The following is a 56,101-nucleotide window of genomic DNA, read 5'->3' as shown; positions in this document are numbered from 1 at the left end:
TACGGTGCGGTGCTGGACGCCACCTGCGACCGGGTCGCGGACGGCGCGATCTTCGGCGGTCTGGCCTGGTGGGCGGTCTACCACGCGCATTCGGGGCATCTGTTCGCCGCGACGCTGGTGGTGCTGGTGACCTCGCAGGTCATCTCGTACGCCAAGGCGCGCGCGGAAGCCAGCGGCCTGTCGGCGGACGGCGGCATCATCGAACGACCCGACCGGCTGGTCATCGGGCTCGTCGGCGCCGGTTTCACCGGCATCGGCGGCTATTTCGAGATCGAATGGCTCACCTACGCGGTGTACGTGGCCATCTACGTGCTGGCGGTATTGAGCACCATCACCGTGTTCCAGCGTGTGCTGGCCGTGCGCAGTTCACCCGGCGCGCGCGACATCATCGCCCCCGTGGCGAAGGCTCCGGAGGAACCGCAGCGGTGAGTACCGACTTCAGATCCGCGATGACCGACAAGGCCTACGCGGCAGGGTGGGCGCTCGTGCGCACACTGCCCGAGGGCGCGGCCCGGCGACTGTTCGACGCGGGAGCGGACGTCGCGGCCCGCAGGATGAATCGCGCGTCCCGCCGGGGTAAGCCGAATCAGTTGCGCCGCAACCTCTCCCGAGTGCTGGGTACGACACCCGAGCAGGTGCCCGACGAACTGATCCGCGCGAGCATCCGCTCGTACGCCCGCTACTGGCGCGAAGCGTTCCGGCTGCCGACCATGGATCACGTGGCGCTGGGAAAGCAGCTGTGGGTCAACGGCATCGAACATCTGGACACGGTGCTCGAACGCGGGAACGGCGCGGTGTTCGTGCTGCCGCACTCGGGCAACTGGGATATGGCCGGGACGTTTCTGGTGCAGCATCACGGCACCTTCTCCACGGTCGCCGAGCGGCTCGAGCCCGAATCGCTCTTCGAGCGCTTCGTGGAGTTCCGCGAGAGCCTGGGCTTCGAGGTGTTCCCGCTGACCGGCGGTGAGCAGCCGCCCTTCGGTCTGCTCGCGGAACGGTTGCGGCAGAACAAGGTCGTGTGTCTGATGGGGGAGCGCGACATCACCGGTAAGGGCGTGCCGGTCACCATGTTCGGCGAGCGGACCTGGTTGCCCGCCGGTCCGATCAAGCTGGCCATCGACTCGGGCGCGGCGCTGATGCCCGTGCACTGCTGGTTCGAGGTCGACGAGCAGGGCCGCGAACGCTGGGGCATGCAGGTGTACGAGGACATCGACGTCTCGGTCGGCGTGCAGCCCGCCACCCAGGCGCTGGCGGATCGGTTCGCCGCCAACATCGCCGCGCATCCCGCGGACTGGCACATGCTGCAGCCCATGTGGGAAAGTGACCTCTCGCCGGCGCGGTTGGAGCGGATCGCCGCGGCGCAGCGAGCACTGGGGTACGGGGATCCGGTGACAGACATCGGTTCGCAGGGGCGCGGGGGAGACGGCACGCTATGAGAATCGGCATGGTCTGCCCGTATTCGTTCGATGTTCCGGGCGGCGTGCAGTCGCATGTCGTGGAGCTCGCGCAGGTGCTGATCGAACGCGGGCACCGGGTGAGCGTGCTCGCCCCCGCCGCCGAGGACACCCCGCTGCCGGACTTCGTGGTCTCCGCGGGCAAGGCGGTGGCGATCCCCTACAACGGTTCGGTGGCGCGACTGTCCTTCGGCCCCACCGCCTATACCCGGATCCGGCGCTGGATCGCGGACAACGATTTCGACGTGCTGCACATCCACGAGCCGAACGCGCCGAGCCTGTCGATGCTGGCGTTGAAGATCGCGGAGGGCCCGATCGTGGCGACCTTCCACACGTCCACCACGAAGTCCTTGGTGCTCAGTACTTTTCAGGGTGTGCTGCGCCCCTATCACGAGAAGATCAGCGGGCGGATCGCGGTGAGCGAACTGGCCCGGCGCTGGCAGGTCGAGGCGCTCGGCGGCGACGCGGTCGAGATTCCCAACGGTGTGGACGTGCCCGCCTTCGCGCATGCCCCACTGCTGCGGGGATATCCGCGCCCCGGCAGGTCGGTGCTGTTCCTGGGCCGCTTCGACGAACCGCGCAAGGGCATGGACGTGCTGCTGGGTGCGCTGCCGGAGCTGGTGCGCCGTCATCCGGACGTCGAGGTGCTCATCGTGGGCCGCGGCGACGAGGACCGCCTTCGCCGTGAGGCGGGCGAGAATGCCGGGCACCTGCGCTTTCTCGGCCAGGTCACCGATGCGGAGAAGGCCTCGGCCATGCGCAGCGCCGACGTGTACTGCGCACCGAACATCGGCGGGGAGAGCTTCGGCATCGTGCTCGTGGAAGCGATGGCCGCCGGAACCGCGGTGGTGGCAAGCGATCTGGACGCCTTCCGGCGCGTGCTGCGCGACGGCACCGCCGGAATGCTGGTCCCGGTGGGGGATTCCGAGCGGCTGGGCGAGGCCCTCGCGGGCATGCTCGAGGACACCGAGCGCCGCGAGGAATTCGTCCGCACGGCCAATCAGGTTGTCGGAGAGTACGACTGGCCGGTGGTGGCCGAGCAGATCCTGCGCGTGTACGAAACCGTCACCGTCGGCGGCGTTCCGGTCAGGACCGCCGGATGATCACCTTCTCCGCGACCACCATTCTGGTTCTCGCGCTCGTCGCCGCGCTGATCATCACGCTCGGCGTGTGGGCGTACACCACGGCCAATCGCCTGGACCGCCTGCACGTGCGCAGTGATCAGGCCCGGCTCGCGCTGGACGCGGCCCTGGCGCGCCGCGCGGTGGTGGCCCGCACGATCGCGGCACTGCTGGCCCGGCTGCACACCGCCCCCGAGCAGGTCGGTCAGTCCCGCCGTCTGATCACCCTGGCCGATCGCGCGGAACGCGCGGACTGGCAGGATCGCGAAACGGTCGAGAATCAGCTCGCCGCAGCGCTTTCCGCGGTCGAGATCTCCGCACTGCCGCCGCAGCTGGTCGCCGAGCTGGCCGATGCCGAGGCCCGGGTGCTGATCGCCCGGCGCTTCCACAACGACGCCGTCCGCGACACCCTCGCCCTGCGGACCCGGCGTGCGGTGCGGGTGCTGCACCTCGGCGGCACCGCGCCGCTGCCGACCTACTTCGAGATCTCCGAACGGGTGACGCCCGCGGCCTCCACGGGTCTGGAGGTCGACACCGTGCGCACCTCGGCCCGGATCGTGCTGCTGGATCGGGACGATCGCGTGCTGCTGCTGCGCGGGCACGACCCGAAGGTCCCCGACGTCGAATTCTGGTTCACCATCGGCGGCGGCGTGGATCCGGGCGAAGCGCTGCGCGATGCCGCGGTGCGCGAACTGCACGAGGAGACCGGCCACACGGTCGATCCCGCGCAGCTGTGCGGACCGCTGTGGCGGCGCGTGGCGGTGTTCCCCTTCAACGGCGAGCTCATTCGCTCCGAGGAACTGTTCTTCGTCCTGCGCGTGGACAATTTCGCGCCGAAGCCCGCGAACCTCACCTTCGTCGAACGCCGATCCATCACCGGCGACAAATGGTGCACGCCCGCCGATATCGTCGAACTGGATCAGTCCGGCGAGACGGTCTACCCGTATCACCTCGACCAGCTGCTGCCCGAGGCGATCAAGGCCGTCGAGTCCGGCACCGACCCCGAGGTCCGCTCGATTCGCTGAGGTTCTCGCACCCGGCGCCGGGTGCCCGAATCTCCCGGTCCTGGATGGTCGTTCGTCCAGTGGGCGGGACAGTCCCGGTGGAATCGGTGTCGGTGCGCGATCTTGACGCTACGGTGAGCCGATCAATGACGATCTGCGGCAAGGACTTCGGGTATGAAGCTGATGTACGCCCTCTGGGGCGATGGTCTGGACGAGCGACTGCACGGGGCCGAACTGCGGCAGCGGCTGGCAGATATCGGAGCGACCGAGCTGCAGGTGAACGTGCGCGATGCGCACGTCGCGGCCTCGCAGATGCGCCATACCACCTATGACGAGCCGATCGCGGCCATCCTCAGCGTCCGGACCGAGGGCGATCACGCCTCCGTCACCGACGCGCTGACGCCGATCACCGACGAGATCGACGGCTGGATCGTGGACGAGCGCACGCCCATCGTGCCGCCTCCGGTGGCGAGCGGGGTGCGCACCGAGGCGCTGGCCAATATCGCGCTGCTGCGTATTCCGGCGGATCTGACCCGGGAGGAATGGCTGCATCGCTGGCACGACCTGCACACCACGGTCGCCATCGAAACCCAGGACACCTTCGGCTACGTGCAGAACACCGTGCGTGAGCCGATCACCGGTGGCAAGCGGGTCGATGCCCTGGTCGAGGAGCTCTTCCCGATGGCCGCCATGACCAGCCCGCACGCCTTCTACGGCAGTGGCGGCGACGACGCGGAGTTGCAGCGCCGGGTCACACGAATGATGGAGAGCGTCGTGTCGTTCGGCGCGCACCTGGATCTGGATCTGATCCCGACGAGCCGGTACGTCTACCCGCTGGTCTGACCTCACCGCCGCCGGGCCGTACCGCCGGGCGTCGCCGGTCGAAGACCCTTGAACCGCGAATGTCCCGGTACCACCGAACAGGTGGCACCGGGACATGTCGCGTTGATGCCGACGGCTACTTCTTGCCGAATTTGTCCTTGACGGCCTGCACGGCTCCGTTGACGGTGTCCTTCACCTCGTCGACGGCCTTCTCGAAGCCGGCTTCGATCTGATCGGCCTTGCCCTCGGCGCGCATGTCCTCGTCACCCGTCACATTGCCGGCCGCCTCCTTGGCCTTGCCGCCGAGTTCCTGGGCCTTGTTGTCGATCTTGTCGTTGAGAGACATCCGAACCTCCGTATCGATGGGGCGATCGTGGTCGTGCCTGTTTCAGACGCACCGGCAAGCCTAATCGTCACTCAGCTATTTGTGAGACAACGATCACGCATACTTCTTCGTGACGATTCCCGCTGACCGATGTCTTGCAGTGTGTAGCGGTGAGGAGGTGTTGTGAAAGTGTCCGATGGGGCAGCTTCGGTGGAGCTGGATGATGCCACCCTGGTCGATCGCGTGCGGGACGGAGACGTCCGGGCATACGAGCAGCTAGTCCTGCGCTATCAGGGCGCGATGTTCCGCCTGGCCTCACGCATGGTGGCGGACCGCAGCGAAGCCGAGGACATCGTGCAGGAGGCGTTCCTGACCGCCTGGCGGCGAATCGGCCAACTCCAGGACGACAACGCTTTCGCGGGGTGGCTCTATCGCATGACCACCAACCGCTGCCTGAACGTGTTGCGGGCGCGCCAGATCCCGGCCGACGTCGACCCCGACAGCACCGAATCCCCGCGCACCGACACCCGACCCGAACATGCCGCCCAGGTCAACAGCCAGCTCGAGGCCCTGACCGCGGCACTGCAGGAACTGACCCCCGAACAGCGCGCCTGCTGGCTGCTGCGCGAGGTACACGGCCGCTCCTACGAGGAGATCGGCGAGATCGTCGGCACGAACCCCACCGCTGTTCGCGGTCGGATCGCGCGGGCCCGAGCGCAACTGGCAGAGGTGATGAAACCGTGGCGGTGACAGAGACCGAACAGGACTACGAACTGCCCTGCGGGCGCGGCCTCGAACGAGTCTGGGACCGGTTGGAGGCGGTGCAGAACGGTTCGGCCGACGCGCACGAGGCGAGCTGCACCCACTGCCGCACCGCCCGGGAAAGCCTGTTCGCGCTGCGCGCGGTGACCCAGGAGTTGATCGACGAACCCGATCCGGCGCCCCCGGACCTGTTCGGCCGCATCATGTTCGCGGTGCGCTCGGAGGTGCGGCGCGGGGCGACCCTGAGCCTGGCCACCCCGCACGCGGGTGCGGTCGGGGTGAGCGAGCAGGCCGTCGCGGTGGTGCTGCGGTTCGCCGCCGACAGCGTGGATGGAGTGCGGGCCCGGCGGTGCCGACTGCGCAAGGTCGGCGTCGGGCCGGACGGGGAAACCGTCGTTCATATTTCGATGACCATCGCGGTGCGGGTCGACAGTCAGGGTGTGCAGGGGCTCGTGCCGCTGGTGCGCGAACGGGTCACCGCGGCGGCGTCCGCGCGGGCCGCGCTGCTGGTCGGGCGCCTGGACATCTCCATCGTGGACGTCTATCAGGACGGAGTCCGATGACCGCGCGAAAGTCCAGGTCCGAACTCATCGTCGCGGACGAGGTGGTCGCGGCCGTCGCCGTGCACGCGGCCGCGGCGGTGCCCGGCGTGTCCCGGGTCGAGGTGGGCCTGCGCGGACTGGTCGGCGAACTCACCCGGGCCGGAAGGCAACTGTGGACCGGATTCGAGGCCGCCTCGGTGCACGGCGCCCGGGTTCGTCGCGATCCGGACGGCGGGCTTGGCGTGCACGTCGATGTGTCGATCGGTCCCGAACGCCATGTCGGAGTCGTCGGGACCGCCGTGCAACACGCCGTGGTGCGGGTCGTGCGCGAACAGACCGGCGTCACAGTCGGCGAGGTGTCGGTGACGATCGTGGATATCGAACCGGAGGCGCGATGAAGCCCGGAGAGACAGTGCGGCCCGCGGATGCGGCGTCGCCCGAGAAACTCGCGGAGATCGACAGGTCCGGGGGTGCGGCGAAGACCGCGGATGCCGTGAAGTCCGGGAACGCAGCGAAGTCCGGGACCACAGCGAAGCCCGGGACTACCGCGAAGCCCGGGACCACAGCGAAGCCCGGGACCACAGCGAAGCCCGGGACCACCGCGAAGTCCGGGACCACCGCGAAGCCAGGCAACACAGAGAAGCCGGGGAACACTGCGAAGCCCGCGCGGGTCGCGTCGTCCGGGGGCTCGGCGAAACCCACGGCCGGGGTGAAGTCCCGGGCCGGTGCGGCAGCGAAAGGCACAGGAGCGGTGAAGTCGTCGGGGGAGATGGTCGACACGCTGGCCGAGGTGGTGGCGGGCCTGCCGGGCCTGCGCCCGGCCTCGTCGATCAAGGACAGCGCCTGGGTGCCCTGGCCGGGGCGGTCCACCGCCATCGGTCTGGCTTCGGACCTCGTCGAATTCCGGGTCGTGGCAAGCGAATTGCCGCTGCGCGCGCTGCTGGATCGGCTGAACGAGGCGGTCGCCCCGGTGCTCGCGGGGACACGCTGGTCCGGAGCCAGGATCCGGATGGTCGTGACCGGTCTCGACGCGTCGGCTTTCGAGGAGGCCGACATGACCTGACCTGTGCCGTCCCCGTTGTCCACCATCGCAGGATCGTGTTCCACCGCAAGGGAATCAGGAGAAATCTCATGACCACCACCGCAGCTGACAAGCCGATCACCAAGCCCACCGCCCCCGCCTCGAAGACGGACGGCGAGGGCACCGGTGAACTGAACAGCGAGCAGGGCACCACCACCATCTCCGAACTCGTGGTGCAGAAGATCGCCGGACTGGCCGCCCGCAATGTGCGCGGCGTGCACGATCTCGGCGGCGGCGCGGCTCGTGCGTTCGGCGCGATAAGAGACCGGATTCCGGGCGCGTCCGCCAGTGTGGGACAGGGTGTTTCGGTCGAGGTGGGCGAGAAGCAGGCCGCCGTCGATCTCGAGATCGTCGTCGAATACGGCGTCGCGATCGCCGAACTGGCCAAGGCCATCCGCCGCAATGTGATCGCCGCGATCGAGCAGATGACCGGGCTCGAGGTCGTCGAGGTCAATATCAACGTCAACGACGTCTACATCGGCGACGACGAGGACGAACCCGCCGGTACCCGCGTCCAGTAGCCGCCCGCCGAGCTGAGGAAGTCGTATGAACGCCACATCGATCTGTCTCGCCTTCGGTATCGCACTCGGATTCGCCGCCGCGTTCGGCGGCCTGTCCGCCTTCGCCATCGTGCTGGTCTTCGCCGCCCTCGGTCTGCTGGTGGGCCGCTGGCTGGACGGCGATATGGACCTGTCCGGCATGATCCGGTCCACCCGTGACCGGGGTCGGCGATGACGGCCGCGGTCGCCGCGGAGCCTCCGGGCTCTATGGCCGAGGCGCCTCCGGGCGCTATGGCGGAGGCGCCTCCGGGCGCTATGACGGAGGAACCCCCGGGTCGTACGACGGTCAGCGAGCGCGCCGTACGGCGCATGGCCGCGCGCGCCGCGCTCGAGGTCGACGGCGTGGAATCCGGGGCCACCGTGCAGGCCACCGTCACCGGTGACACGGCCACCCTGCGGGTTTCGCTGCCCATTCGCTATCCGCTCCCGGTGTCGCGAATCGCCGAGGCGTGCCGCGGTCACCTCATCGACCGCACCCGCGAATTGGCGGGTGTGGCGGTGACCGAGGTCGACATCACGGTGGCGGCGCTGCTCACCGACGCCCCGCCGGTGACAACCGGATCCCCGGCCCGGAGGGTGCGATGATCCGTAAGCCGCGCCGGGTCGTGCCCGCAGTCCTGGTCGCACTGGCCTTCCTCGCGCTGTGCCTGATCGCGACCGTCTCGCTCATCCAGAAGCTCACCGGCGACAAGGAACTCGTCTCCTACGACAGCCTCGCCGACCGCCTGCAGCACACCCAGTGGGGCAACACGGGCGTTCTCGCCGTCGGTGTGCTCACCGCCGCCGCGGGCGTGGCCCTGCTCGTCGTGGCCCTGGTGCCGGGCCGCCCCGTGGTGCTGCCGCTCGAGGACATCGACGGCAACCCCGCCGGTATCACCCGCCGCAGCCTGTGCTCGGAGGTGCGCGGCGACACCGAATCCGTGCGCGGCATCGATTCGGCCCGAGTACGGCTGGGCGGCAGGAAGATCCGCGTCTCGGCCGCGGTGTCCCCGGGTCCGCTCGCGCCGGTGCCGCCGATCCCTTCGGCCTCCGGCGCCACCGGTTCGGTGCAACCCGATACGACAGGCACGGCATTGTCCGACGCGGCGGGGCCGACGGTGCCCGACCCGGCCCCCTCGACGGTGCCGGGTGCGGCCGGACCCGAATCGGTGTCGGTCCCGGGTGTTCCGATCACCGCGGATGCCGTGGCCGGGGTGGGGTCCGCGGCGGAATCGGGTACCCCGTCGTCACCGGCCGATGCCGTGCAGCAGGCGGTGTCGGCCACGCTCGATCGAATTCGCCCGGCTCGCATGGAGGTTCGCACCCGCCTGCGGGCGGCTCGCAGGGGAGGCACGACACGATGACCAGATCTCTCGATCGTCCCGCCCGGATGAACCGGGCGCTGCTGGCCATGATCGGACTGCTGCTGCTCGCGGCCGGCGGCTACGCGGTCGCCGCCTACGGGGGCCATCTGAGCTGGGTGGACCCCGACGATTCGCTGATGCCGGACACCTCGGCCCCGCCCCGCTGGGTGCTGGTCGCGCTGGTGATCGGCGCGATCGTGATCGGCCTGCTGTGCCTGCGCTGGATCGCCGCGCAGCTGCACCGCCTCCCGCGCCCGGTGACTTGGGATCTGACCGTGCCCGGCGCGGCCGGCGGCACCACCCTGAGCTCGTCCGTCGCGGCCGACGCGCTGGCCGCGGATCTGGAGTCCTACACCGAGATTCGCGCGGTCGCGGCGAATCTGTCCGGACCCGAACGCGCGCCCGAACTCCATCTGATCGTCACCGCCCACCCCGGCACCGACATCACCGCGCTGCGCCGCCGCATTCTGGGCGAGGGCGTGGCCCGGCTGCGGCAGGCCCTGGAGGTGGCGGTCATTCCGGTCTCCATGGAGTTCCGCCTGAACGAGCACTCACATCGCACCCGCTGACCTGCGACGACCAACACAAGATCAGCTACGCGGACCGGTCGGTCGTCTCTGTGACGGGAGAACGACTGGCCGAGAACGCTTTTCGCGCAGCACGTGAAATCGGGCACATTCTCGGCTAGGGTCCGGGCCAGGTTCGCCGCGCAACAAAGGAAGCGGTGAATCACGTGTGGAGGTGAAATTCTCTCGTGTCCTACCTGCTCTACGACTTCCTGACGCCGTACCTCGGCCCGTCCGCGGCCGAATACTGGGCAACGATGTTCGTGCTGCAACCGCTGGGAGTAACGACGGGGTAGCCCGTCCCGGCATGCAGTGAAGGCACCACCTGTGACGCCCGTCATTCTCAGGATGACGGGCAGTCCAGTCGTGTCGGACTGGCTATCAAGTGGCCTGCTCCCGACGCCTAGAATCAGGATGTTCGAATCCGGATGATCCCGATTGGCCCAGATGACACAGGAGTTTGCCGTGACCACGCCCGACACCACCCCGACCATCGGTACCGCCCGCGTGAAGCGCGGGATGGCCGAGATGCTGAAGGGCGGTGTGATCATGGACGTCGTCAACGCCGAACAGGCCAAGATCGCCGAGGATGCCGGCGCCGTCGCCGTCATGGCCCTCGAGCGCGTGCCCGCCGACATTCGCGCCCAGGGCGGCGTGTCCCGCATGTCCGACCCGGACATGATCGACGGCATCATCAGCGCCGTCTCCATTCCCGTCATGGCCAAGGCCCGCATCGGCCACTTCGTCGAGGCGCAGATCCTGCAGTCCCTGGGCGTGGACTACATCGACGAGTCCGAGGTGCTGACCCCGGCCGACTACGCCAACCACATCGACAAGTGGAACTTCACCATTCCCTTCGTCTGTGGCGCCACCAACCTGGGCGAGGCCCTGCGCCGCATCACCGAGGGCGCGGCCATGATCCGCTCCAAGGGTGAGGCCGGCACCGGTGACGTCTCCAACGCCACCACCCACATGCGCACCATTCGCGGCGAGATCCGTCGGCTGAGCTCGCTCGCGCCGGACGAGCTCTTCGTCGCCGCCAAGGAGCTGCAGGCCCCGTACGAGCTGGTTCGCGAGGTCGCCGAGACCGGCAAGCTGCCGGTGGTCATGTTCACCGCCGGTGGCATCGCCACCCCGGCCGACGCCGCCATGATGATGCAGCTGGGCGCCGAGGGCGTGTTCGTCGGCTCGGGCATCTTCAAGTCCGGCAACCCGGCACAGCGCGCCGCGGCCATCGTCAAGGCCACCACCTTCTTCGACGATCCGGACGTGCTGGCCAAGGTCTCGCGTGGCCTGGGCGAGGCCATGGTCGGCATCAATGTCGAGGAGATCCCGCAGCCGCACCGCCTCGCCGAGCGCGGCTGGTAATCGCCTCGCGCGATCAGCGACACCGAACCGCCGGATGGTCTACCCGACCGTCCGGCGGTTCTCTCGTTCCATGACGGTGCGGCGCCTCAGGGTTCGTAGCGCATGAGCCACACGCGCGGCCCGTTGTCGGGGATGTCCACGGTGCCGGTCACCTCGAAGCCGTAGCGCTGATAGAACGCGACGTTCTCGTACCGGGACGACTCGAGGTGCGCGGGCAGTCGCATGGAGCGGGAGCGTTCGAGCCCGGCCTCCATGAGATCGTGCGCGTGACCGCGCCCACGCGCGGTCGCCGCGACGCCGAGCGTATTGAGGTGCCAATGCGGTTCCAGCGCTTGCGATTTCCAGATCAGTGCGGCGGAGTTCGTCGCGCGGGCGGTGCGCCTGCCGTAGATCCGCCACAGCGCCACCCGGGTGGCCAGCACCGAGGTCGGCGGTACCGGCCGGCGATGCATCGCCAGCCATACCGCGCACCCGGCGATGCGCCCGGATCGGTCCAGCGCGATATCGACCCCCTCGCCCGCGTGATGGGCGTACCGGGCCCCGAGTTCGAACGACAGGCGCGATCGGGTCACCATCGAGGTGCCGCCCTGCGGGTGCAGCCAGTTCATCATCGGATCGTCGACGAACGCCCACGCGAGCACCCGCGACACCTCGGGGATGTCCTCGGCCCTCGCCCGGCGCACCGCACTTCTGGATGTCGGCCCCTCTACTCTCACCCCGCGCATGCTAATCCGGACGAAAGGTCCGAGTGCGGCTGGACCCGGTCGTGGTCGTTCCGGCTGAATCTTCAGCCGATGCTTTTTCCGTGCGCCGCAGAGTCTTTGGACCCTAGTCGGGTTGCTGATCGGGTGCTAGATGTCAAGGGCGGCAGACGGCGCGGCGCCGGAAGGCGAAGGCGCGGTGCTACTTCCGCTACCAGCGCGCATACTGTCCAGCACACTTTCTTTCTTAATCGGGATTGTGCTGCGGCAAATTTACTACCTGGTGTTTCGACGATTATCTTCGGCTCAGTCATCCGGTGCGACAGTAGAATCGAACGCTCTGGCAAGGAGCCCGCATGCTGGAAATAGACCAGTTCACGTATGGCTGGCTCACCCCGGCACTCGCCTATCTCATGTCCGTCATCGGCTCGTTGCTGGCATTGCGCTGCATGGTGCGGGCGCGCAGCCGATCCGGGCGGGACTCCCATCGCGGCTGGGTCGCCATCGGTGCGGTCGCGCTGGGCGGCACCGGTATCTGGGTCATGCATTTCATTGCGATGCTGGGCTTTTCGGTGCACGACGCGACCATCCGCTACGACGTGCCGATCACGGTGCTGAGCGCCGTCATCGCCATGGGAGTGGTGTGGCTGGGGCTCTCGATCGTGGTGCACCGGCACGCGGAGGCCTTCGCGCTCATCATCGGCGGGGCGATCACCGGACTCGGCGTCGGTGCGATGCACTACGCCGGCATGTACGCCATGAAAACCGATGTGGCGGTGCGCTACGACCCCTGGATCGTGCTGCTCTCGCTGGGGATCGCGATCGTCGCGGCGACCGCCGCGCTGTGGTTCGCCCTGCACGTGCGCGGTATCGCGGCCACCGTCGGCGCGGCCCTGATCATGGGAATCGCGGTGTGCGGCATGCACTACACCGGGATGTACGCCATGCACGCCCACGTCGCCGAGCACATGCGCGCACCCTCGGGCGCGCAGGCCGACCAACTGCTGACCCCGCTCATCATCGCGGTCGGTATGGTGACCATGCTGATGCTGCTGCAGGTCGGCTTCACCGATATCGACGAACCGGATCTGAGCCGCATCCGGGGCCAGTACGCGAGCCGCTACTGGCACAGCCGCGGCAGTTCGGTCGAGAGCCGCTTTCCCCCTGATGATTTCCCCACCGAGACCTTCGACGCGCGCCACCGCCGGTAGATGTCGACGCCGTGCAGCGCGGTCCCGGGGCGGGCAGCCGTGAGTATCGGCGACGCACCGCTTCCGGTCGATCAGCGGGCACGTCCAGGCTGCGGCGCAGGGCGTTCCGGCTGCTCAGTCTCGGGCGCTGTGCGGCGCCCGGATCCGCACCGCCGGGCGGGTCGGGTGATCCCAGGCGACCAGTATGTCGGGGTCCTCGCTGTGTTCGCGCTGGTGTTCGCGCAGGCCGTCCACGGTGAAACCCTGCTCGGGCTTGGTATGCCGTCGCAGTGCCGGGTCCGACATGCGCAGGGCCAGGGTCAGATCGAAGGGCAGCGCGCGGCCCAGCAGCATGGGTCCGGCGACCAGCAGCACGGTATCGGGTGCGGCGGTGCGGATTCGGGCGCGGGCGGAGCGATCGGTGTCCTCGTTCCACAGGGCCGGGAGCCAGCGGCCGTGTTGCCGGAGTGATTCGAGGACTTCGCGGGACAGGGCCGGATAGTCGAACCATGCGGTGCGATAGGTGAATTCGCCCGCGCGATCGTATTCCAGGCGGACCGAGGCGGGGCGGACGAAATCGTGCAGGTCGACCACGTCCGAGGGGCGGCCGCCGGCGCGCAGGCGCTCGGTGACGGCCCGGGCGAACGTCACGGGGTGGGCCGCGTCGGCCCCGTCCACGGCGATCACCGCGTGGCCCGGCAGCTCGGCGGCCCGCTCGGCGATCAGGCCGATCAGGCCGTCGGGGGTGATCGCGGTGAAATCGGGCACCGGACCATCATGATCGATCCTGCGGGACCGGCGCGGTGCGGGGGACACGCACGGCGTTGCGGCAGGTCGCGCCGGTGCCGCCGGTGTCCGGTTGTTAGCCTGAGCCGGACAATCCGGAAGGGAACGATGCATGGCGACGATCGAAGAGGCACTCGAGATCGAGCAGATCGAGCGCGACATCTTCCGTGGCGCGTCCACGAAGACCCAGCTGCCGCGCACGTTCGGCGGTCAGGTCGCCGGGCAGGCGCTGGTGTCGGCGGTGCGCACGGTGGCGTCGGGATATCAGGTGCATTCGCTGCACGGATACTTCCTGCGCCCGGGCAATCCGGTCGAGCCGACCGTCTACCTGGTCGACCGCATCCGGGACGGGCGTTCGTTCTGCACGCGGCGGGTGACGGGCGTGCAGAACGGTGAGGCCATCTTCACCATGTCGGCGTCGTTCCACGTCGGGGACGAGGGACCCGAGCATCAGGATCGGATGCCGACAGTGCCACCGCCGCACGACCTTCCGGACGCGCGCACCTCGATGAGCCCCGAGCGGCTGTGGGCGATGCGCGAGTGGGAGCACTGGGATATTCGCACCATCCCGCAGGAGCAGGTGGATCGCCGCGGCGGCCTGGCCGCCCAGCAGCAGGTGTGGTTCCAGTATCGCCACGCCCTGTCGGACGATCCGCTGTTCCACGTGTGCACCCTGGCCTATATGAGCGATATGACCCTGCTGGGCTCCTCCAAGGTCCCGCACCCCGACGATCCCACCCAGAACGCGTCGCTGGATCACGCCATGTGGTTCCTGCGACCCTTCCGCGCCGACGACTGGCTGCTCTACGACCAGCAGTCGCCCTCGGCCGGTTTCGGCCGCGCCCTGACCGGCGGCCGCATCTGGAACCAGCAGGGCGAACTGGTCGCGGTCGTGGTGCAGGAGGGCCTGATCCGCAACTTCCGCGACAAGCAGTCCGGCTCGCATCCCGAGGGAACGAACTGAGGCTCGCCGCAACGTATTCGGCGGCGGCGAGTGCGCACGCGGAGGGTCGCCGGTGCGGATGATCCGGCGATCGAGGGGGCGCGGTCCGACTGGTCCGGCCTCGGTGCACGCGCGCTCAAGCGGTCTGCACGCGCAGATGGCACACGACCGTATCGGGCATCCGGCGCAGGATCCGCTCGAGTTCGTCGCTGCGATGGCTGGGCAGCACGTGATGCCAGCCCGCGGGCGGTTCGATCTCGGCGATCACGACGACCTTGCGACGATCGGGGAAGTGGTCGCGGACGTAGCGGGCGATCGGCCCGCCGACGGTCGTGTCGCCGTCCTCGAGCAGCAGCAGCCGCACGTCCGGATGCCATACCTCCCACTCCTTGGTGAACAGGCCGATGTTCTCCCCGGCCAAGCACACGTGCACGGCGGTGACGTCGCGGCCCAGGGACATCGCGGCCGAGAGCGCCTCCCGGCTGAGTTCGGACACCTCCGAGACCGGCACGATGATGGCGGTGTCGGAGGGTCGCGGCGTCGCGGGCACGCATCCCACGCCCTTGCGGTCGTCGATGCGGTGATAGGTCGTGCGGATCCGCTCCATCGCCCACACCAGCACGGGCAGCACCAGCACGATCACCCAGGCGCCCTCGGTGAACTTCATCGCGGTGGTGACGATCGCGGCCACGAAGGTCAGCACCGCGCCGAACCCGTTGAGCGCCAGCCGCCATCGCCTGCCGGGAGTCCGGGTGAGCATCCAGTGCCGGACCATGCCGACCTGAGCGATGGTGAATCCGACGAACACTCCGATCGCGAACAGCGGGACCAGAGCGTTCATATCGCCCTTCGAGGCCGCGAGCAGTACGGCCGCCGAAATGCCCAGTGCCAGTACGCCGAAGCGGTACACCTGTCGCGGTGAGCGCACCGCGAATCGGTGCGGGAGGCAGTTGTCGTCGGCCAGGATCTTGGTCAGGGTCGGGAGTCCGCCGTAGGAGGTGTTGGCCGCCAGCGCGAGCAGGACGACCGTCGCGAATTGCACTGTGTAGTAGCCGATTCCGTGTCCCAGTGAGGCCTGGGTCAATTGCGAGAGCACGGTGGTGCCCTCGATGGGGTGCACCTGGAACTTCTCGATCAGCGTCGCCAGCCCGATCAGCATGAGCCCCAGCAGCACGCCCAGCGCGACCTCGGCGCGCTGGGCCCGCCGCACGCGTGGCTTCGCGAAACTCGGGACCGCGTTGGCGATCGCCTCGACTCCGGTCAGCGCCGCGCAGCCGCTGGAGAATGCCTTGAGCAGCAACAGGACTCCGATGGTGCGCGCATCGGTCCCCACCGCCGCGCCGGTCGCGACGCTCGCCGGTTCCGAGCGCAGCAGTCCGCCGACGATCACCGCGAAGATCCCGAGCACGAACACGACCGTGGGTGCCATGAAAGCCCGCGCGCTCTCGCGAATGCCGTAGAGGTTCAGCACCGTCACCCCGACGAGCACCGCCAGGCAGATCCACACCGTGTACCGATGGGCCTGCCCGAAGGCGGAGGTCAGCGCGGCCACGCCCGCCGCGATCGAGACCGCCACGTTCAGCACGTAGTCCACGATCAGCGAGGCGGCGGCGAACAGGCTGGTGCGGTGCCCGAGCCGTTCCCTCGCGACCGCGTACGCCCCACCGCCGTTCGGGAACGCGGCGATGACCTGCCGATAGGACGCGATGAGCACGGCCAGCAGCACCACGATCGCCAGTGTCACCGGCAGCGTGAAGCCCAGTCCCGCGGCTCCGGCGGCGGCCAGCACCAGCACGATGGCCTCGGGCCCGTACGACACCGAGGCCATGGCATCGAGGGAGAGCCCGGCCAGCCCGGTCGATACGGTCAGCCCGCGTCGCGGCGAGGGCGCATCGACATCCTCACTCGGCTCGGGCGAGGTTTGCGCAAGCACATCAGTCACAACGCGGAGTGTGCGCCGAAACGACCGCTCCGACACCGATCCTGACGGAACCCTGACACCCGCTGTGCCGAGCGCCACCCGCCGTACCCGACCGAACAGGTCCGCGGTCATGGCCGCAAGCTCCGCGATGTCCGACCCGCCGGGCGCCCGCGCCGCAGCGTGACATCGACGATCGGCCCGCTGCCCGGAACGAGTCCGAACATCGCCGGGCGCCCTCAGCGCGGGTTCGCCGATCCCGTTCGGTCGCTCCGGGCTGGGTGAGCCGGGCCACAGACCGGGCGAAACGTATGCTCGACGGCGTGAAACCGACGATCGGGGTGCTGGCCCTGCAGGGAGACGTGCGCGAACACCTGCATGCTTTGACGGCGTGCGGGGCCGAAGCGGTGCCCGTGCGGCGCGAGTCCGAACTCGCCGCGGTCGACGCGCTGGTGTTGCCCGGCGGTGAATCCACCACCATCAGCAAACTGCTGGAGGTCTTCGAACTGCTCGAGCCGGTGCGCGCGCGACTGCGCGAGGGCATGCCCGCGTACGGATCGTGCGCGGGCATGATCCTGCTCGCGTCGCAGGTGCTCGACACCCGCCCGGATATGCAGGCCCTGCACGGCATCGATATGACGGTCCGGCGTAATGCCTTCGGCCGTCAGGTGGATTCGTTCGAGACCGATCTGGACTTCGCCGGTATCGAGGACGGCCCGGTGCGCGCGGTGTTCATTCGCGCCCCGTGGGTGGAACACGCCGGTGACGATGTCGAGGTGCTGGCGCGGGTGCCCTCGGGTCCGGCGGCCGGGCGGATCGTCGCCGTGCGCCAAGGCAATGTGCTGGCTACCTCCTTCCATCCCGAGGTGACCGGCGATCTGCGCGTGCACGAACTGTTCGTCGACACCGTGGTGCGCCCGCGCGCCGGGGTCTGACCGACGGGCGCGATCACGCGGTTCCGAACGATGGGCGCGATCGCGCGGGCTCGCTCGTACTGTGAAGATCGACCAGGAACCGACCGCAGTAAACTGGGGCAGTTGTCCGTCCCCGGGCGGGTACGTTGCCCTGAGATGAACCCAACCCCCTGAAACGAGGAAGTAGGGAATGAGCGGCCACTCCAAATGGGCCACCACCAAGCACAAGAAGGCCGGTATCGACGCGAAGCGCGGCAAGCTCTTCGCCAAGTTGATCAAGAACATCGAGGTGGCGGCCCGCACCGGTGGTAGTGACCCGGACGGCAACCCGACGCTGTACGACGCCATCCAGAAGGCGAAGAAGTCGTCGGTCCCGAACGACAATATCGAGCGTGCGCGCAAACGCGGCGGCGGTGAGGAGGCGGGCGGCGCCGACTGGCAGACCATCATGTACGAGGGCTACGGCCCCAACGGCGTGGCGGTGCTGATCGAGTGCCTCACCGACAACCGCAACCGCGCCGCGGGCGAGGTCCGGGTGGCCATGACCCGCAACGGCGGCAATATGGCCGATCCGGGGTCGGTGTCGTACCTGTTCCACCGCAAGGGCATCGTCACCCTGGAGAAGAACGGTCTCTCCGAGGACGACGTGCTGATGGCGGTGCTGGACGCCGGCGCCGAAGAGGTCAGCGATCTGGGCGATACCTTCGAGGTCATCTCCGAGCCGACCGACCTCATCGAGGTCCGAAAGGCGCTGCAGGCGGCCGGAATCGACTACGACTCCGCCGAATCGGGTTTCCAGCCCTCGATGTCGGTGCAGGCCGACGCCGAGACCGCCCGCAAGGTGTTCAAGCTGATCGACGCCCTCGAGGACAGCGACGACGTGCAGAACGTCTTCACCAATATCGACATCTCCGACGAGGTGCTGGCCGAACTCGACGCCGACTAGTCGAGCGAGGCATCCGGTCCCGGTGACCGGCGAAAGCGAAGGCCGCCCCCGATCTCGGAGGCGGCCTTCGCTTTTCCGGACATCGCGTGCGACGGGACATGCCGGGGGAAGTTGGCCGGTGGCGGGCCGGTGTTCCGTTAGACTCTCGAACAGTTGTTCGTCTTCGGTGAGAGGGGTTGCGGGTGCGGGTGATGGGTGTCGACCCCGGGCTCACACGGTGCGGCATCAGCATGGTCGAAAGCGGTTCGGGCCGTAGGGTGACCGCCCTCGCCGTCGACGTGGTGCGCACCCCGCCGGACATGGATCTGGCGCAGCGGCTGATGGGAGTCGCGGACGCCGCCGAGTTGTGGATGGACCGGCACAAGCCGGACGCCGTCGCCATCGAGCGCGTGTTCTCCCAGCACAATGTGCGCACGGCCATGGCCACCGCGCAGGCCGGCGGTGTGATCGCGCTGGCCGCGGCCCGGCGGGGGATCCCCGTGCACTTCCACACTCCGAGCCAGGTGAAAGCCGCTGTCACAGGCAATGGTTCGGCCGATAAAGCGCAGGTGACCGCCATGGTCACCAAGATTCTCGGACTCGCCGTCGCGCCCAAACCCGCCGATGCCGCCGACGCGCTCGCCCTGGCCATCTGCCATTGTTGGCGAGCGCCGATGATCGACCGCATAGCGAAGGCCGAGGCCCTGGCGGCGGCTCAGCGGCGCATGTACGAGGAAAGGCTTGCCCAGCAACGGAAGGCGGTAACGCGGTGATCGCGTCGGTACGCGGCGAGGTGCTCGAGATCGGGCTCGACCATGTGGTGCTGGAGGCGGCCGGAGTCGGTTATCGGCTCAATGCCACCCCTGCCACCCTGGGCGCGCTCACTCGCGGCGAGGATGCCCGCCTCCTGACCACCATGATCGTGCGTGAGGATTCGATGACCCTGTTCGGGTTCTCGGACACCGAGGCGCGCGACCTGTTCGCCCTGCTGCTGTCGGTGTCGGGCGTCGGCCCGAAACTGGCCATGGCGGTCCTGGCGGTACTCGAGCCCGAGGCATTGCGCAAGGCGCTGGCCGAGGGCAATGTGGCCGCGCTGACCCGGGTCCCGGGCATCGGCAAGCGGGGCGCCGAGCGCATGGTGGTGGAGCTGCGCGACAAGGTGGATCTGGTTCCGGTGCAATCGGGTCCGCCCGGATCGGGCCCCGCGCCGATGGTCACGCCGATTCGCGAGCAGGTGATCGAGGCGCTGGTCGGACTCGGATTCCCGGTCAAGCAGGCCGAGCCCGCGGTCGATGCGGTACTGGCGGATTGGGCCGACGCGAACACCTCGCAGGCGCTGCGCACCGCGCTGGGACTGCTGAGCAAGAATCGATAGGCGATCATGATCGACGACGACTTCATGCCCGAGGATTTCCCGTCCGAGGACGCGCTGCCCGGTGCGCTCGACGATCAGTCCGCGGTCACCGCGGGCTATCTGCCCTCCGACGGGGAGATCGAGGCGAGCCTGCGCCCGAAGTCCCTGGAGGACTTCATCGGTCAGCCGCGAGTGCGTGAACAGCTGGCCCTGGTGCTGCGCGGCGCGACACTGCGCGGCGGCACTCCCGATCACGTATTGCTCTCGGGCCCACCGGGTCTGGGCAAGACCAGCATGGCCATGATCATCGCCGGTGAGCTCGGCAGCGCGCTGCGGCTTACCTCCGGCCCGGCGCTCGAGCGTGCCGGTGACCTGGCCGCCATGCTCAGCAATCTGGTCGAGGGCGATGTCCTGTTCATCGACGAGATCCACCGCATGGCACGGCCCGCCGAGGAGATGCTGTACCTGGCGATGGAGGATTTCCGGGTCGACGTGGTGGTCGGCAAGGGGCCGGGCGCGACCTCCATTCCCCTGGACATCGCCCCGTTCACGCTGGTCGGCGCGACCACCCGCTCCGGCGCCCTCACCGGCCCGCTGCGCGACCGCTTCGGCTTCACCGGTCATATGGATTTCTACGAACCCGATGAGCTGCAACGCATTCTGCAGCGCTCGGCCCGCATTCTCGGCGTCCCGCTCGACGAGGACGCCGCCGCGCAGATCGCCGGTCGGTCCCGGGGCACGCCGCGTATCGCCAACCGCCTGCTGCGGCGCGTGCGGGACTACGCCGAGGTCAAGGCCGACGGCATCGTCACCCTCGAGATCGCGCACGCCGCGCTCGCGGTGTACGACGTCGACGCCCTGGGCCTGGACCGGCTCGACCGGGCCGTGCTGAGTGCCCTGATCCGCAGCTTCAACGGCGGCCCGGTCGGCGTGTCCACCCTCGCCGTCGCGGTGGGCGAGGAGTCCGCCACCGTCGAGGAGGTCTGCGAACCCTTCCTGGTACGAGCGGGTTTGGTCGCGCGCACCCCGCGCGGCCGGGTCGCGACGGCCGCGGCGTGGGAACACCTCGGCTTGGTCCCGCCCGCCGATCTGGTCTTCGGCTCGATCGATGTCCGTTCCCGCGAACCCATCCCGGATCTGCACGACTGACTACCGTCGGCGCGGTCCGCGCACAGGTGGCCGTACCCTCCGCGCCCCGGCGATCGAACTCCGAACTACCACAGCCCTTCACGCGTGCGGGACCTCGGGTCTATCCGCCGATGCGCGGACGGTGAAACGGGGCCTGCGAGGATTCAGCGGATGGGCGTCGGACTCGATCGCGGCCGGGGGAGGCTGAGGTCGCGGACTTCGCGGAGATGCCGTTCCATGGCGGCGGACGCCGCGGGGCCGTCGCGGCGGGCCACCGCGTCGTAGATGCGGTGGTGGCCTTCGAGGGAGGTGCGGCGGCCCTGGCGGGTGCGGTGCGAGAGGGTGCGGGTGCGGTGGGTCCAGTCGGTGGTCATGGTGCAGAGCGTGACCAGGAGGGGATTCTGGGCGGCGTGGGCCAGGACGGCGTGGAATTCGACGTCCAGGCGCAGGGATTCCTCGGGGGCGAGGGTGTCGTGCGAGCGGGCCAGCACCGAATCCAGGGCCAGCAGATTGGATTCGAGCGCGCGTAGCGCTGCCAGGTGGGCTATGCGTGGCTCGACGAGGTCTCGCAGTTCGGTGGCATGGGTGAGTTCGATGTCGAGATCGCCCAGGCCGCAGTGCAGTTCGGCCGAGCCGCGGGGCAGGTCGGCCACCGTGCTCCCGCGGCCTTGACGACGTTCGATGAGGTTCTTGGATTCGAGCTCGAACATGGCTTGGCGCAGGGACGACCGCGAGATGTTCAGGTTCGCGGCCAGTTCCCGTTCGGAGGGCAGGCGATCCCCGGCGCGCAGTGCGCCGCTGATGATCATGCCTTCCAGGTGTGCCGCGACCTCCACACTGATGCTGCGCGATCGCCGGCGAAGCGGAGGAATCGGGGTCGTCATCGACTCAACTCTAAATCGGTTCGTATGCAGGCTATTTCGGGTTCGTAAAAGGCGAGTTACGTTCGATTTCCCAGGCTGCGGCCGGGTGTCGGCCTGTCCTATGGTCAGCACATCGGATGGTCCGACCACTGCGGGGTCGGTGTGGGAGAGGTGTGAGCGTGAGGTCGATCGTGCGGGAGGACGCCCCGGCGTTTCCGGTGCTGCAGCGGGGAGTGGGAGTCGGCGCGGACGCGACCTACATCCCGATCGAGCCGTCGGCGGTGTTGTGGGGGCGGTTGCCCCGGACCGGAGACGCGCCGATCGCCGTCATCACGCCCGGAGACACGGTCGTGATCGACACCGTCAGCCACGAGGGCATTCTGGAGGATCAGGGCTCGGATCCGGTCGCCTATTTCGGCGACCACGGCGTCGAGGCCGGTCAGGTACTCGAGGACGCCATCGAGGTGACCGCCACCCGCAAGCGCGACGCCCTGGCCGGTCCGCACATCGTGACCGGGCCGATCGCGGTCTCGGGCGCGATGCCCGGCGATCTGCTGGCCGTGCGCATCGACGAGCTGACCATGCGCGCACCGTACGGTGTCGTCTCCACCCGGCACGCGAAAGGGGTGCTCGCGCACCGGCTCGGATTCGACGGCGACTACGGTCAGTTCTGCCGGGTCCGATCGCGCGACGGACAGTGGTTCGGCACCATGCCGATCCACCGGGATCACCCACACGAGGCCTCGTTCCCGCTGGACCCGTTCCTCGGAATCATCGGTGTCGCAACCGATACCGACTCGCAGCTGTCCTCGGTGCCGCCCGGGCACCACGGCGGCAATATCGATATCCGGCGATTGACCCCCGGCGCGACTCTGTTCCTTCCCGTGCAGGTCCCCGACGCGCACTTCTACATCGGCGATCCCCATTTCGCCCAGGGCAACGGCGAGGTCGCGCTGACCGCTCTGGAAGCGCCGCTGCGGGCCCGCCTGACCGTCGATGTCATTCCCGCCGCACAGGTGAACGCCGGTCTCGGGCGTTCGGTCGGGCCGTTCGCCGCCGGGCACGGACTGCTCATCCCCACCGGTCTGGACGAGGATCTGAACCGCGCTCTCGAAGTCTGTGTGCGCAATGCCGTCGAACTGGTGGTCACCCTGTTCGACGCCGACCCGCGGCAGGCGTATCTGTATCTCAGCGCCGCAAGCGATTTCACCATCTCGCAGGCGGTAGATCAGGTGCGCGGCGTGCACGGGGAGATCCGAGCCGTCGACTTCACGCACCGATCCGCGAGTGATTTCGCCCGGCGTGTGCTCGAGCGGCTGTAGTGAGCACCGACGGCGGGAGCGACCGATGAACGTGCGGTGCGCGTGCGGGACAGCCGACATCGGCGAGTCGGCGGCGGTTCACCACGGCAGCGATAGTGCCTGTGACACAGCGCATTCGGCTGCCATCGACGACACGGTGTGGCGCGCGGTCGGTACACCACTGGTCGCCGCCACCCGGCCGGGCGTACTGACCGGCTGCACCGTCGCGGTGAAGGACCTGTACGCCGTGGCCGGATTCGCGATCGGCGCGGGCGTTCGCGACTACCCGGCGCAGCCGCAGATCGCTCACTCGGCCGTGGTCGCGGCCCTGCTGGACAACGGCGCCGACATCACCGGTATCACTCAGACGGACGAGTTCGCCTACAGCATCACCGGAAGCAACGGCCGATACGGCATGCCGGTGAATCCGGCCGCGCCCGAGCGTGTTCCGGGCGGGTCGTCGAGCGGATCGGCCGTCGCCGTGGCCGCCGGCCAGGTCCACGTCGGACTCGGGACCGACACCGCCGGATCGATCCGAGTGCCCGGCGCGTACCAGGGGTTGTGGGGGATTCGCGCCACTCGCGGACGCCTCGGCCCGCAGGGCCTGTTGCCGCTGGCACAGTCCTTCGACGCCGTCGGCTGGCTCACCCGCGACCCGCACACGCTCGCGTCAGTCGCGGAATGCCTGATGCCACAGCCCGAACCGACCGCGCGGGCGCAACTGGTGGTGGATCCGGCCCTGTGCGCACTCGCTCACCCCGCACTGGCACAGGCGGCACTCTCGGCCGCACGCCGGCTGAACGCCGCCCCGATCGATCTGGCCGCGGATATCGAGCATTGGTCCCAAGCCTTCCGCGCGGTCCAGGCGCGCGAAGCGTGGGCGAATCACGGCGCCTGGATCACCGCCCACCCGGGTGCTCTGGAACCCGAAGTGGCCCAGCGCTTCTCCTACGCCTCCACCATCACCGCCGCCGAGACCCAGGCCGCGCGCGCCGTGCTGGCTGTCGCCTCGGCTCAGCTCCGCGCGGCTCTCACCGAGCGAATCCTCGTACTCCCGACCACCGCGACCCTCCCGCCCCCGCGCGACACCCCGGCTGCCGCACTGGAAACCGGCCGGGCCCGCACCCTGCAGCTCACCTGCCCGGCCTCGATCGCGGGGCTGCCCGCGATCACCGTCCCCGTCCGCCGAATCGACGGTATCCCCGTGGGCCTGTGCTTCCTGGGTGCGCCCGGCACGGACCGCTCCCTCATCGACCGCGCTGGTGAGGCCTCGGAAATCCTGACCTCGCAGGCGCTCTGACCGAGGGTCACCTCGGCCGGGGTCCGGCCCGGCACACGCGACCACGAGAACCAGTCACCCCACGTCGTGCCTCGTTGCGGACCCGGCGAACGACTCTGCGACGGGATCAGTGCACAGCGTGCGCGGCGGGGAGCAGTTGCCGGGTGCTGGTGGTGCGGGCGACCATTCGGCCGGATTTGATCACATAGCAGCGATCCGGGCGGTCCAGCAGGGCCTGGGCCACTCGGGTGGCGGACAGGACCACCAGGTCCGCGCGGGCGCCCACCCGCAGTCCGTAGCTGTCGGCGATGCCGATCACCCGGGACGCCTCGGTGGTCGCCATGGCCAGCACCCTGGTCAGGTCGGCGGGACCGGCGAGGTGCGAGGTCTGAGCCAGGAACAATCCGATGTCCAAGAGATCCGCGTTGCCGTAGGGGGTGAAGGCATTGCGAATGTTGTTGGAGGAGTAGGCGGTGGTGATTCCCGCCGCCCAGAGCTCGCGGATCGGCGCGATGCCCCGCCGGGCGTTGGTGGTGTCGGCGCGACCGCCCAGATGCATGTCGGTGGCGGGCAGCGGGACCACCGCGACCCCGGCCGCGGACAGGCGCGCGAGGGTCGCGGTCCGGTCCTCGCGTGTTCGCCCGGCCAGGGAGGTCATGTGGCCCAGGGTGACTCGGCCGCCGAACCCGGCGCGCGTGGTGGCCTCGGCGATGTAGTCGGCCATGGCGAAGCGCGGATCGGAGGCATCATCGGCGAAGTCGGCGTGCATGTCCACGGGCACCTCGAATTCGGCGGCCAGTTCGAAGACGAGGTCGATGTGCCGGCGGCAGTCGGGCACCGAGCGCTCGTTATAGGTGCAGCCGCCCATCACGTCGGCCCCCGCGCGCAGGGCCTCGCGCAGGAGCGCGAGAGTGCCCGGGGCCCGCAGGATTCCCTCCTGCGGGAACGCGACGATCTGGATGTCGATCATGCCGCGGTATTCCTCGCGCAGTTCGGCGACGGCGTGCACTCCGCGCAGCCCGACGATCGGGTCGACGTCGGGATGGGCGCGAATGACTGTGGTGCCGTTCATGATTGCCAGGTCCAGCACCCGCCGCGCACGATCCTTGATCGATTCGACGGTGAAGCCGCGCTTGAGCTCGGCGGTGATCGCGATCGCCCCGGCGAGCGTGCCGTCGGTCGCGGGGCGTTCGGCATCGAGAAAGGCCTTGTCCAGGTGGACATGGGATTCGATCAGGCCGGGAATGACGACCCGTCCCGCGCAGTCGATGTCCTCCGGCGCCGTGGTCGCGAGTCCGGGGCCGATCTCGCTGATGAGCCCATCGGTGACGGCGATGTCGACCGGGTCGATATCGTCGTCGATGCGTGCCGCGCGCAACACCAGATCGGCCATGAACGTCCTCCCGGAGCAGATAGTGACACTGGTTGTATACGACCGGAGTGTTTCCGTCAGGGGTGATGCGTGCTTCGGTGGTGTTACGAAGTGTCTTGGCGCGCAGCGGTTTCGGGCTGTCGATGCTGGCGGTAGGCATAGGTCGCGTGCGCGATGTGCTCGGTGACCAGGCGCGCGGCGAGTTCGGGATCACCGGCTTGCAGTGCGGCGCAGATCTGTTCGTGCTCGTCCCAGGAATCACCGGCGCGGCGCGGCAGTTCCACCGCGTACACCCAGGCGATCTTCCAGCTCAGCTGCGTGATCAGCTGACGCAGCAGGGTGCTGCCCGACGCTTCGGCCAGCACTTCGTGGAATCGGCTGTTGAGGCGGGTCAACTCGTCGAGGCGGCCCTCGCGCACGGCATCCTGTCCCAGTGCGGTGAGTTCCTTGAGTCGGCCCAGTTGTTCGGGAGTGCGCCGCACCGCGGCGCGGGAGGCGCACAGCGGTTCCAGTCGAGCGCGGATCTCGAGCAGATCGGCCGCCTCCTCCTCGGTGAGTTCGGCGACGAACACTCCCGCGTACGGCCGTGACGAGGCGAAACCCTCGGCCTCGAGGATGCGCAGCGCCTCGCGCACCGGAACGCGAGAGACGCCGTAACTCTCGGCCAGGGCCTCCTCGGTGAGGCGCTGACCGGGTGCGAAAACCCCGCGGACGATGTCGTCGCGAATGGCACGGCACAGCTGCTGCGGTGTCATGCGGCGGACGGTGCTGCTCACAACGGCCTCACCTGTCGACTCGGTGGAACAAGGGGGGTTGCATACGATCCATCGTGGCCCCGCCGGATGGTATGTCGCAAATCTACTGCAGTTCTCGGCAACCCGGGTGCACGGAAGCGACCCGACTGCGTTCGGCTCGCCCGGTGGGGTCGTTTTGTATACGATGCGCTGCACATTCTGTCCGAAAGGATTTCATGGATCCCGCGCATCTACTACTGCTGCTCGTCGCCGGTTTCGGGGCTGGTGTGTGCAACGCCATCGCCGGCGGCGGCAGCCTGCTCTCGTTCCCCGCGCTGCTGGCCACGGGGTTGCCGCCGGTCGCGGCCACGGTCACCAATTCGGTGTCGGTGTGGCCGGGCTACCTGGGCGGTGCGGCCGCCCTGCGCAAGCGACTCGACGAGCATCGGGCGCTGCTGCCGGCGCTGGTCGTGACCGGTGTGGCCGGAGCGGGCGGTGGCGTCATCGCCCTGCTGGCCGCACCGCCCACGGTGTTCGCCGCCCTGGTGCCGTACCTCGTGCTCTCGGCCACGGCGCTTTTCGCCGCGCAGCCCTTCCTGTCCAGAAAACTGTCCGCGCGTCGGGGCGAGGGTGATTCCCGGTTGCTGTTGTTCGCGGGCGTTTTTCTCGGTGCGGTCTACGGCGCGTACTTCAACGGCGGTATGGGCATCGTGTTGCTGACCGCCCTGGCCCTGGGAATCGACGCCTCGATCACCATGCTCAACGGGCTGAAAAGCGTTCTCACGCTGACCGTCTCGACGACCGCCATGATCGCCGTGGCACTGTTCGGGCCGGTGCACTGGGGAGCCGTCGCGGTCTTGGCGCCCGCCTGCCTGGTGGGTGGCATCGCCGGTGCGAAGCTCGCTGATCGGCTGCAGCCCGATGCCTTCCGTGCGGTGGTCATTCTCTTCGGCGCGGGTGCGGGCACCGCGATGCTGCTGGCCTGATCGCCCAACCCTTCCACTGATTCCCGAACGAAGGATGTATCGATGAACGACCTGCTGCTGCGCGGCGGACGCCCCTGGACGCCCGGCAGTCCCCTCGGGACCGCCGACATCCTGATCACCGGCGGCACGATCACCGAGATCGGCCCGGGCCTCACCGCCCCCGCTCACACCACGATCGATCTCGCGGGTGCGCTGGTGCTACCCGGCCTGGTGGACGCGCACTGCCACCTGGACAAGACCATGTACGGCGGACCGTGGGTGCCCAATACCGGCGGGCTCACCCTGCGGGGGCGCATCGACAACGGTGAGGGTCGTCGTGACGAACTCGGCCTGCCCAGCGCCGAGTATGCCGCGAACCTGTTGGGCGCCATGATCTCCGGCGGCACCGCACATGTGCGCAGTCATATCGACATCGACCCCGAGGTCGGATTGCGTGGCGTCGAGGCGGTGCGCGCGGCCGCCGAGCGCTACGCCGATCGGGTGGACGTGCAGCTGGTGGCCTTTCCGCAGGGCGGCCTGATGAACCGGCCCGGTACGGGCGCACTCCTGGAAGCCGCCCTCGCCGACGGTGTGGCGGCGATCGGCGGCCTGGATCCGGCGGGTTTCGACGGCGACCCGACCGGTCAGCTCGACCTGATCTTCGGGCTCGCCGAGAAGTACGGCGCGCGGATCGATATCCACCTGCACGATCGCGGCGCGCTCGGCGCGTGGCAGTACGACCTGATCATCGAACGCACCCGCGCCACCGGACTCGCGGGCCGGGTGACCATCAGTCACGCCTACGCTATGGGCGAACTCGCTCCGGACGAGCAGCGGCGGATCGCCGCGGACCTCGCCGAGGCCGGGGTGTCCATGGTGACCTGCGCGGTCGGTGACGCACCGGTGGTGCCGCTGCGCACCATGCGTGCCGCGGGTGCGGCGCTGGCACTGGGCAACGACGGCATACGCGATCTGTGGACCCCGTACGGTGACGGAGACATGCTGCGGCGCATCATGACCGTCGCCTTCCGGGACCGCCTGGTCGCCGATCCGGAGATCGAGCTGGCGCTGCGTGCGGGCACCTACGGCGGTGCGGAGGTACTGGGTCTGACCGACTACGGCCTCACCGCGGGCTCGGCCGCCGACCTGTTCGTGGTGGACGCCGAAACCCCGGCTGCCGCCGTCGTTTCGGTGCCCGTGCGCACGCTCGTGGTCAAGCGTGGGCGTGTCGTGGCGCGCGATGGTCAGCTCGTCGCACACTGATCGTATACGAAACAGGCGTGTAATCGTTCGGACCGCATGCGGAAATGAGCTCCCGATAGAACTGTGAAGCATGAGCCCCACCGCTTCACAAGCCCATACCGGCGACGGCCGGGCCGATATCCCCGCTGCCGCCCACGACGGCAACGTATACGGCCCGGCCCTCGCGTTCCGGAACGTCTCCCTGGTCTTCGAGAACGGCACACACGCGCTCGACGGCATCGACATCGCCATCCGCCCACACGAATTCGTCTCCGTGGTCGGTCCGTCCGGCTGCGGCAAATCCACCCTGCTGCGCCTGGCCTCCGGATTCGAACAACCCACGGCGGGCGCGGTGGACGTCGCGGCCGCCACCCTGGGCTACGTCTTCCAGGAGGCCACCCTGCTGCCCTGGCGGTCGGTGCTGCGCAATGTGGAACTGCCCGCCGAACTCGCGGGGGTGGACAGGGCCGCGCGCCGGGCCGCCGCCCGCGAAGCCATCGAGCTGGTCGGCCTGACGGGATTCGAAAACCACAAGCCCGCACAGCTTTCCGGCGGAATGCGGATGCGCGCCTCCATCGCCCGCGCGCTGACCGGCGCACCGGAGGTGTTCCTGTTCGACGAACCCTTCGGCGCGCTCGACGAGATCACCCGCCAGCGTCTCAACGAGGTGGTCGGTGGCCTGTATCGCCGCTCCGCCTTCACCGGCGTCTTCGTCACCCACTCGGTCGCCGAGGCGGTCTTCATGTCCACGCGGGTCGTCGTCATGACCGGTCGTCCGGGCCGGGTGGCCGCGGATATCGCGGTCCCCCTGGACTTCCCGCGCACCCCGGAACTGCGCTACACCCCCGAATTCGGCGAGATCGCCGCCACCGTGTCGGCCGCGCTGCACGACGCCGAACGCGCGCACGCCCCGGCCGCGGGGAGGGCCGCATGACTGTCGCCGACACCCACGCGTTCACGAACCGGCACGCGCAGCCGCCGACATCGGCCGGGGCGTCGCCGGCGGATCTGCACACCCGACCGAAGGGCGAATCGATGCCGGAGCCGACATCCGTGCCCGCCTCGCGAATCGAGCCCGAGGCGACCGTCGATGGGGTGCCGTCCCGCCGGAAGACACTGTGGCCGTTCGCGATCGCTCCGATTCGAGTCGTCGCCCCGGTGCTGGTGTTCCTGCTGGTGATGGCGGCCTGGAGCGTCGCGAGTCACCTCGTGATCGCCCCGGACTCGCGGTTCCTGCTGCCGCCGCCGGAGGACGTGTTCCGAAAGGGCCTGCTGGAGGCGAGCACTCGCGCGGAAATCCTGTCCGCACTGGGCTCCACGGTGCAGATCGCGCTGACCGGCCTGGCGCTGGCGATCGTGCTCGGCGTCGGGTTCGCGGTGATCATGAGTCAGGCGCGGTGGGCGGAGTACTCGCTGTATCCGTATGCCGTGGTCCTGCAGACCATTCCGGTGCTGGCGGTGGTGCCGCTGTTCGGATTCTGGTTCGGTTACGAGTTCGGCAGCCGGGTCATCGTATGCGTGATGGTGTCGCTGTTCCCGGTCATCACCAACACTCTGCTCGGAGTGAAATCTGTGAAGGCCGCCGAGCACGACCTGTTCACCCTGCACGGGGCGTCGCGCCGGCAGCGATTGCTCAAATTGCAACTGCCCGCCGCGCTTCCGGCGATGATCTCGGGATTCAAGATCTCCGGCGGGATGGCCATCATCGGATCCATCGTGGCCGACTTCTTCTTTCGCCAGGGCGATCCCGGAATCGGCCGCATGATCGACGTCTACCGCCAGCGCCTGGCCACCGAGGAACTCATCACCGCTCTGCTGCTGTCCTCACTGGTCGGTCTGATCCTGTTCTGGGTCTTCGACTTCCTGGCCGGCCGCGTCGATCGAGCGCACGGAAACCACACCTGAACCTTTGCTCCGCAACAGTTTTCGCACACCGAGATCCAAGGAAAGCCCGTGAAGAAACGTGTCCTGCTCGCTGCCGCTCTGCTGGGCAGCACCCTGTTGACCGCCTGTGGCGGCGGCGATTCAGCACCCAAGCCCACCGGACAGGGTGAACTCGCCGGCGTCTGTCCCGCCACCGTCGTCATCCAAACCGATTGGTACGCGACCCCCGAGCGCGCCGCCGCCTATCAGCTCGTCGGCCCCAACGGCACGGTCGATGCCAAGAAGGGCGCGTACGTCGGCCCGCTCGGCGATACCGGCGTCAACGTCGAGGTGCGCCTGGGCGGCCCGTTCCTGGGCGGGCAGCCGGTTCCGGCGCAGATGTATCAGGACACCGGCATCACCCTCGGACTGGTGCCCACCGACGAGCAGGTGCAGGCCGCCGCCAAGTTCCCGCTGACCGGCGTGTTCGCCTCTCTCGACATCAATCCGCAGATCCTCATGTGGGATCCGGCGACCTATCGGATCGATTCGTGGAAGGACGTGGCCGCCTCCGGCGCCCCTGTCGTCTACTCCGAGGGCAAGATCTATATGGACTACCTGATCGCCCACGGTGACGTGCGCAAGGAACAGGCCGACGCCTCCTTCGACGGCACGCCCAGCCGCTTCGTGGCCGAGAAGGGCCGGGTCATGCAGCAGGGTTACGTCTCCAATGAGCCGTACCGCTGGGAGCACGACGTGAAGGGCTGGCAGAAGGCCACCGGTCATCTGCTGGTCCAGCAGGCCGGGTACGAGATCTATCCGCACGCCTGGTCGGTGCGCAGCGGGCAGCTCGCCGAGCTCAGCCCCTGTCTGAAGAAGCTGGTGCCGATGCTGCAGCAGGCCGAGATCGACTATGTGACCGATCCCGAACCGACGAACCAGGCGTTGCTGAAGATCTCCCAGACCATTCCCGACGGCCCGCCGATCACCGCGGCGGGCAATACCGACTCGGTGAAGGTGCAACTCGCGGAGAAGATCGTCGGCAACGGACCCGACAGCACGCTGGGCAATTTCGACACCGAGCGGGTGGATCGCGCCATCGCCCAGGTCGTGCCGCTGCTGCGCACTCGTGGTCAGCAGGTCCCGGACGGCTTGTCCGCCAAGGATCTGGTGACCAACGAATTCATCGATCCGGCAAAGGGTGTCAAGCCCCAGGGCTGAGTCGGTGCTCCCGGGTCGCACGGCCGCGCGCCGCGAGAGATGTGCTCGCGCGGCCCGCGGCCGTCCGCGTCAGCGGGAGGCCTTGAGCTGGTGGGCCACCAGGTCCAGGAAAGCGTCCACCTCGGGCTTGTGGTAGGCGGCGGTGGCGCCGGTGGCGGTGGGGAAGACGGTGTCGCGGACTTCGTCGGGGGTGAGGCCGTTGGGGCCGTCGTGGGCGAGGGTGGCGGCGAGGCGGTCCAGGAACGCGCCCACCTCGTCGGCGACGTAGCCGGTGAAACCCAGTGGGGGAGCGGAGAATTGGATGCGCAGGACGGCTTCGTGGGTGAGCGGGTCCTGTTCGCGGCCCGAGGGGATGCGGTGCGAGCCGCGGCGCAGGAACTCCAGGTCGACGCAGATCTGGTCGAGGAACTCGTCGACCTGTTCGCAGTCGTAGCCGTGATTGCCCGGGACGGGGGTGTCGAATTCGGCCATCCGGATGTCCGCTGCGGTGAGATTGTCGCGTCCGATCAGCGAATCGGCGATGCGCGCGCAGAAGGCATCGACCTGGCCACGGTGGTAGGCCTCGCGGCCCGGCGCTGCGAAACCGAAGCGCGCGCGGCGGACGTCCTCTGGGGTCACGGGGGCCATTGTGCCAATGGTGTCATGTCCGAATTGCTGCCGCCCCAGTCGAATCCGGGCGCTCGGTTCAGTCCTTGCGAACGCCGTCGATGAGCAGTCGGCGAATCGCCTGGCTGAGGTCCTCGACGGCGTTCTCGTCGGGATCTCGCAGGCCGTGCACTATCGCGGCCAGAATCATGCCGGTGACCGCGCGCGCGGTATTCCTGGTGTCCAGGTCCGCGCGCAGGTAGCCCAGTTCCACGCCGTGCTCGAGGTAGCCCGCGGTGAGCGCGTCGGCGGTGTCCAGGAGCCCGTACAGGCGCATGGTCAGCTCGGTGTCGATACCGGTGGCCTGGAACAGCAGCATCTGCGCCACGCGCCGGTCCTGAAGGAAGATTTGGTTCAGCGCACCGCCGATCCGATCGACCTGGGCCCGGTATTCCTGCAGGGTCGCCGCGGCATCGGGCGCGTTGTCGGTCCCGAGCGTATCGATGATCCTGGCCGCCAGATCGTCGATCACGTGATCGATGATGTCGCGCTTGTTGGCGAAGTACCGGTAGAACGTGCCGTGCCCGATCCCCAGCTCGGAGGCTATGTCCGCGATGCCGGTGGCGTGGTAGCCCCGCTCGGCGAACAGCACGAACGAGGTATCGATGATCTCTTGGCGGAGCTCGGCCTTGCGCCGTTCGATACGAGAGGATGGCTTCGTCACGCCCCCGATGATACGGTGTTCACAAACGGAATGAGATGTCATTCTATGACAAATGAGTCACAGGGAGGTTCGGCGTGGCACCTCAGTACGACGCCATCGTGGTCGGTGCGGGATTCGGCGGCATGGGTGCCGGTATTCAGCTGGACCGGCTCGGCTTGAGCAATTTCGTGATCCTCGAGCGTGAGAACGACCTCGGCGGCACCTGGCACGTGAATCACTATCCGGGCCTGGCGGTGGACATCGCCTCGGTCACCTACTCGTACTCTTTCGAGCCCAACCCGCACTGGACCCGACTGTTCGCGCCGGGCACCGAGCTCAAGAAGTACGCCGAGCACGTCGCGGACAAGTACGACCTGCGCCGGCGCATGCGCTTCGATACGGTCGTCGGCGGCGCGCGCTGGGACGAGGAACAGCAGCACTGGGTGGTCTCGATCGAGAACGGCGAATCCCTCACCGCGCGTTACATTCTCGCGGCCACCGGCTTCCTGTCCCAGCCCTACACCCCGCCGTTCCCCGGTATCGACACCTTCGCGGGCAAGATCATCCACACCACCGCGTGGGACAACGACTTCGACCTGACCGGCCGCAAGGCCGCCATCATCGGCACCGGCGCGACCGCCGTGCAGTTGATCCCCGAGGTCGCCAAGAAGGCCGACGCGCTGACCGTCTTCCAGCGCACCCCGATCTGGGTCGTGCCCAAGGTCGACACCGCCATCCCGAAGCCGGTGCAGACGCTCTTCGAGCGCGTCCCGGCGACGCAGAAGGCCGCCCGCATGGTCAACACCACCATGCTCGAGGCGCTCATGGTGGTCGGCGTGCTGCACTTCAAGCAGGCCAAGCCGCTGAACAAGGCCGCCGCCCTGCTGGCCAAGGCGCACCTGCGGACCTCGGTGAAGGACAAGGAAACCCGCAGGAAGCTGACTCCGGACTACGACTTCGGCTGCAAGCGCCCGACCTTCTCGAACCTCTACTTCAAGACGTTCAACGAGGAGCACGTGCGACTCGAGACCAACTCGATCGATCACATCGAACCGGACGGCATCGTCACCGCCGACGGCCACAAGACCGAGATCGACACCCTGATCCTGGCCACCGGTTTCAATCTGTGGGACGTGAACTTCCCGGCGATCGAGATCATCGGCCGCGACGGGGTCAACCTCGGAAAGTTCTGGCGTGACAACCGCTTCCAGGCCTACGAGGGCATCACGGTGCCGAAGTTCCCGAACTTCATCAGCCTCAACAGCCCGTACTCCTACAGCGGCCTGTCCTACTTCACCACCATCGAAGCCCAGATGAAGCACATGGGCCGGTTGTTCGGTGAGATGTTCCGTCGTGGTGAGAAGACCTTCGAGGTCACCGAGCACGCCAACACCGAGTTCCTGGATCGCGTCACCGACAAGCTGGACTCCTCGGTGTTCTACAGCGGCCAGTGCTCCACCGCGCGCAGCTACTACTACAACCAGCACGGCGAGGCCGCCCTGCTGCGCCCGACCAGCACCGTCAACGCCCATCGCGAGGCGGTGAGCTTCCCGCTCGACGACTACACCTACGGGTCGGCGTCGGTCTGATCGGAGTTACGCGTCGAACCAGCGAAGCGGAGGCAATCAAACTCAGGTCGGCGCGCCCTGTCTCAGGTATTGCTGGCAGACTGTCGGGGAAACGCATCCATTCGACCACTGACTAAGGGCTGACTTCGACGATGGACCTTCTGCTGCCGCTTCTGCTGGTTGCTCTGCTCATCCCCATGTTCCTCGGTGTTCGCCGCCAGAAGCGCGCGATGGCGGAGGTCACGGAAATGCAGGACGGCGTGAAGGTCGGCGACCGGGTGGTCATGACCTCGGGCATCTACGGCACCGTGGTCGAGCTCGACGAGGACACCCTCGATCTGGAGATCGCGGAGGACGTCGTCACCACCTGGAAGCGCAAGTCGATCCTCGAGGTGCGCAAGGACGACGCCGACACCGTCGAGGACATCGAGGACGCCGAGCCCGAGAACATCGAGGCCGCGCCCGGTGAGATCGCGGCGCCGATCGAGGCCACATCGGCCGCGCCGATCGAGGCCGCATCGGCGGCGCCGATCGATGCCGCAGCACACGAGGACGCCCCGCGTCTCACCAAGGACTGACATTCCCAGCGCCATCGGCCGCCCGAATCCGGGTGGCCGGTGGCGCTGCGGTGTGTGCCAGCTCGTTCCACACCCCGATTCCTCCTAGGAGATAAGTACTGTGCCACCTTCCCAGGGAACGGCGCACCCACTGCGCCTGCTCGGCGTCTACGCCGCACTGGTGGCCGTGATGTTCGGCCTGATCTTCTTCACCGGAGACAAGTCCGCGTCTGCCAAACTCGGCATCGATCTGCAGGGCGGCACGCGTGTCACGCTGACCGCCCGCACCGTCGACGGCGGCAAGCCGAGCCAGGACAGCCTGCGCCAGGCACAGGACATCATCGAGAAGCGCGTCAACGGACTGGGCGTCTCGGGTTCCGAGGTCGTGATCGAGGGCGAGAACCTGGTGATCACGGTCCCGGGTGAGGACGGCGCACAGGCGAAGTCGCTCGCGACCACCGCCAAGCTGTACGTCCGCCCGGTGGTGCAGACCATCGCACCGCAGGTGCAGAACGGTAAGCCCGTCGGACAGCAGCAGGCACCTGCCGGGCAGCAAGCCCCTGCCGGGCAGCAGCCGACGGTGCCCCCGGCGTCCGCACCCGAATCCGCCGCGCCGAGCGCCGAATCCGCCGCGCCGACCACGAGCGAGGCTCCGGCCGCACAGAACCGGGTGTTCCCGGCGCAGGCGCCGACCACGCCCGAGGTGCCGCCGAGTACTCCGGCCAAGCAGCCGGCCTCGGCTCAGGCGCAGGCGCAGGAGATCGCGGCCGCGAAGGCGTTGCGCCAGAGCACCGATCAGACCGTTCAGCAGACCGCCATGCTCACCATGGACTGCGCCAAGCCGGATCCGTTGCAGGGCAACGACGATCCGAACCTGCCGCTGGTGGCCTGCTCCTCCGACGGCACCGCGGTGTACCTGCTCGACAAGAGCGCCCTGGACGGCCAGGAGATCAGCAACGCCTCCGCGCAGCTGGATCCGAAGGCCTCGCGCTGGGTCGTGAACGTGGACTTCAAGTCCGGTGGCGCGGACACCTGGGGCAAGTTGACCACCCAGTACCTGCAGAAGCAGCTCGCCTTCGTGCTCGATTCGAAGGTCGTGAGCGCGCCGCGCGTGGAGTCCGGCGGCCAGTACGGCGGCAGCACGCAGATCTCGGGCAGCTTCAACGGCACCACCTCCAAGGAGCTCGCGAACACCCTGAAGTACGGTTCGCTGCCGCTGTCGTTCCAGACCTCCGAGGCCGAGACGGTGTCCGCGACGCTGGGTCTGTCCTCGCTGCGCGCGGGCCTGATCGCGGGTGCGATCGGTCTGGTCGCGGTGCTGCTGTACTGCCTGCTCTACTACCGCATGCTCGGCTTCCTGGCGGGCTTCTCGCTGCTGGCCGCCGGCGCCGCAGTGTACGCGCTGATCGTGCTGCTGGGCAGGTCGATCGGATTCACCCTCGATCTGGCCGGTATCGCCGGTCTGATCATCGGTATCGGTATGACCGCCGACTCGTTCGTGGTGTTCTTCGAACGCATCAAGGACGAAATGCGTGAGGGTCGCAGTTTCCGCTCGGCCGTCCCGCGCGGCTGGTCGCGCGCACAGCGCACCAACCTCTCGGGCAAGACGGTCAGCTTGATCGCCTCGGGCGTGCTGTACATGCTCGCCGCCGGTCAGGTGAAGGGCTTCGCGTTCACGCTCGGCTTGACCACCATCCTCGACGTCATCGTGCTGTACCTGGTCACCTCGCCGCTCATGATGCTGGCCTCGCGCTCGCCGTTCTGGGCCAAGCCGTCGGTGAACGGGCTCGGCGCCGTTGCTCAGATTGCCCGCGAACGCAAGGCTTCCGCCGGCGTCCTGGTGAAGGAGGCGTGATCATGCGCGATTCCAGCAGCCCCGTCATCGACACCGATTCCGAACTCGACTTCGAGTCGGACACCAAGGTCGAGAAGCACAGTCTGTTCGACCGGTTGTACACCGGCACAGGTGGTTTCGAGATCGTCGGGCGTCGCAAGCTCTACTACGGCCTGGCCGCGCTGTTCGTGGCGATCGCCGTGCTGAGCATCGCGATCCGCGGTTTCACCCTGGGCATCGACTTCGCGGGTGGCTCGCGGATCCAGTTGCCCGAGACCGGCAATGTCACCACCTCGACCGTCGAGGAGGTCTACCGCACGACGCTCGGCCATGATCCGGTGACCGTGCAGAAGGTCGGTTCGGGTTCGGCCGCGACCATTCAGATCCGGTCGGACACGCTGGACGACGAGCAGTCCGAGAAGTTGCAGACGGCGCTGTTCGACAAGTTCCAGCCGAAGGATTCCAGCGGGCAGGTGAACCGCAACGCGATCAGCGTGGCGGAGATCAGCGAGACCTGGGGTGGCCAGATCACCCACAAGGCGCTGCTCGCGCTGGCGGTGTTCGTCGCGGCGACCATGGTCTACATCGCGATTCGATTCGAACGCGATATGTCGATCGCGGCCATCGGGTCGCTGTTCTTCAACCTGATCGTCACCGCGGGCATCTATTCGCTCGTCGGTTTCGAGGTGACGCCCGCGGCGGTCATCGGCCTGCTCACGATTCTGGGGTACGTGCTCTACGACAACGTGGTCGTCTTCGACAAGGTCGAGGAGAACACGCGCGGGGTACTGCATCTGAACAAGCACACCTATGCCGAGAAGGCGAACCTCGCCGCCAACCAGACGCTGATGCGTTCGATCAACACGACCATCATCGGCATCCTGCCCATCATCGGCATGCTGGTGATCGCGGTGTGGCTGCTGGGCGTGGGCACGCTCAAGGATCTGGCGCTGGTACAGCTGGTCGGCATGATCGTCGGCGCGTACTCCTCGATCTTCTTCGCGGTGCCGCTGCTGGTGTCGATCAAGGAGCGCTTCGGGCCGGTCGCCGAGCACACCCGCCGGGTCAAGGCCAAGCGGGCCGGTATCTCCTCCGGGCGTGCGGGCGCGGCAGGGGCGCAGCGGGCGGGCCGGGCCTCGGCCGTCGACCGTGAAAGCGTCGGTGCGGCAAACGGATTCAGCGCGAACCGGGACAACGCCGGTCCGCGTACGCGGGACGGGGGCGGCGCGCCGCGCCCCGGTAGTCGCCCGAGCGGGAAACGACACAAGAGAAGGCACTGAGGGATACGGGGGTCTCGGACGGTGAGGCGGCAACAAATCGAATCGATCGATGGCAATGCAGAAGCGTCCCGCCGGACCCCCGGGTCCCAGGGATCGGGGCGCGCCCGTCACGGCGGAAACGCGCGCCGCGGACTGGTGGTGGCCACCGCGGGTGTGCTGACCGCCGCCGCGCTGGCGGGCTGTGCGGGCAAGAATCAGGTGCCCTCCATCGGCTACGGCGTGGACGCGGTGGTCGCGAGCTACAACGGCGGCAGCACGCTCGGCGCGAACAGCGGTGCGGCGGCGGTGTTCGCGCGGGTGCTGCCCGGGTTCTTCTACACCGGTCCCGACGGGCAGCCGGTGGCGGACACCGATACCGGTACCGCCAAGGAGGTGCCGGGCGAGGCGCAGACCATCCAGTACCGGCTGAATCCGGACGGCGTCTACTCCGACGGCAGTCCGACCTCCTGCGATGATCTGGTGCTGGCCTGGGCCGCGCGCAGCGGCCGGTTCACCAAGCCCGCTCCCGGTGGTCCGGCGCCGCAGTTCGACGCCGCGAGCACCGCGGGCTACAGCGATATCGAGCGGGTGGACTGCCAGCCCGGTTCCAAGGACGCGACCGTGGTCTTCCGCCCGGGCCGGCACTACACGGCGTGGAAGACGCTGTTCAACGCCACCGAGCTGATGCCCGCGCACGTGATCGCCAACGCGGTGAAGGTGCCGACGGTGGTCACCCCGCTGCAGAGCGGCGACGCGGGCGTGGTGGACCGGATAGCGGACTTCTGGAACAACGGCTGGAAGCTCGTGCCCGGCAAGCTGGATCTGACCGCGCTGCCGGCCGCGGGCCCGTATCGGATCGAGTCGTTCGACGACAAGGACGGCCTCGTCCTGGTCAAGAACGAGAAGTGGTGGGGCAATCCCGCCAAGACGCCCCGGATCGTGGTGTGGGGCAAGAACTCCGACCTGAAGTCGAAGGTCTCCTCCAAGGCGATCGGCGTGCTCGACGTGGGCGCGGGATCCCTCGGCGAGGTGAGTCTGGACGGGTTCTCCTCGGCGAACCTGCCCGGGCGCGGAGTGGAGCAGTTGGTGTTGAACACCGGCGGCGTGTTCGCGTCGGTGGAGGCGCGCCGGGCCTTCGCGCTGTGCGTCCCCCGGCAGTCGCTGTTCGACAAGCTCGGGCATCCGGGATTCACGCAGAAGTCCGGTCTGGGTTCGGGTCCATTGAATTCGCGTACCTTGCAACAGGATTCGCTGTACTACCCGGCGGTGACCGGTGCGGCGGACAAGTACAAGGGCGGTGACGCGAGCGCGGTGCAGGCGGCCGCCGGATCCGGCCTGCAGAACCAGACGGTGCGTATCGGCTATGTGAAGCCGGACGAACGGCGCGCCCAAACGGTCACCATGATCGCCGACGCGTGCAAGGCCTCGGGCATCACGGTCGTGGACGCGGGCACACCGGATTTCGTTCCGACGCAGCTGGGCGAGGGCAAGGTCGACGCCGTCCTCGGCGGCTCCGCGGCTTTCCCCGGACCGTCCGGTTCGTTGACAGCTACCGACGCGATTGCGGCGTTGCGCACAGGTCAGGGCCTGAATTTCAATAGATTCGGGAACGGCCGCTACGATGCGATCTCGGATCAGCTTGCGGCGGAGGACAACTCGACGACCGTGTTGAACCTCTTGACCGAGCAGGAAAACCTGCTCTGGAGCGAGATGCCGTCCATCCCGCTGTTCGCCGGTCCGCGCACCATCGCGTTCGGCGACGGCATGGAGAACGGGATCCCCAGTCCCACCAAGGCCGGTGCGGGCTGGAACATGGATCGCTGGGTGCTGACGCGGTGATGCCGCGGTCGGCGAGGTGATGAGGAGTGGGTGGAATGAGCAAGCACGAGATGGTGGAGTCGGAAGAGGTCACGGGTGGACGCACCGCCCGGGCCGCCGAAGCGGTCGAGAGACTCACGCGGTGGCACGATGACTTCCCGACTCCGGGAGTCCGTTTCGCCGATCTGACGCCGGTCTTCGCGGATGCCGAGGGCTTCCGCACGGTGCTGGACTGCTTCGCCGCCTGCGCGCCGGACGCGGACCTGGTCGCGGGCGTGGACGCGCGCGGCTTCCTGCTGGGCGCGGGCGTGGCCGCGGTGCTCGGCACCGGCGTGGTGGCGGTGCGCAAGGCGGGCAAGCTGCCGCCGCCCGTGATCAGCCGCGAGTACACCCTCGAATACGGTTCCGCCGCACTGGAGATCCCCGCGGACGGCATCGATCTGAAGGGCAGGCGCGTGCTGCTGCTCGATGACGTGCTCGCCACCGGTGGCACTCTCGCGGCCGCGGCCGAACTGTTCCACGCCGCGGGCGCCGAGGTGATCGCCGCGGCCGTGGTGCTGGAGCTGGGTTTCCTGGGCGGCCGGGACCGCCAGGGTGACTATCCGCTCGTCTCCGTGGTGAAGCTCTGAGTCCTCCCCGCGTCAGCGTGCTACCGCACGGGCGACGAAACCACTGACGATCAGCCAGAAGATGGCCGCCAGGCCATAATTCAGGATGATGTCCAGGTTGATGCTGCCCGTGTGGAACAGCCCGGGGAAGAACAGGGCCAGCGGTTCGGCCCAGGACTTCACGAAGACGAAGAACTTGTTGGCGGGGTCGGCGTTCAACACCTGCATCAGGATGTAGAGACCCTCGACAAGAGCGAACAGCGCACCGACCGCACCTAGGATGCGTGCGGCGGTGGCCTCATTGCGGGCGACGTACGGCATGCGGTGAGGAATGCCCGTTGTGCGGGGCCCGGAAACGGCGCCGTGCGTGTCCCGCCGTCGTGTCGCAGCGTGTCCTCACCCCGGGTCAGCGTGTCAGCACCCGGGCGATCAGACCGGTGACGACCAACCAGAACAGGGCCGCGAGACCGTAGTTCACGACGATGTCGAGATTGCCGTTGCCGGTGTGGAAAAGACCCGGGAAGAACAGGGCCAGCGGCTCGGCCCACGACTTGATCAGAGTGAAGAATCGGTTCGACTGATCGGCGCCGAGGGTGAGCATCAGGATGTAGACGATTTCGATGATGGCGAACAGGGCGCCGACACCGCTCACCAAGCGAGCGGCCAGACCCTGGCCTCGATATGTTCTGTATTCGTAACTCATGTCCGGGAATTTCCCAGCGTTCACCGGTTGAAACAGGCTCGCCGGTCCGTGAAAGCGGGTGTCGGACATGGCATGATGTCCGGGTGACAACCACGGCGGCCGGGAGCGTTCGGGCGTGAGGCCCAAAGTCATCATCGGCGCCGCTGTCGGCGCGGCCCTGTGCCTGGTGACCCTGGTGCTCGTCATCATCCTGCCCGCCTCCGAAACCACCTGCGGGGCGGGCACCCCGGTCGTGCCGACCGCGACCGCCGCGCTCACCGAACCCAATTGCCCCGCAACGGGTTCGGCCGCCGAGGCGGGTCTGCAGGACGGTGCGCTGCGGGTGCTGCGCTGCACGGTCGCGCGGTTCGGCATGATGGACATGCGCGGGCTGGTCGCCGACGACTCCTACCCCGATCATCGGGAGGGCCGCGCGGTGGAATTCATCGTCGGCGCGGATCAGGCCAAGGGCGATTCGATCGTGGCTTTCCTGCAGGAGAACGCCGCCGCGTTCAGGGTGGATTACGTGATCTGGAAGCAGCGCACCTGGACTCCCGGTGCGGCCTCGGGCATTTCGTGGAACCCGATGGACGATCGCGGCGACGCGGCTCGCAATCACATGGACCGGGTGCAGGTCACCATCAAGGCCGCCGCCGCGACCACCACCGTGCCGGTGATCTCCCCGAGCGTGTCGCTGGCCGCCATGCCCGGCGCGGTGAACGAGGCCGGTCGGCTCAGCGGTGCGGGACGTCGCCAATACCCGCTCGCGGCAGGAACGTTCACCATCTCGGACACCTTCGGCTCGCGTGGCGGCGCGCACCTGGGCGTGGACATGGCCGCGTCCGCGGGCACGCCCATCTACGCCGCGTCCGACGGGCTGGTGGTCGCCTCGGGTCCGGCCTCCGGATTCGGGGACTGGGTGGTGATCGATTCGCTCGACGAGAGCGGGCGGCGCTACTCGACCGTCTACGGGCACATGTACGACAACGGCATCTTCGTGCGCACGGGCGATGTGGTCACCATGGGTCAGCACATCGCCGATGTCGGGTCCAACGGCGAATCCTCCGGCGCGCACCTGCATTTCGAGCTGGTGCCCGGCGGCCGGCTCACCGGTGGGCACCAGGTCGATCCGATGGCGTGGCTCTCGGGCGCGAGCCTGCCGACCGCGACCGTCCCGAACTGTGAGAACGGATTCGGCACCGCCGGAGGCAATCTCGCCTCCGGGAAGGTCCCGGCCGAACTCGAGATCTGGTACCGGCGGGCCGGATCGCTGTGCCCCGAGATCAGCGCCTCGCTGCTGGCGGCGCAGGGGCAGGCCGAATCCGGCTTCCAGCGCGGCCTCACCTCACCCGCCGGAGCGCAGGGCCTGGCGCAGTTCCTGCCCAGTACCGCGAGGTCGCTCGCGCCGGACGGACAGCCGTACGTCATCGACGCGGACGGCAACGGCACCGCCAGCACCTGGGACGACGGCGACGCCATCATGGGCCAGGGTCGCTATATGTGCGCGATCGCCCAGACCGTCAAGGGCTGGATGGAGCAGGGCAAGGTGCAGGGCGATCTCACCTCGCTCACCATCGCGGCCTACAACGCGGGTGAGGGCGCGGTGCTGGCCTCGGGCGGCATGCCGAACCAGGTGCCGGGGCACTTCAGCGAGACCCGGCCGTACGTCGCGCGAATCCTGGCCGCCGAAGCGGGTTTCCGGAGTATGGGCAGTGGCGGCCGGTTCGTGCCGGACGCGGCGGCCGATCTCGGGCCGCAGATCGCCTCGGCCGGGCACGAATGGCTTGGCACCCGTTACGCTTTCGGCGGCGGTGGCACCCAGGGGCCCAGCAACGGCGGCTTCGACGAGCCGGGATTCACCGCCGCGGCGGTGTTCTCCGCGAGTGGTGGCACCATCACCCTGCCCGGCACCGCGGAGCAGCAGTGGGAGATCGGCACCGAGGTGCCGCTGCTGAAGGCCGCCGCCGGTGATCTGGTGTTCGGCAACTTCGGCCCGCGCGGCCCCGCGACGGTCGGGATCTATCTCGGCAGCGGGCGCATGCTGTACGCGGAGCCCAACGGCGCGGTGACCGAGACGCCCCTGCTCAACGGCATGAAGGCGCGCCGGATCGGGGGCTGAGGGGACCAGGCGCACGCCGGTGCCGAGATCCGGCTCACGCACGAATGGGGTTGCACGCGCACTTCGCTCTTCGCTACCGTGGCTTACGTTCCATTCCCTCCCGATCGGAGTCCATGCGTTGATTCTCTGAGGTAACCGCTGTGTGGCCCGCATTCGCGCGCCGCGATTCTTCGCGCTTACCCACCCGGGAGTCCGCATGTCATCCTCTGTCGTTTCCCTGTCCGATCTCACCTTCGCGTGGCCGGACGGCACCCCCGTCTTCGACGGCCTCGATACCCAGCTCGGACCCGGTCATATCGGCCTGGTCGGCAACAACGGCGCGGGTAAGTCCACGCTGCTGAGGTTGCTCACCGGCGAACTGCGTCCCCAGCGCGGCTCGATCTCGGTCCCGGGCCGGCTCGGCTGTCTGCGCCAGGATCTGGGGCTGGCCGCCGGGCAGCGGGTGGACGAGGTGCTCGGCATCGCCGAGATCCGAAAAGCACTGCATCGCATCGAGTCCGGTGACGGCGGCGAGAGCGACTTCGAGTCGGTCGGCGCCGCCTGGGACATCGAGGAGCGGGCGGTGGCGTTGCTCGGGCGGCTCGGATTGCACTATGTCGCCGGGGATGTCGCCCAGCTCGACCGTCGCGTGGACACGCTCTCCGGTGGCGAGACGGTGCTGCTGGGTCTGGTGGCCGAACTGCTGCGCGAGCCCGAGGTGCTGCTGCTGGACGAGCCGACCAACAACCTGGACGAGGTGGCGCGCACGCGTCTGTACGAGGTGGTGGGTCAGTTCTCCGGCACCGTGCTGACGGTCAGCCACGATCGTGGCCTGCTGGCGCTGGTCGATTCCGTCGCCGAGCTGAGGCAGGGCGGAATCCGGTTGTTCGGCGGCAATTTCGCCGAGTACGAGCGCATGATCGAGGCCGAACAGGAGGCCGCCCGCGCCCTCGTGCGCGATGCGCGCAGCGATGTGCGCAAGCAGTCACGGGAGCTGGTGGAGACCCGCATCAAACTCGACCGCCGCCGGCGCTACGGGCAGAAGATGTGGGACACCAAACGCGAGCCCAAGATCGTCATGGGCAATCGCAAACGCGCCGCCGAGGTCTCGGCCGGCAAGCTGCGCAACAACCACATCGGCAAGTTGCAGGAGGCGCAGGAACAGCTGACGCAGGCACAGGAGAAAGTGCGTGACGACCGGGAGATCCGGGTCGATCTGCCCGATACCCGGCTCTATCCCGGGCAGGAGGTGATCGATCTGCGGGAGGTGGAGCTGGCGTGCGGTCCGAGGGTGACCCTGAAAGTCACCGGCCCCGAACGCATCGCGCTGACCGGCCGCAACGGCATCGGGAAAACGACTCTCCTGCACCGGATCCGGGCCGAGTCGCCGAAGGTGCCGTGGAAACTGCTGCCGCAGCGACTGGACATCTTCGACGAGTCGCTGTCGGTGTTCGAGAACGTCGCGGCCACCGCGCCGCACGCCGCGCCCGAGCAGATCCGAGCCAGGCTGGCGCGCTTCCTGTTCCGTGGCGGTGAGGCCGACGTGCTCGCCGGTGCGCTCTCGGGCGGTGAGCGGTTGCGCGCCGCGCTGGCGATGCTGCTGCTGGCCGATCCGGCTCCGAGGCTCCTGCTGCTGGACGAGCCGACCAACAATCTGGATCTGCCCAGCCTCGAGCATCTGACCGAGGCGCTCGCGAGCTTCCAGGGCGCGCTGATCGTGGTGAGCCACGACCCGCGGTTCCTGGACGAGATCGGCGTCACGCGCCGCCTCGAATTGACTCCGGAGGGACTGGTGGACAGGCTGGGGGAGTAGCACCCCGGAGTGCCCGATGCGCATCGGAACGATGGGGACGCCGCGTATCGAGCAATCGGGACGCAATGCCTCCACGAGCGGGGCGTGGGAGGCGGTATCGTTCACAACCTCCGGACCGCTCCCGATGGGCGGGATTCGGCGTCCCGGTCTCGAAACGAATCCAGGACTAAAGTAGGTGGTCTGGGTGGTTGAACGGTCCGATGAGGTCCCCCGAATCGAGGCCGGGATAGGTGGTGGAATGACACAGCATCTGGAGAAGGCGAACGCCGAGCAATCCGACGACGGCACGCCTGCGACTCCTGCTGCTTCGGCGCAGCCCGGTGCCGCGCCACGTAATGCTCCCGCCGCCGTGCCCACCTCCGCCTCTCGCCGGGTGCGTGCCCGGCTGGCGAGGCGCATGACCGGTCAGCGCGGTATCGCCGCGGTGAAACCGGTGCTCGAGCCGTTGGCCACCGTGCATCGCGAGTTGTATCCGAAGGCGAATCTCGCTCTGCTGCAACGGGCTTTCGACGTCGCGGACGAGAAGCACTCGCATCAGTTCCGCAAGTCCGGTGACCCGTACATCACCCATCCGCTGGCGGTCGCGAACATTCTCGCCGAGCTCGGCATGGACACCACCACCCTGGTGGCGGCGCTGCTGCACGACACGGTGGAGGACACCGGGTACTCGCTCGAGGAACTGACCAACGACTTCGGGTCCGAGGTCGCGCATCTGGTCGACGGCGTCACCAAGCTGGACAAGGTCAATCTGGGCGCCGCCGCCGAGGCCGAGACCATCCGCAAGATGATCATCGCCATGGCGCGCGATCCGCGCGTGCTGGTGATCAAGGTCGCGGACCGGCTGCACAACATGCGCACCATGCGCTTCCTGCCGCCGGAGAAGCAGGCCAAGAAGGCACGCGAAACCCTCGAGGTGATCGCGCCGCTGGCGCACCGGCTCGGTATGGCCACGGTCAAGTGGGAGCTCGAGGACCTCGCGTTCGCGATCCTGCACGCCAAGAAGTACGACGAGATCGTGCGACTGGTGGCCGATCGCGCGCCCTCGCGGGACACCTACCTGGCCAAGGTGCGCGCGGAGATCGTCAATACGCTCGCCGCGAGCCGGATCAACGCGATCGTCGAAGGCAGACCCAAGCACTACTGGTCGATCTATCAGAAGATGATCGTCAAGGGCAAGGACTTCGACGACATCCATGACCTGGTCGGCATCCGCATCCTGTGCGAAGAGGTGCGGGACTGCTATGCGGCCGTGGGTGTCGTGCATTCGCTGTGGCAGCCGATGGCGGGGCGGTTCAAGGACTACATCGCGCAGCCGCGCTACGGGGTCTATCAGTCGCTGCACACGACCGTGGTCGGGCCGGACGGCAAGCCGCTCGAGGTGCAGATCCGTACCCAGGACATGCACCGCACCGCCGAGTTCGGCATCGCCGCGCACTGGCGGTACAAGGAGACCAAGGGCAAGCACTCCACCGATTCGACCGAGGTCGATGACATGGCGTGGATGCGACAGCTGCTCGATTGGCAGCGTGAAGCCGCGGACCCGGCCGAGTTCCTCGAGTCGCTGCGCTTCGATCTCAAGTCGCCGGAGATCTTCGTGTTCACCCCCAAGGGTGACGTGATCACGCTGCCGCAGAAGTCGACCCCGGTGGACTTCGCGTACGCGGTGCACACCGAGGTCGGGCACCGGTGCATCGGCGCGCGCGTCAACGGGCGCCTCGTCGCGCTGGAACGGCAGCTGGAGAACGGTGAGGTCGTCGAGATCTTCACCTCCAAGGCCCAGAACGCCGGCCCGAGCCGGGACTGGGCCAACTTCGTGGTGTCTCCGCGGGCCAAGGCCAAGATTCGGCAGTGGTTCGCCAAGGAGCGTCGCGAGGAGGCCCTCGAGGCGGGCAAGGACGCGATCAGCAAGGAGGTCCGCCGGTCGGGCCTGCCGCTGCAGCGGCTGATGAGCGTCGATGCGATGACCTCGCTCGCGCACGAGTTGCACTACACCGATATCTCGGCGCTGTACGCCGCGGTCGGTGAGAGCCAGGTGTCCGCGCATCACGTGGTGCAGCGGCTCATGGCGCAGCTCGGTGGCGTCAGCGATGTCGAGAACGAGCTCGCCGAGCGCTCCACCCCCTCCACCGTCCCGACGCGCCAGCGCACCACCGGCGACGCGGGTGTGGAGATTCCGGGCGCGTCCGGCACGGTCTCCAAGCTCGCCAAGTGCTGCACCCCGGTGCCGGGTGACGAGATCATGGGCTTCGTGACCCGTGGCGGGGCGGTCAGCGTGCACCGCACCGACTGCACCAACGCGGACTCGCTGCAATCGGAGCCCGAGCGCATCATCGAGGTGAAGTGGGCGCCGTCCCCGTCCTCGGTCTTCCTGGTCGCCATCCAGATCGAGGCCCTGGACCGCACCCGCCTGCTCTCGGACGTCACGAAGGTGCTCGCCGACGAGAAGGTCAACATCCTCTCCGCCGCCGTGACCACCAGCGGCGATCGAGTGGCCATCTCCAAGTTCACCTTCGAGATGGGCGACCCGAAACACCTGGGCCACCTGCTCAACGTGGTGCGCAACGTGGAAGGCGTCTACGACGTCTACCGCGTGACCTCCGCAGCCTGACGAATCCCGGTGCCGGAGCGATATCTTTCGCCCCGGCACCGCTTTCGTCCCGACCTCGCCCCATACATACCGATCAACGCGGGTCGGCGGTCGCCTGCCGGATGATGTCGGCGAGTTGCGGGGCGTGGGTGAACACGAGTGTGTGGTCCGCCTCGATCCAGGTCGCGGAGATGTCGGGGTGTTCGGTGCGGAGGCGGTCGATTCCGGCCTGCCAGTTCCGATTTCGCCAGGCGGTTCGCTCGTCCGGGTCGGTGCCCGCCATCGCGGTCGACATGATCATGGTGATCGGCTGGTCGATCATGCCGTAGCGCTGCAGGATTCGGGATCGAACGAGGTCCACCTCGATGTTCAGGTCCAGGAGGTCCGCTCCGGTGAGCAGCACCTGATGTTCGGTGCCGAGGGTCTGCTCCCGCGCCTCCTGTATCGCGGGGTCCTGGAACATCGCCCGGAACTCGGGCAGGTCCGCCTCGCCGAGGAACGGCTCCGGCACCGGATCGGCCCCGTCGATCAGCACGAGTTCGCTGAACGCGCCGGGGTTTTCGGACGCGTAGTGCACCACCAGGTCCGCTCCCAGTGAATATCCCACGAGCACAGGCGGTTCGGCGAACGAGACACCCGCCATCACCGCATTCAGATCACTCAGGAAGCCCTCGAACGAATACCGTTCGCCGGCAGTCGCTTTCCCGTGCCCCCGCAGATCGAAACCGACCACCTCATGGTCCCGCCGCAACAACCCGAGCAATTCCCGCAGATCGGCCTGCGTCGACGCCAGTCCCGGACACATCACCAGCGGCCGCCCGCGCCCGCCCCGCGACACCGGAGTCCGCACCCCGTCATGATCGATCGTGAACTTCCGTACGCCGCTCTCGCTCGGCTCGGTCCGCTGGTCCGCGTGAGCGCTCGCTGTTCTCCCTGATCTCGTCGTCATACCGCCATTCTGCAACGGTGACGGGTCCGCCCAGGTCGAGGCTCGATGGTCGGCGGTCGGAGCCGAACCATCGCCCTGTACGGGCGCCGTGCCGGCATCCTGGCCTCGCGGGCCGGGTCGGAACCGCGCAACCCGAGAGCCCCGCAGGTGGTCCGGTCAGGTCCCAGTAGGCTGTCCCGGGTCCCACACTGCGAGGAGAATTCATGACCGCGTTCGAGAACGTCACCGTCACCACGAAGGCCAATGTGTACTTCGACGGTAAGTGCGTGAGCCACAACATCGAGTTGGCGGACGGCACGAAGAAGTCCGTCGGCGTCATCCTCCCGGCCGCGCTGACGTTCACCACGGGCGCGCCCGAGATCATGGAGCTGGTCGAGGGCGAGTGCAAGGTCACCCTGGCAGGTGCGCAGGAGACCGTCACCTACCGTGGCGGTGAGTCGTTCTCGGTCCCCGGGGACAGCAGCTTCGATATCGAGGTCGTCGAAACCCTGCACTACGTGTGCCATTTCGGCTGATCCTCTCGCACGAGTACCGACGCGCCCGGCCTCGCTCCACGGAGCGGGTCGGGCGCTGTCGTTCTCGGATCGGAGGGGCGACCTCGAAACGTCAGGTCGCCGAGGCGGTCTCGTGAACCGAGCGCCAGAGCAGGCCGTTGCGGGCGTGTGGAGCGGGTACCAGTAGCGCGGTGGTCAGTCGCGCGGAAGGACCTTCGGGGTGCTGATGCACCTCTTCGAACCGCACCACCGCGCACTCGGCCGACAGGTGCAGAATCTCGATATCGATGATGTCGATGCGCAGGCCGGGCGACGCGTGCCCCGCGGCCCGCAGTCCTTCGGCGAGCAACGGCCGCGGCACCACCGCCCCGTCGAGGGCCACCATCGAGAACTCGGGGTGCAGCTGCGCCAGGAACCGCTCGACGGTGTCCGCTGCTGCCCCATCGGTGCCCAGCCAGCTCTCCAGGTCGGCATGCTGGATGCGGATCTCCGTGCGGAGCGCGGTCTGGTCGATGCTCATCAGAGGCAAATTACTGGATGACCGTCCAGCGGCATCGGCTGCCTCGCCGCTAGAGTCGGGTCCGCGGAGACGATTCGGTGCTCGAATTCCGACCCGCACGCCGCTGAGCGGATCCCTCCGCACATCGGACCTGCCGCCGGGCCGCACTGTCGCCCACGCGTGGCTCGTGGTCGTGTCCGGAGTTCATCGCGGCGGTATTCCGACGCGGGTCGAGGGTCCGTAGCCGATCGCGAAACACGTTGCGGCGCACGGTGGAATCGGCCGGGTGAGTGCCGCGGCCGACTCCGTGGTGGTACCTAGCGCGGCGCCATGCGGATCGCGCCGTCGAGACGGATGGTCTCGCCGTTCAGCATGGGGTTCTCCACGATGTGGCGGACCAGACTGGCGTACTCGGCGGGGTCGCCCAGGCGTGAGGGGTGCGGAACCTGTGCGCCCAGCGCCTCGATGGCCGAATCGGGCAGGGTGGCGAACAGGGGCGTGTGGAACAGACCGGGGGCGATCGTCACCACGCGAATCTTGTACGACGCCAAATCGCGCGCGATGGGCAGCGTCATGCCGACGATGCCGCCCTTGGACGCGGAGTAGGCGGCCTGGCCGATCTGACCGTCGTACGCCGCGACCGACGCGGTGTTCACGATGACGCCGCGCTCGCCGTCCGCGTCCTCGGCGGCCGAGATGCGTTCCGCGGCCAGGCGGATGACGTTGAACGTTCCGATCAGGTTAACGTTGATGATCTTGGAGAAGCTCTCGAGAGGGAACGCCCCCTTCTTGCTCACCGTCTTGATCGCATTGCCAATTCCCGCGCAGTTCACCGCGATTCGCAGTGTGCCCAGGGCTGACGCGGCATCCAGCGCAGCGGTCACGTCCGCCTCGCTGGTGACGTCACCGGGGGAGAAGACCACGCGCTCACCGAGTTCCTCGGCGATGGATTTGCCGTCCGACGAGGGAAGATCGAGGATGGCGACCTTCACTCCGGCCGCGTGCAGTTCCCGCACGGTGGCCAAGCCGAGACCCGACGCGCCGCCGGTGACGACTGCGGCGATATCTGCTGTTTTCACAAAACCTCCAGAGAGCTAGATCTTGTTAATGTAGATTCTGCTCCGGCAGTGAGGAAAAGCACCCCCCGGCGTGGTGTGCCCAGGCCGCTTGACAGGCTGCTATCGCGCGCACGCGCGGTTTCTCAGGAACGTCCACGGCGCGTCGGGTCGTCGGAATCCCATATATGCGAGAGAATTTCCGTTCGGGACCGTCAGACGCGACGCACCCGGCGGCGCGGTGCTGGACGGGCTGCTCTATCGCACACCGAAAATCACCGCCACCACCGCCGAGAGGGTCCGACGATGCCGAGCGACGTGCCCGAGACAACGGGTGCCGCTGGAATGTTGAAGTCGTACAAAAGAGTGGCGCGCTGGTATCCAGCGCTCGAGCCCTCGACCGGAGCAGCGGCATCCGCGCCCGTCGACGGCGAGACGGTTTTCGGTGACGAGGACGGCCACGCCCGATTCCCGCACTACATCCGCGAAGACGAACCGGAGATGGACATTCCGCCCGTACCGGAATCGGTCTTGCGGCGCAGTCACTTCGACGGTTCCTGGTCCGATTGGGTGACCGATCGCGAGTCCGCCTCGTACGCACCGAAACTCAGGTACCGCGAGTCCACCGTGGTGGAGTTCCCCGCGGAGGGCGAGCAGGGTTCCGAGCGTCCCGCGCGGACCCGGTCCGAGGATGCCGACCCGGCTGCCGCGCGGCCCGATGCCGTCCCCGCCCCGCCCACCCCTGATCTGTTCAGGCGCCGAAGGGTTTTCGCTCTCGTGTTCCTGATTGTTGCCATCTTGTTGCTGGCTGCTGCGGGGGGAGTTGCTCTGTATGTGCTCAACTCCCACAGTGGCACTTCGCAATCCATCGGCACACTCTGGGAGGACGCCGGTTCCGGTCCGAGCGTGCGCCTGGCGGCGTACAACGAAATGACGGCCACCGCTGTGATCGGCGACCATATTCCTGCCACGGGTATCCGGGCCGGGTAAGAGGAGAGCTGAGAAAAATGGATCAGGACTGGAGCCGCTGGCTCGACGAGGTGCCCGAAGAGGGCGAATCGTCGGGCCGTGCCGCGCGTTCCAAGGCTCCGGTCGTGCGACTGCGCAAGCGTCGCGGCGACTCCGGTGACGAAGGTCCCGCACCTCGTCCCATTCTCGTGGTGGGCGGTTGCGGTGGCGCCGGCACCACCACGACCGCACTGGGTATCGCCGGAGAGCTCGGTACGGCCGGCGCACAGGCTGTGGCGGTGGACGCCACCTTCGCCGGTAGCGACCTCGCCCTGCGCGGCGCAGACGAGCATCTGAGCCCCGTCAGCCTGCAATCGTGGCTGTACGGCCGCGGGGACGACGAGGCCGCGCCGCTCAAGGAGTGCCTCTCGCGCGCGACCTCCGGAATCGGCCTGCTGTGGCGCGATCCGGCCCCCCTGCGCCGTCGGGCGACCTATCTGACCGTGGCGCGGGCGATCGACGACGCCGGATACACCCCGGTCTACGACGGTGGCAGCCCGATCGCCGGCCGCCACCTGCGTCCCCTGCTGGAAGACGCGGATATCGCACTGGTGCTGGCGATTCCGGCCCGTGCGGATGCGGCCAACCGGTTGCGCGTGACCCTGGAATGGCTGGATGATCAGTTCGGCGGACAGGGGGACGGTCAGGGGGGTGGCATTGTCGGGGACACCACAGTGGTCATCTCACATCAGTTGCCCGGCAGCGATTCTCGAATCGCTGATCATTTGCGGGAGCATCTCGACGGATGGGTCCACGACATTCGTGAGATTCCATACGACCCGCACCTGGCACGGGGAGAGCTTGTGCGGCACAGCAACCTGACGGCGGAAACACGCCGCGCGTATCGCCGCCTGCTTGCTGGGGTGGCATCATGACCGCAGCCATGAAGGAACCCCGATCCTCCTCCGAGACCGCCATGGCGGCCGGTGTGGTGCCACCGCCGGAGACCCGCCGAGCACCGATCTGGGACCGACCCGTACCCGGCGGAGGTCGAGCACCACTGGTGTGGCTGCTCGGCGTTCACGGCGGCGCCGGTGCCAGTACTCTCGCACACGTTCTCGCCCCCGCCGCGGATTCCTATCGCCGCTGGCCGGGTGGGTTCGACCGGGAGTCCCCGTTCGTCGTGCTGGTCGCCCGCGAAACCATCTCCGGACTGACCCGCGCCCACGACCTGCTGCGCCAGCATCACGCCGGTCTCGCGGGTCCGTGTGAGGTGCTGGGCCTGGTGACCGTCGCCGCGCGCCCCGGGCGCATCCCCGTCGAGATCCGACGCTATCGCGACGTGGTCGGCTCGCTCGCCGGTCAGGTGTGGCAGGTGCCGTGGCACGAGGACTGGACCCTGGTCGAGCCCGATCAGCTGCCGGTGTGGTCGCCGGGCGACGCGATTCCGCCGCAGCAGCGCAGACGCAAATCCGATCCGCTGGAAGAGATCACGGCGGATGTCCGGGAGCTGGGCGCCGGCATCGTCGCAGCCGTTCAGGACGCCCTGGACGGTCCCGGCCCCGAGTCGCGCGCCTCGGAGGACCGATCGTGATCATGACTGGAATAGCTTGTGCGCGAACGTCTTCCCCGATTCCGGGGAGGTGGGAACCCTCAACGGAGGGAGTAGTCTTAGCCGGGCGGGTACTGCACCCGCCGACCGGCGAGACTGGTACCAGCAGTTCGGTTTTGGAAAAGGACAGACAATGAGCATGATCCTCGCCGTGCATGACGCGTACAGCCAGATCCTCGCCCAGGTCGGCAATCCGACCCCCGAGGCGCCGCCCGCGTCGGAGAAGCTACTGAAACTAGTCCGCTATTTCACTTGGTTCGTTCTGCTGTCCGGGGTCATGGGCATCACCTACGCGGGTGGTCGCTTCGCCTGGGAGAAATGGTCAGGAGGCGGTTTGGAGTCGCCGAAGATGGTGGCGGGAGCAATGATCGGTGGCATCATCGCCACCAGCGCGGGCACCATCATGAACGCAGTGATCACCTGATGTCCGCCGCCGACGCGATGGCCGTACTGGCCTATAAGCAGATGCCGGCGGAAGTCCTCCGGCCGATCATGCAGCTCATCGACTGGCTGCTGTGGTGTGTCCTGCTGTTCTGCCTGGCCTGGATGATCCTGTCCGCCGGCAGACTCTGGTACGCGTTCCGCGATGATCTGGCCGCCAACGACGCCACTCACGGAGTGGTGATGAGCCTGCTGGGCGCGATCATGGCGAGTTCCGCCAGTGGTATCGCGCTCGCGCTGCTCCCGGCATAGGCCCGTGGGCGACGGAATTGTCCAGTGATACAAAACCTTTGGAGGCGCCGAAATGAGCGAGAAGGAGTCGCCGGAGCGCGACCGCGTCTCGTTCGGCGTCATCGCCTCGGCAGCGGTCGTGGCGTTGATCGTCATCGCGGGAGCCGTGGTGTATTTCAACCGCGATTCGCCCCCGCCGAGTCCGCAGGGCGACAGCGCGTCGCCGACGTCCTCGACTACGGGTGCGACGGGCTTCGCCGCGCCCGAGGTGGATCTGTTCGGGCGTCGAGTCGACGTCCCCAACAACACTGCGGGGCAACCGCTTCCGCAGAATCCCGGGAAGCAACACAAACCCTCGGACCAGGACTGGCTGACCGCCGCCCCCGAGGGCACCGTCGATCCGCACGGCTGGCAGCGGGTGTACGGGGCCTCCGTACCCTTCTCCTCCTCCGATGGACCGGCGCGCCTGGAAGACGGTCTGGCCGTGGGCTATTCGCACACACCCCAGGGTGCGGTGCTGGCGGCGGCGCAGATCACCTACCGGCTCAACGCCCGTCCCGCCGACCGCGAGCTGTACGTGCGGCAGGTGCGGGTATCCGCGCAACAGGTCACCGCATACGACCAGGCGCTCGCGGATCAGCGGCTGCCCAAACAGCAGCCGGAGAAAGTGACCAGATACCTGGTGGCGCCCGACGGCTTCCAGGTCGAGAACTACGCCGACGACATGGCGATCGTGCGCTTGGCCGCACGGGGTCCGCTCGTCGACGGCCGCCAGCTCTGGGCTGCGGTACGGCTGATCATGGTGTGGGACGCCGGGGACTGGCGGCTCAAGCCGTCGACGTCGAGTTCCGCGCAAACCGAGTACGTGGATTCCCTAGCGGGATGGACTCGATGGTGAAAGAGAGGTGGGCCCCATGCTGCTGAGGCGTATCGTCACGATATTCGCGGTCGTGTTCACTGTCATGATCGCGACTCCTACGGTCGCGTACGGACAGACCTACGGTTTCGACCAGGCGTGCAACGAATTGCACGACTCGCTCGACGGCCTCGGTGTGCCGGGCATCTCCCTGGGCGACGCCGCCTCCGCGGCGTGCAAGGCCGGCAATGTCGCCACCCACCCCGGCGACGCGGCGGTCACCGTCCGAGACAAGGCGTGGGACTCCACCTTCGGCAAGGTGGTCGACTCGCTGATGAACGGTCTGGGCGAGGCGCTCATCCTGGCGCTCACCTTCTGGATGAAGGTGCCCAACGAACGGGTCAGCGACGCCGGAACGCTCTTCACGAAGATCAACGACTACACCTATCAGGCCCAGATATTGCTCTTGATGGTGTCGGTGATCCTGTCGGGTATGAGATTGGCCGAAGCCAGACGCGGCGCGGCGGTCAGTGAGAGCGTCGAATCCTTCCGAATGTTCGCGCGCGTCATCTTCAGCTCCTGGATGCTGGGCGCGGTGGTCGTGGCCGGTACCCAGGCCTCGGACAAGTTCTCCGAGTGGATCATCAACGACTCCACCGACGGCAATGCCCGCAACCTCGCCGAGCTGATGGTGAAAACCTCGAAGCTGCAAGCGTTTTCGCCGGGTTTGGTGCTGATCATCGCGATCGTGGGTCTGCTCGGCGCGCTGGCGCAGATCGTGCTGGCGATCGTGCGACAGGGCCTGCTCGTGGTGGCGGCGGGCGTGCTGCCCTTGGCCGCCGCGGCATCGGGCACCGGGATCGGCAAACAGTCCTATCCGAAGCTGCTGGGCTGGATCATCGCCTTCATGCTCTGGAAACCGGTGGCCGCCATCGTCTACATGATCGCGTTCACCACCGCCGGGCACGTGGACGATCTGACCTCCAACGCCGGGCTTCCCGATGCCGATCAGGCCCAGCGCATGCTCGTCGCGATCGTGCTGCTGTGCAGTGTGGCGTTCGTACTGCCCGCGCTGATGCGCCTGGTCACCCCCGCGGTGGCGATCGTCGGCAGCGGCGGTTCGGGTTTGACCGCCACCACCGGCACCCTCGTCGGTGTGGCCGCTCTCGGTGCGGTCGGCACCCGTGCGGTGGCGCCTCGCGCGACGGCCGCACCCGGAGCCGCCGGCTACGTCGGACCGGGCCGGGGCGGGCGACC

Annotated in this window: 60 protein-coding genes (1 of these 60 cut by a window edge); 46 read left to right on the top strand and 14 right to left on the bottom strand. The window is 68.1% G+C overall.

The features are described from left to right. The 5 genes from pgsA to NJ1_RS08690 form a co-directional block, all read left to right on the top strand. Positions 1-429 carry the 3' portion of a phosphatidylinositol phosphate synthase gene (gene pgsA / locus NJ1_RS08710; RefSeq protein ID WP_067690001.1) on the top strand. 243 nt of this gene lie to the left of the window's left edge, so the window shows 429 of its 672 coding nt (coding positions 244-672); the start codon falls outside the window, past its left edge; it ends in the stop codon at positions 427-429. Between the two features lie 20 nt (positions 430-449). After that, complete coding sequence (locus tag NJ1_RS08705; protein WP_084477904.1) at positions 450-1,436, top strand: phosphatidylinositol mannoside acyltransferase; 987 nt, start codon at positions 450-452, stop codon at positions 1,434-1,436. Beyond that, positions 1,433-2,557 (top strand): glycosyltransferase family 4 protein, encoded by a 1,125-nt coding sequence (locus NJ1_RS08700; RefSeq protein ID WP_067689998.1) that lies wholly within the window; start codon positions 1,433-1,435, stop codon positions 2,555-2,557. Before NJ1_RS08705 ends, NJ1_RS08700 begins: the two co-directional genes overlap by 4 nt. Next, entirely contained in the window at positions 2,557-3,600 is a 1,044-nt protein-coding gene (locus NJ1_RS08695; protein WP_067690207.1) for an NUDIX hydrolase, read from the top strand. Before NJ1_RS08700 ends, NJ1_RS08695 begins: the two co-directional genes overlap by 1 nt. Positions 3,601-3,753: 153 nt before the next feature. Then, a complete protein-coding gene (locus NJ1_RS08690) occupies positions 3,754-4,422 on the top strand; it encodes a hypothetical protein (protein WP_067689995.1) in 669 nt (222 codons plus the stop codon). Between the two features lie 115 nt (positions 4,423-4,537). Here the strand turns inward: NJ1_RS08690 and NJ1_RS08685 are convergent, their stop codons facing one another. Then, a complete protein-coding gene (locus NJ1_RS08685; RefSeq protein ID WP_067689992.1) occupies positions 4,538-4,747 on the bottom strand; it encodes a CsbD family protein in 210 nt (69 codons plus the stop codon). A 162-nt stretch (positions 4,748-4,909) separates the two neighbouring features. On the opposite strand from NJ1_RS08685, the gene NJ1_RS08680 reads away from it, so the two are divergent. From NJ1_RS08680 to pdxS, 10 genes are all read left to right on the top strand, one after another. Next, positions 4,910-5,476 (top strand): RNA polymerase sigma factor, encoded by a 567-nt coding sequence (locus NJ1_RS08680; protein ID WP_245717291.1) that lies wholly within the window; start codon positions 4,910-4,912, stop codon positions 5,474-5,476. Further along, positions 5,467-6,051, top strand: a complete 585-nt coding sequence (locus NJ1_RS08675; protein ID WP_067689989.1) for a hypothetical protein — start codon at positions 5,467-5,469, stop codon at positions 6,049-6,051. Before NJ1_RS08680 ends, NJ1_RS08675 begins: the two co-directional genes overlap by 10 nt. Further along, positions 6,048-6,428, top strand: coding sequence for an Asp23/Gls24 family envelope stress response protein (locus tag NJ1_RS08670; RefSeq protein WP_067689986.1), 381 nt, complete (start codon positions 6,048-6,050; stop codon positions 6,426-6,428). The genes NJ1_RS08675 and NJ1_RS08670 overlap by 4 nt, the downstream gene beginning before the upstream one ends. Positions 6,429-6,781: 353 nt before the next feature. Next, the gene (locus NJ1_RS08660; protein WP_245717290.1) at positions 6,782-7,093 is read left to right on the top strand and encodes a hypothetical protein; all 312 of its coding nucleotides are present in this window, start codon (positions 6,782-6,784) and stop codon (positions 7,091-7,093) included. A 68-nt stretch (positions 7,094-7,161) separates the two neighbouring features. Further along, positions 7,162-7,632 (top strand): Asp23/Gls24 family envelope stress response protein, encoded by a 471-nt coding sequence (locus tag NJ1_RS08655; RefSeq protein ID WP_067689978.1) that lies wholly within the window; start codon positions 7,162-7,164, stop codon positions 7,630-7,632. Between the two features lie 25 nt (positions 7,633-7,657). Then, a complete protein-coding gene (locus NJ1_RS08650) occupies positions 7,658-7,846 on the top strand; it encodes a hypothetical protein (RefSeq protein ID WP_067689975.1) in 189 nt (62 codons plus the stop codon). Between the two features lie 80 nt (positions 7,847-7,926). Beyond that, positions 7,927-8,256 (top strand): Asp23/Gls24 family envelope stress response protein, encoded by a 330-nt coding sequence (locus NJ1_RS08645; protein ID WP_157573842.1) that lies wholly within the window; start codon positions 7,927-7,929, stop codon positions 8,254-8,256. After that, positions 8,253-9,014: a DUF6286 domain-containing protein gene (locus tag NJ1_RS08640; RefSeq protein ID WP_067689967.1), complete on the top strand. Its 762-nt coding sequence runs from the start codon at positions 8,253-8,255 to the stop codon at positions 9,012-9,014. Before NJ1_RS08645 ends, NJ1_RS08640 begins: the two co-directional genes overlap by 4 nt. Then, on the top strand, positions 9,011-9,583 hold the full coding sequence (locus NJ1_RS08635; RefSeq protein WP_067689965.1) for a hypothetical protein: 573 nt from the start codon (positions 9,011-9,013) through the stop codon (positions 9,581-9,583). Before NJ1_RS08640 ends, NJ1_RS08635 begins: the two co-directional genes overlap by 4 nt. Positions 9,584-10,045: 462 nt before the next feature. After that, on the top strand, positions 10,046-10,948 hold the full coding sequence (gene pdxS / locus NJ1_RS08630) for a pyridoxal 5'-phosphate synthase lyase subunit PdxS (protein ID WP_067690201.1): 903 nt from the start codon (positions 10,046-10,048) through the stop codon (positions 10,946-10,948). An 86-nt stretch (positions 10,949-11,034) separates the two neighbouring features. Here the strand turns inward: pdxS and NJ1_RS08625 are convergent, their stop codons facing one another. Continuing rightward, the gene (locus NJ1_RS08625; RefSeq protein ID WP_169813112.1) at positions 11,035-11,664 is read right to left on the bottom strand and encodes a GNAT family N-acetyltransferase; all 630 of its coding nucleotides are present in this window, start codon (positions 11,662-11,664) and stop codon (positions 11,035-11,037) included. A gap of 341 nt (positions 11,665-12,005) precedes the next feature. On the opposite strand from NJ1_RS08625, the gene NJ1_RS08620 reads away from it, so the two are divergent. Beyond that, positions 12,006-12,860 (top strand): MHYT domain-containing protein, encoded by an 855-nt coding sequence (locus NJ1_RS08620; protein ID WP_084477892.1) that lies wholly within the window; start codon positions 12,006-12,008, stop codon positions 12,858-12,860. 114 nt (positions 12,861-12,974) lie between these two features. On the opposite strand, the gene NJ1_RS08615 is transcribed toward NJ1_RS08620, so the two are convergent. After that, positions 12,975-13,607 carry a nucleoside/nucleotide kinase family protein gene (locus tag NJ1_RS08615; RefSeq protein ID WP_067689959.1) on the bottom strand — a complete coding sequence of 211 codons (633 nt, stop codon included), beginning with the start codon at positions 13,605-13,607 and terminating at the stop codon, positions 12,975-12,977. Positions 13,608-13,737: 130 nt separating this feature from the next. On the opposite strand from NJ1_RS08615, the gene NJ1_RS08610 reads away from it, so the two are divergent. Continuing rightward, on the top strand, positions 13,738-14,589 hold the full coding sequence (locus NJ1_RS08610; RefSeq protein ID WP_067689957.1) for an acyl-CoA thioesterase: 852 nt from the start codon (positions 13,738-13,740) through the stop codon (positions 14,587-14,589). A 115-nt stretch (positions 14,590-14,704) separates the two neighbouring features. Here NJ1_RS08610 and NJ1_RS08605 read toward each other — a convergent pair whose 3' ends face one another. Further along, a complete protein-coding gene (locus NJ1_RS08605; protein WP_084477891.1) occupies positions 14,705-16,396 on the bottom strand; it encodes an APC family permease in 1,692 nt (563 codons plus the stop codon). A 401-nt stretch (positions 16,397-16,797) separates the two neighbouring features. Here NJ1_RS08605 and pdxT point away from each other — a divergent pair, with 401 nt between their 5' ends. From pdxT to ruvB, 5 genes are all read left to right on the top strand, one after another. Beyond that, positions 16,798-17,421 (top strand): pyridoxal 5'-phosphate synthase glutaminase subunit PdxT, encoded by a 624-nt coding sequence (gene pdxT, locus NJ1_RS08600; protein ID WP_067689954.1) that lies wholly within the window; start codon positions 16,798-16,800, stop codon positions 17,419-17,421. 169 nt (positions 17,422-17,590) lie between these two features. After that, on the top strand, positions 17,591-18,346 hold the full coding sequence (locus NJ1_RS08595) for a YebC/PmpR family DNA-binding transcriptional regulator (RefSeq protein WP_067689951.1): 756 nt from the start codon (positions 17,591-17,593) through the stop codon (positions 18,344-18,346). Between the two features lie 182 nt (positions 18,347-18,528). Then, complete coding sequence (ruvC, locus tag NJ1_RS08590) at positions 18,529-19,098, top strand: crossover junction endodeoxyribonuclease RuvC (RefSeq protein WP_067689949.1); 570 nt, start codon at positions 18,529-18,531, stop codon at positions 19,096-19,098. Beyond that, positions 19,095-19,700 carry a Holliday junction branch migration protein RuvA gene (gene ruvA, locus NJ1_RS08585; protein WP_067689946.1) on the top strand — a complete coding sequence of 202 codons (606 nt, stop codon included), beginning with the start codon at positions 19,095-19,097 and terminating at the stop codon, positions 19,698-19,700. Before ruvC ends, ruvA begins: the two co-directional genes overlap by 4 nt. A gap of 24 nt (positions 19,701-19,724) precedes the next feature. After that, on the top strand, positions 19,725-20,828 hold the full coding sequence (ruvB, locus tag NJ1_RS08580; RefSeq protein ID WP_067690195.1) for a Holliday junction branch migration DNA helicase RuvB: 1,104 nt from the start codon (positions 19,725-19,727) through the stop codon (positions 20,826-20,828). Between the two features lie 143 nt (positions 20,829-20,971). On the opposite strand, the gene NJ1_RS08575 is transcribed toward ruvB, so the two are convergent. Continuing rightward, entirely contained in the window at positions 20,972-21,691 is a 720-nt protein-coding gene (locus NJ1_RS08575; RefSeq protein ID WP_067689943.1) for a FadR/GntR family transcriptional regulator, read from the bottom strand. Between the two features lie 158 nt (positions 21,692-21,849). Between NJ1_RS08575 and NJ1_RS08570 the strand changes: the two genes are divergently transcribed. Continuing rightward, positions 21,850-22,992, top strand: a complete 1,143-nt coding sequence (locus NJ1_RS08570; RefSeq protein ID WP_218025151.1) for an acetamidase/formamidase family protein — start codon at positions 21,850-21,852, stop codon at positions 22,990-22,992. Positions 22,993-23,017: 25 nt separating this feature from the next. Continuing rightward, complete coding sequence (locus tag NJ1_RS08565; RefSeq protein ID WP_084477889.1) at positions 23,018-24,271, top strand: amidase family protein; 1,254 nt, start codon at positions 23,018-23,020, stop codon at positions 24,269-24,271. A 106-nt stretch (positions 24,272-24,377) separates the two neighbouring features. On the opposite strand, the gene NJ1_RS08560 is transcribed toward NJ1_RS08565, so the two are convergent. Beyond that, on the bottom strand, positions 24,378-25,643 hold the full coding sequence (locus NJ1_RS08560; RefSeq protein WP_067689941.1) for an amidohydrolase family protein: 1,266 nt from the start codon (positions 25,641-25,643) through the stop codon (positions 24,378-24,380). Between the two features lie 83 nt (positions 25,644-25,726). Further along, positions 25,727-26,398 (bottom strand): GntR family transcriptional regulator, encoded by a 672-nt coding sequence (locus NJ1_RS08555; RefSeq protein ID WP_218025150.1) that lies wholly within the window; start codon positions 26,396-26,398, stop codon positions 25,727-25,729. A 194-nt stretch (positions 26,399-26,592) separates the two neighbouring features. On the opposite strand from NJ1_RS08555, the gene NJ1_RS08550 reads away from it, so the two are divergent. The 5 genes from NJ1_RS08550 (at position 26,593) to NJ1_RS08530 (ending at position 31,647) form a co-directional block, all read left to right on the top strand. Continuing rightward, entirely contained in the window at positions 26,593-27,342 is a 750-nt protein-coding gene (locus tag NJ1_RS08550; protein WP_067689938.1) for a sulfite exporter TauE/SafE family protein, read from the top strand. A gap of 42 nt (positions 27,343-27,384) precedes the next feature. Continuing rightward, the gene (locus NJ1_RS08545) at positions 27,385-28,584 is read left to right on the top strand and encodes an amidohydrolase (RefSeq protein ID WP_067689936.1); all 1,200 of its coding nucleotides are present in this window, start codon (positions 27,385-27,387) and stop codon (positions 28,582-28,584) included. A gap of 70 nt (positions 28,585-28,654) precedes the next feature. After that, on the top strand, positions 28,655-29,497 hold the full coding sequence (locus NJ1_RS08540; protein WP_084477887.1) for an ABC transporter ATP-binding protein: 843 nt from the start codon (positions 28,655-28,657) through the stop codon (positions 29,495-29,497). Further along, on the top strand, positions 29,494-30,468 hold the full coding sequence (locus NJ1_RS08535) for an ABC transporter permease (RefSeq protein ID WP_157573841.1): 975 nt from the start codon (positions 29,494-29,496) through the stop codon (positions 30,466-30,468). Before NJ1_RS08540 ends, NJ1_RS08535 begins: the two co-directional genes overlap by 4 nt. Positions 30,469-30,516: 48 nt before the next feature. After that, positions 30,517-31,647, top strand: a complete 1,131-nt coding sequence (locus NJ1_RS08530; protein ID WP_084477886.1) for a hypothetical protein — start codon at positions 30,517-30,519, stop codon at positions 31,645-31,647. Between the two features lie 69 nt (positions 31,648-31,716). On the opposite strand, the gene NJ1_RS08525 is transcribed toward NJ1_RS08530, so the two are convergent. Both NJ1_RS08525 and NJ1_RS08520 read right to left on the bottom strand, forming a co-directional pair. Then, complete coding sequence (locus NJ1_RS08525; RefSeq protein WP_218025149.1) at positions 31,717-32,265, bottom strand: DivIVA domain-containing protein; 549 nt, start codon at positions 32,263-32,265, stop codon at positions 31,717-31,719. Positions 32,266-32,332: 67 nt separating this feature from the next. Continuing rightward, entirely contained in the window at positions 32,333-32,998 is a 666-nt protein-coding gene (locus tag NJ1_RS08520; RefSeq protein ID WP_067689926.1) for a TetR/AcrR family transcriptional regulator, read from the bottom strand. Positions 32,999-33,030: 32 nt separating this feature from the next. Between NJ1_RS08520 and NJ1_RS08515 the strand changes: the two genes are divergently transcribed. From NJ1_RS08515 to NJ1_RS08490, 6 genes are all read left to right on the top strand, one after another. Continuing rightward, a complete protein-coding gene (locus NJ1_RS08515; RefSeq protein WP_067689923.1) occupies positions 33,031-34,524 on the top strand; it encodes a flavin-containing monooxygenase in 1,494 nt (497 codons plus the stop codon). A gap of 131 nt (positions 34,525-34,655) precedes the next feature. After that, a complete protein-coding gene (gene yajC / locus NJ1_RS08510) occupies positions 34,656-35,081 on the top strand; it encodes a preprotein translocase subunit YajC (protein WP_067689920.1) in 426 nt (141 codons plus the stop codon). Positions 35,082-35,181: 100 nt separating this feature from the next. Beyond that, complete coding sequence (gene secD / locus NJ1_RS08505; RefSeq protein ID WP_174557058.1) at positions 35,182-36,915, top strand: protein translocase subunit SecD; 1,734 nt, start codon at positions 35,182-35,184, stop codon at positions 36,913-36,915. 2 nt (positions 36,916-36,917) lie between these two features. Next, positions 36,918-38,174, top strand: a complete 1,257-nt coding sequence (gene secF / locus NJ1_RS08500; RefSeq protein ID WP_067690162.1) for a protein translocase subunit SecF — start codon at positions 36,918-36,920, stop codon at positions 38,172-38,174. A gap of 138 nt (positions 38,175-38,312) precedes the next feature. Then, positions 38,313-39,992 (top strand): ABC transporter substrate-binding protein, encoded by a 1,680-nt coding sequence (locus NJ1_RS08495; RefSeq protein ID WP_245717288.1) that lies wholly within the window; start codon positions 38,313-38,315, stop codon positions 39,990-39,992. A 35-nt stretch (positions 39,993-40,027) separates the two neighbouring features. Continuing rightward, the gene (locus NJ1_RS08490; protein WP_067689917.1) at positions 40,028-40,600 is read left to right on the top strand and encodes an adenine phosphoribosyltransferase; all 573 of its coding nucleotides are present in this window, start codon (positions 40,028-40,030) and stop codon (positions 40,598-40,600) included. A gap of 12 nt (positions 40,601-40,612) precedes the next feature. On the opposite strand, the gene NJ1_RS08485 is transcribed toward NJ1_RS08490, so the two are convergent. Both NJ1_RS08485 and NJ1_RS08480 read right to left on the bottom strand, forming a co-directional pair. Beyond that, a complete protein-coding gene (locus NJ1_RS08485) occupies positions 40,613-40,900 on the bottom strand; it encodes a hypothetical protein (protein WP_067689914.1) in 288 nt (95 codons plus the stop codon). An 85-nt stretch (positions 40,901-40,985) separates the two neighbouring features. Further along, positions 40,986-41,282 carry a hypothetical protein gene (locus NJ1_RS08480; protein ID WP_067690156.1) on the bottom strand — a complete coding sequence of 99 codons (297 nt, stop codon included), beginning with the start codon at positions 41,280-41,282 and terminating at the stop codon, positions 40,986-40,988. 115 nt (positions 41,283-41,397) lie between these two features. Between NJ1_RS08480 and NJ1_RS08475 the strand changes: the two genes are divergently transcribed. The 3 genes from NJ1_RS08475 (at position 41,398) to NJ1_RS08465 (ending at position 47,780) form a co-directional block, all read left to right on the top strand. Next, a complete protein-coding gene (locus NJ1_RS08475; RefSeq protein ID WP_339380954.1) occupies positions 41,398-43,380 on the top strand; it encodes a peptidoglycan DD-metalloendopeptidase family protein in 1,983 nt (660 codons plus the stop codon). A 196-nt stretch (positions 43,381-43,576) separates the two neighbouring features. Then, positions 43,577-45,172, top strand: coding sequence for an ABC-F family ATP-binding cassette domain-containing protein (locus NJ1_RS08470; protein ID WP_067689913.1), 1,596 nt, complete (start codon positions 43,577-43,579; stop codon positions 45,170-45,172). Positions 45,173-45,410: 238 nt separating this feature from the next. Continuing rightward, positions 45,411-47,780 (top strand): RelA/SpoT family protein, encoded by a 2,370-nt coding sequence (locus tag NJ1_RS08465; RefSeq protein WP_067689910.1) that lies wholly within the window; start codon positions 45,411-45,413, stop codon positions 47,778-47,780. A gap of 73 nt (positions 47,781-47,853) precedes the next feature. Here NJ1_RS08465 and NJ1_RS08460 read toward each other — a convergent pair whose 3' ends face one another. Further along, positions 47,854-48,708, bottom strand: coding sequence for an alpha/beta fold hydrolase (locus NJ1_RS08460; RefSeq protein WP_084477884.1), 855 nt, complete (start codon positions 48,706-48,708; stop codon positions 47,854-47,856). Positions 48,709-48,911: 203 nt separating this feature from the next. Here NJ1_RS08460 and ppnP point away from each other — a divergent pair, with 203 nt between their 5' ends. Beyond that, positions 48,912-49,223: a pyrimidine/purine nucleoside phosphorylase gene (gene ppnP, locus NJ1_RS08455; protein ID WP_067689907.1), complete on the top strand. Its 312-nt coding sequence runs from the start codon at positions 48,912-48,914 to the stop codon at positions 49,221-49,223. A gap of 91 nt (positions 49,224-49,314) precedes the next feature. On the opposite strand, the gene NJ1_RS08450 is transcribed toward ppnP, so the two are convergent. Then, on the bottom strand, positions 49,315-49,722 hold the full coding sequence (locus NJ1_RS08450) for a hypothetical protein (protein WP_067689904.1): 408 nt from the start codon (positions 49,720-49,722) through the stop codon (positions 49,315-49,317). A gap of 296 nt (positions 49,723-50,018) precedes the next feature. Then, positions 50,019-50,780, bottom strand: a complete 762-nt coding sequence (locus tag NJ1_RS08445; RefSeq protein ID WP_067689902.1) for a 3-hydroxyacyl-CoA dehydrogenase — start codon at positions 50,778-50,780, stop codon at positions 50,019-50,021. Positions 50,781-51,101: 321 nt separating this feature from the next. On the opposite strand from NJ1_RS08445, the gene NJ1_RS08440 reads away from it, so the two are divergent. The 7 genes from NJ1_RS08440 to NJ1_RS08410 form a co-directional block, all read left to right on the top strand. Further along, positions 51,102-51,746 (top strand): hypothetical protein, encoded by a 645-nt coding sequence (locus tag NJ1_RS08440; protein ID WP_157573840.1) that lies wholly within the window; start codon positions 51,102-51,104, stop codon positions 51,744-51,746. A gap of 17 nt (positions 51,747-51,763) precedes the next feature. Then, positions 51,764-52,639 (top strand): MinD/ParA family ATP-binding protein, encoded by an 876-nt coding sequence (locus tag NJ1_RS08435; RefSeq protein WP_067689896.1) that lies wholly within the window; start codon positions 51,764-51,766, stop codon positions 52,637-52,639. After that, entirely contained in the window at positions 52,636-53,298 is a 663-nt protein-coding gene (locus tag NJ1_RS08430) for a hypothetical protein (protein WP_067689893.1), read from the top strand. Before NJ1_RS08435 ends, NJ1_RS08430 begins: the two co-directional genes overlap by 4 nt. Positions 53,299-53,449: 151 nt before the next feature. After that, the gene (locus NJ1_RS08425; protein ID WP_067689890.1) at positions 53,450-53,740 is read left to right on the top strand and encodes a hypothetical protein; all 291 of its coding nucleotides are present in this window, start codon (positions 53,450-53,452) and stop codon (positions 53,738-53,740) included. Continuing rightward, a complete protein-coding gene (locus NJ1_RS08420; protein ID WP_067689887.1) occupies positions 53,740-54,009 on the top strand; it encodes a hypothetical protein in 270 nt (89 codons plus the stop codon). The genes NJ1_RS08425 and NJ1_RS08420 overlap by 1 nt, the downstream gene beginning before the upstream one ends. Before the next feature lie 52 nt (positions 54,010-54,061). Further along, positions 54,062-54,886, top strand: a complete 825-nt coding sequence (locus NJ1_RS08415; RefSeq protein ID WP_067689884.1) for a DUF8175 domain-containg protein — start codon at positions 54,062-54,064, stop codon at positions 54,884-54,886. A gap of 16 nt (positions 54,887-54,902) precedes the next feature. After that, positions 54,903-56,101: conjugal transfer protein TraG N-terminal domain-containing protein (locus tag NJ1_RS08410; RefSeq protein ID WP_245717287.1), on the top strand; the 1,199-nt coding region annotated here is incomplete at its 3' end.

This window comes from Nocardia jejuensis NBRC 103114 (genome assembly GCF_001613145.1).
In the GTDB taxonomy this organism is placed as follows: domain Bacteria; phylum Actinomycetota; class Actinomycetes; order Mycobacteriales; family Mycobacteriaceae; genus Nocardia; species Nocardia jejuensis.
Note: the sequence above shows the minus strand (reverse complement) of the source record. Positions and strands in the feature narration are given on the sequence as shown.

Coding starts and splice junctions, on each gene's coding strand:
- NJ1_RS08705 (WP_084477904.1), top strand. CDS start 450: ATGACCGACAAGGCCTACGCGGCAGGGTGGGCGCTCGTGCGCACACTG.
- NJ1_RS08700 (WP_067689998.1), top strand. CDS start 1,433: ATGAGAATCGGCATGGTCTGCCCGTATTCGTTCGATGTTCCGGGCGGC.
- NJ1_RS08690 (WP_067689995.1), top strand. CDS start 3,754: ATGAAGCTGATGTACGCCCTCTGGGGCGATGGTCTGGACGAGCGACTG.
- NJ1_RS08685 (WP_067689992.1), bottom strand. CDS start 4,747: ATGTCTCTCAACGACAAGATCGACAACAAGGCCCAGGAACTCGGCGGC.
- NJ1_RS08670 (WP_067689986.1), top strand. CDS start 6,048: ATGACCGCGCGAAAGTCCAGGTCCGAACTCATCGTCGCGGACGAGGTG.
- NJ1_RS08655 (WP_067689978.1), top strand. CDS start 7,162: ATGACCACCACCGCAGCTGACAAGCCGATCACCAAGCCCACCGCCCCC.
- NJ1_RS08650 (WP_067689975.1), top strand. CDS start 7,658: ATGAACGCCACATCGATCTGTCTCGCCTTCGGTATCGCACTCGGATTC.
- NJ1_RS08645 (WP_157573842.1), top strand. CDS start 7,927: ATGACGGAGGAACCCCCGGGTCGTACGACGGTCAGCGAGCGCGCCGTA.
- NJ1_RS08640 (WP_067689967.1), top strand. CDS start 8,253: ATGATCCGTAAGCCGCGCCGGGTCGTGCCCGCAGTCCTGGTCGCACTG.
- NJ1_RS08635 (WP_067689965.1), top strand. CDS start 9,011: ATGACCAGATCTCTCGATCGTCCCGCCCGGATGAACCGGGCGCTGCTG.
- NJ1_RS08620 (WP_084477892.1), top strand. CDS start 12,006: ATGCTGGAAATAGACCAGTTCACGTATGGCTGGCTCACCCCGGCACTC.
- NJ1_RS08610 (WP_067689957.1), top strand. CDS start 13,738: ATGGCGACGATCGAAGAGGCACTCGAGATCGAGCAGATCGAGCGCGAC.
- NJ1_RS08605 (WP_084477891.1), bottom strand. CDS start 16,396: ATGGCCTCGGTGTCGTACGGGCCCGAGGCCATCGTGCTGGTGCTGGCC.
- pdxT (WP_067689954.1), top strand. CDS start 16,798: ATGCTCGACGGCGTGAAACCGACGATCGGGGTGCTGGCCCTGCAGGGA.
- NJ1_RS08595 (WP_067689951.1), top strand. CDS start 17,591: ATGAGCGGCCACTCCAAATGGGCCACCACCAAGCACAAGAAGGCCGGT.
- ruvB (WP_067690195.1), top strand. CDS start 19,725: ATGCCCGAGGATTTCCCGTCCGAGGACGCGCTGCCCGGTGCGCTCGAC.
- NJ1_RS08575 (WP_067689943.1), bottom strand. CDS start 21,691: ATGACGACCCCGATTCCTCCGCTTCGCCGGCGATCGCGCAGCATCAGT.
- NJ1_RS08565 (WP_084477889.1), top strand. CDS start 23,018: ATGAACGTGCGGTGCGCGTGCGGGACAGCCGACATCGGCGAGTCGGCG.
- NJ1_RS08560 (WP_067689941.1), bottom strand. CDS start 25,643: ATGGCCGATCTGGTGTTGCGCGCGGCACGCATCGACGACGATATCGAC.
- NJ1_RS08550 (WP_067689938.1), top strand. CDS start 26,593: ATGGATCCCGCGCATCTACTACTGCTGCTCGTCGCCGGTTTCGGGGCT.
- NJ1_RS08545 (WP_067689936.1), top strand. CDS start 27,385: ATGAACGACCTGCTGCTGCGCGGCGGACGCCCCTGGACGCCCGGCAGT.
- NJ1_RS08540 (WP_084477887.1), top strand. CDS start 28,655: ATGAGCCCCACCGCTTCACAAGCCCATACCGGCGACGGCCGGGCCGAT.
- NJ1_RS08535 (WP_157573841.1), top strand. CDS start 29,494: ATGACTGTCGCCGACACCCACGCGTTCACGAACCGGCACGCGCAGCCG.
- NJ1_RS08520 (WP_067689926.1), bottom strand. CDS start 32,998: ATGACATCTCATTCCGTTTGTGAACACCGTATCATCGGGGGCGTGACG.
- yajC (WP_067689920.1), top strand. CDS start 34,656: ATGGACCTTCTGCTGCCGCTTCTGCTGGTTGCTCTGCTCATCCCCATG.
- secF (WP_067690162.1), top strand. CDS start 36,918: ATGCGCGATTCCAGCAGCCCCGTCATCGACACCGATTCCGAACTCGAC.
- NJ1_RS08490 (WP_067689917.1), top strand. CDS start 40,028: ATGAGCAAGCACGAGATGGTGGAGTCGGAAGAGGTCACGGGTGGACGC.
- NJ1_RS08485 (WP_067689914.1), bottom strand. CDS start 40,900: ATGCCGTACGTCGCCCGCAATGAGGCCACCGCCGCACGCATCCTAGGT.
- NJ1_RS08480 (WP_067690156.1), bottom strand. CDS start 41,282: ATGAGTTACGAATACAGAACATATCGAGGCCAGGGTCTGGCCGCTCGC.
- NJ1_RS08470 (WP_067689913.1), top strand. CDS start 43,577: ATGTCATCCTCTGTCGTTTCCCTGTCCGATCTCACCTTCGCGTGGCCG.
- NJ1_RS08465 (WP_067689910.1), top strand. CDS start 45,411: ATGACACAGCATCTGGAGAAGGCGAACGCCGAGCAATCCGACGACGGC.
- NJ1_RS08460 (WP_084477884.1), bottom strand. CDS start 48,708: ATGACGACGAGATCAGGGAGAACAGCGAGCGCTCACGCGGACCAGCGG.
- ppnP (WP_067689907.1), top strand. CDS start 48,912: ATGACCGCGTTCGAGAACGTCACCGTCACCACGAAGGCCAATGTGTAC.
- NJ1_RS08450 (WP_067689904.1), bottom strand. CDS start 49,722: ATGAGCATCGACCAGACCGCGCTCCGCACGGAGATCCGCATCCAGCAT.
- NJ1_RS08440 (WP_157573840.1), top strand. CDS start 51,102: ATGTTGAAGTCGTACAAAAGAGTGGCGCGCTGGTATCCAGCGCTCGAG.
- NJ1_RS08435 (WP_067689896.1), top strand. CDS start 51,764: ATGGATCAGGACTGGAGCCGCTGGCTCGACGAGGTGCCCGAAGAGGGC.
- NJ1_RS08430 (WP_067689893.1), top strand. CDS start 52,636: ATGACCGCAGCCATGAAGGAACCCCGATCCTCCTCCGAGACCGCCATG.
- NJ1_RS08425 (WP_067689890.1), top strand. CDS start 53,450: ATGAGCATGATCCTCGCCGTGCATGACGCGTACAGCCAGATCCTCGCC.
- NJ1_RS08420 (WP_067689887.1), top strand. CDS start 53,740: ATGTCCGCCGCCGACGCGATGGCCGTACTGGCCTATAAGCAGATGCCG.
- NJ1_RS08415 (WP_067689884.1), top strand. CDS start 54,062: ATGAGCGAGAAGGAGTCGCCGGAGCGCGACCGCGTCTCGTTCGGCGTC.